Raw genomic sequence first — 57,671 nt, forward strand, 5'->3', positions numbered from 1 at the left:
GAAAACTTTTTTGAAGAAAGAAAAGATATTTACGATTTTTTAACAGATATAGATAAAAAAAACACCATTCAAATTTTTAAACTAACTAAAAAATTAACTTCTTTACTCAAAGCAGACTTCCCCTGCTTTGATTTGCTATCAGACTGGTATCGCGATATAATGATGATTAAGCAAGATTATTTAGAAGCGGTAAAAAATAAGGATTATCTGAAAGAATTAAAAAGGCTCGCAGCTAATATGAAAGAAAATGAGATTATTAATAAACTGGATTTAATAGCCAGGACTGAGGAATATATCAACAGAAATGTAAGGGCCAAACTGAGCCTGCAGGTATTATTTTTTAAACTGCGCCAGCCTGATTCAGAATAGATAATAATTGAGGTGTATAATTTAATGTATACGGTAGTTGGAGTAAGTTTTAAACAAGCTGGCAAAATATACTATTTTGATCCAGGAGATATTGAAATAAAAGCCGGGGACAATGTAATAGTCGAAACCGCCCGCGGAATAGAATATGCAGAAGTAGTTGTAGGAAAAAAAGAGGTAACAGAAGAGGAGATAGTTGCACCTCTTAAAGATGTAATCAGAAAGGCAACTTTAAAAGATAGAGAAATACATGAGAGAAACAAGGAACTTGAAGAAGAAGCCTATGATATTTGCTATAGAAAAATTGATGAACATGGACTGCTCATGAAGTTGATCGATGTGGAATATACTTTTGATCACAATAAGATCATCTTCTATTTTACAGCAGACGGCAGGATTGACTTTAGAGAACTGGTTAAAGATTTAGCAGCAATTTTTAAAACCAGAATAGAATTAAGACAGATCGGTGTCAGGGATGAAGCAAAGATGCTTGGTGGTTTAGGTCCCTGTGGACTTCCTGTCTGCTGTGCTACATTTTTGCGTGATTTTCAGCCTATATCTATCAAAATGGCAAAAAAACAGAATTTATCATTAAATCCTTCCAAAATTTCAGGACTATGTGGACGCTTAATGTGCTGTCTGCAGTATGAAGCTACAACCTACCGCAAATTGAAAAAAGAAATGCCTAATATAGGTGAAAAGGTAGAACTTGAGATGGGTAAAGCCAGGGTTGTAGACCGCAATTTAGTCAAACACACAGTTACTGTTGATGTTGGAACAGAAGATGACCTGGAAATCAAGGTAGATGATTTAGAAAATTATGAAAGAGATTGAAAGGAAGGGTAATGATGGATCAGGAAATACTTAAAACCCTTGCCCATTTTCAGGAACAGATAGAGGCACTCTCACTTCGTTTCCATAAACTTAAGGACATTACCTATCAACTTTATCAGGAAAATGAAGAACTACAGCGAGAAAATGACGAACTCAAAAGTCTGCTTTTTAAAGAAAAGGCAGAAGAAGCTGTAGTAAAAAAAGAGGGTTACAGTAATTTGATCAGGATCTATGATGAAGGTTATCATGTCTGTCCCTTAAGTTTTGGTGAAAAGAGAAAGGGAGATTGTCTTTTTTGTTTAAATTTAATGGAAAATCAGGGTAAGGAGAAATAGTTTTATGGAAGAGATTCACTATTTAATAGAAGAAGAACTTGAAATAATTCAGGATAACCGTTTTTTTAAATTTGGTACAGACTCGGTTTTGCTGGCAAATTTTGTTAAACTACGCAGGGGAGATAATGTAATCGATCTCGGCACAGGTAGTGGAGTTATTCCCCTGCTTTTAGCCTATAAAAATCAGGGGGTAAAGGTTAGTGGGGTTGAAATTCAAAAACCGCTGGCAGATTTAGCTCAAAGAAATGTGGAGCTCAATCAGATGGATGATAAAATAAAAATAATCAATCAGGACCTCTGCCCGCTTAAGCAAGAAATGGAAGCTGGCTCATTTGATGTTGTAGTTTCTAACCCCCCTTATCTGCCTGTAGATGCTGGTAAGATAAAAGCTAACAAGTATTTAGCTGCTGCCAGACATGAGATCCATGCAGAGCTAGAAGATGTTATTGCAGCTGCAGCTCATCTTTTAAAATTTGGTGGGCTTTTCTATCTTGTTTACAGGGTCGAAAGGTTGACCGAGGTAATAGAGCTTTTGGCTAAGTACAACTGTCAGGCTAAAAAGTTGCGCTTTGTTCAGGCCCGTCAGGATAAAGAAGCAGATATTTTTTTGCTGCAGGCAAAACTTGGTGCAAAACCGGGGTTAAGAGTTGAACCGGTTTTAATTATTTATCAGCCAGACAGCAGTCAGTATACCGAAGAGTTAAAAGAGATTTATGGGGAGGATTCTTAGTTGGCTAAAGGAAAATTATATATCTGTGGTACCCCGATCGGCAATCTAGAAGACAGCAGTCAGCGCTTGATTAATATTCTTAAAAAGGTAGATCTAATTGCCTGTGAGGATACCCGCCGCAGTCAAAAACTTTTAAATCATTTTTCAATAGAGAAAAAAATGCTGAGTTATCATGAACATAATGAGCAAAAAAGAAGCAAAGAATTAATAGAACGCCTGCATTCAGAACAGGATATAGCCCTTTTAAGTGATGCAGGGATGCCTGCCGTTTCTGACCCGGGTCAGATTTTAATCAAGGCAGCAGTAAAAGAAGGGATCGAAGTGATACCGATTCCTGGCCCCAGTGCTTTTCTGGCAGCTCTTGTAGTTTCCGGGCTTGATATTTCTTCTTTTGTTTTCAGAGCTTTTATACCCCGCTCAGGTAAAGAAAGAGATCAGTTTATCGAGGAGCTTTCCCTTGAGAAAAAAACCACAGCCTTTTATGAATCTCCTTACAGGTTAAAGGATACTTTAAAAGATCTGCAGGAATTCAGTTCGGAACTTGCTGAGAGAGAGGCCGTTGTGGCCAGAGAGTTAACCAAAATGCATGAAGAAAAATATTATGGAACAATAAGCGATCTTTATTTAGAGCTTAAAGACCAGCAGATAAAAGGGGAGATCGTGGTCGTCATAGCTGGCCGCCAGGAGATCAAAGAAGAAAGTGAAGGCTGGGAAGAACTCAGTGTTCTAGAGCATCTTAAACTTTTGATGGCAAGTGGAATCAGCAAAAAAGAGGCCATAAAAAAAGTGGCCAAATTACGTGAAATGCCAAAAAGCGAAGTTTATAAAATAGCAATCGCAATTTCTGTCGATAAAGATTAAGCAGTTAAATACAAGAGAGAGGATGATAAATTTGAGTAAAGATACATATTATGTTACAACCCCGATTTACTATCCAAGTGATAAATTACATATTGGTCATGCCTATACAACTGTGGCTGCTGACACCATCGCTCGCTATAAGAAGATGCATGGTTATGATACCATGTTTTTAACCGGTTCTGATGAACACGGGCAAAAAATAGAGCGTAAAGCAGCAGCAGAAGGTAAGGACACCAAAGAATATGTAGATGAAATAGTAGCAAGCTTTAAAGAACTCTGGAAAAAACTTGATATCGATTATGATTATTTTATCAGGACCACAGAAGAGCGGCACGAAAAAGTTGTGCAGAAAATTTTTAAAAAACTTTATGATAAAGGTGATATTTATAAAGGGAAATATGAAGGCTGGTACTGTACTCCCTGTGAATCTTTCTGGTCGGAAAGACAGCTCGAGGAAGAGCAAGGAGAAAAGGTCTGTCCCGACTGTCACCGACCGGTAGAGTGGGTTGAAGAACAGAGCTATTTCTTTAAAATGAGCAAATATGCAGATAGACTGCTTGAACATATAAAAGAACATCCGCAATTTATAGAACCTGAAAGCAGAAGGAATGAAATGATCAGTTTTATAGAAAATGGACTTGATGATCTCAGTGTATCAAGAACCACCTTTGACTGGGGAATCCCGGTTCCGATCGATGAAGATCATGTGATTTATGTCTGGATTGATGCTTTAAGCAACTATATTACAGCTATTGGTTATCAAAGCGATCCAGAAAATTTTGAGCACTACTGGCCGGCTGATTTACATCTGGTTGGTAAGGATATTCTGCGTTTTCATACTGTTATCTGGCCGATTATTTTAATGGCCCTTGATCTGGAACTACCCAAACAGGTTTTTGGTCATGGTTGGCTTTTAAGTAAGTCAGGGAAGATGTCTAAGTCAAAGGGGAATGTTGTTGACCCGGTTGTTTTAGTTAATGACTTTGGCAAAGATGCGATCCGCTATTATTTGCTGAGAGAAGTTGCTTTTGGTACTGATGGAACTTATTCTACAGAGGCTTTAATCCAGAGAATCAATTCTGATCTGGCAAATGATCTGGGTAATCTACTTAATAGGACTGTATCTATGGTTGAACAGTATTTTGACAGTAATATTCCTGTTGTAGGAGAAAAAGAAGCGGTTGATCAGGAGCTGATAGATTTAACCGCTAAAATAAAGGTTGAAGTAGAAAAAGAAATGGAAGAATTAAAATATACGGTCGCCCTGGAAAGAATCTGGGATCTAGTTCGGAGAACAAATAAATATATTGATCAGACTACCCCCTGGATACTCGGTAGAGATGAAAGCAAAAAGTCGAGATTGGGAACAGTTCTTTACAACCTTTTAGAATCCTTAAGAATAATAGCTGTAATGTTAAAACCATTTTTAACAGAAACACCTCTTAAAATTGGTGAGCAGATCGGTCATTTGAGTGAGATTAAAAATGCTGACTGGGAAGCAGTCAAGTGGGGTGGCTTAAAATCTGATGTTAAAATTGTAAATGGAGATGCTATTTTCCCCAGAATAGATTTAGAAGAGTATTATGAAAAAGTTGAGGCCAGAAAAGAAAAAGAAAGCGAAAAATCTGAGGAGGCAAAGAATTTGGATTTAACTGAAATTAAAGATAGGATTACCTTTGAGGAGTTCATGAATGCCGATATCAGGGTAGCAGAAATACTGGAAGCAGAGAAAATCGAAGGTAGTGACAAACTGCTGAAATTGATAGTTGATATTGGGTTAGAAAAAAGACAGCTGGTAGCTGGTATAGCAAAGCATTTCAGTGCTGAAGATGTGATAGGCAAAAAAATTATGGTTGTAGCTAATCTTGAACCTGCAACTATTTTTGGTGTCAAATCAGAAGGAATGATTCTGGCAGCAACTGATCCAGATGGTAATATGGTTTTATCTGCAGTTAGTGATGAGATCGCTAATGGTAGTCAGGTAAAATAATATTTAAATATCCAGGAAATTACTATTCTAAAGGGAGGAATACAAAGTGAAAGATAGAGAAAAAATACCTAAGGCCACTATAGAAAGGCTCCCCCTCTATTACAGATGCCTTGATAAGATGTCTACTTTTGAAGATGTAGACGTTGTTTCATCTAAAGATCTAGGGGGTAAACTTGATATCCCTTCAACTCAGGTTCGCAAGGATCTCTCCTATTACGGAGAATTTGGTAGAAGAGGTGTAGGTTATAATGTTAATGAATTAAAGCGTTCAGTAGGAAAGATTTTGGGGGTAAACCGCACCTGGCCGGCTGCTTTAGTTGGAGCTGGAAACCTGGGTCGGGCTTTAGTTAACTACGGCAGCTTTAAGATGATGGGTCTAGAAATCACCTGTGTTTTTGATAATGATCTCGATAAAATTGGTAATGTGATCAATGACCGGGAGGTTAAAAGTGTCCAGGATATGCCTGGGAAAGTAGAAAAAAATAATATAAAATTGGGAATAATCTCTGTTCCTGCTGATGCAGCTCAGACAGTAGCAGATTTGATGGTAGAAGCTGGAATAAAAGCGATCTGGAATTTTGCTCCAACCAGGCTCTATGTTCCTGAAGATGTATCGGTTAAAAATGAAGATCTGGCAGTTGGAATAGTTTCTTTGATTTATCATTTAAGCTGGCAGGAAGAAATGGATGTGTAAACTTTGAAGGTAGAAACAGCGGTTTTAGCAAGCGGCAGTGATGGTAATTCAACATATATCAGGGCCGGCAAATTTTCGGTTTTGATTGATGCCGGTTTAAGTGGTAAAGAACTTGAAAGAAGGATGAACTCCTTAGGGATTGATCCTACTTCAATAGATGCTTTATTAATAACTCATGAACATAATGATCACATAAAAGGGGTAGGTGTTCTATCCCGCCGCTATAATATCCCCATTTTTGCCAACCAGGGAACCTGGTCCGGAGCAGAAAAAAAGCTCGGCAAAATAAAAAAAGAGAACAGACGAGTTTTTAAAGGGGATTTTATGATCGGAGATCTGGGCTTTATCCCTTATCAGGTTTCTCATGATGCAGAAGATCCGGTTGGATATATCTGCCGTGCGGCTGATAAGAAAATAGTGCTGGCAACAGATACAGGAGTTCTGGCAGCAGAAACAGCAGCCAAACTCAAGGGGGCTGACCTTTTTATACTTGAATCCAATCATGATTTAGAGATGCTGATGACAGGTAGTTATCCCTATTTTTTAAAAAACAGGATCAAAAGTGATGATGGTCACCTTTCTAATGATGCTGCTGCAAAATTACTGCCTGAACTGCTTGGAGATAATTTTCCCACGGTTATTTTAGCCCATTTGAGTAAGGAAAATAATAATCCCAGGGTCGCCTATATAACGGTTAATAATGTACTTAGAGAGGCTGGTTTTGAAGTTGACAGAGATTTGAGAATGGGCTGTGCTGATCAGGATAAGACGACTCCCTTGTTCAGGGTGGATAAAAAATGTAGACCAGTAAAAAAGAAATCAGCTGGTGATTTTTAAAGATGAAGATCAATATAATTGCTGTAGGAAAAATGAGTTCTGATTTTTTGGAACCTGCTCTGCTTGAATTTCAAAAAAGATTGAAGCATTATTGTGATTTAAATATTATCGAGGTAGAGGCAGAAAAACTACCCAAAAATCCAGCTGCTAAAGATATAGAAAATCTTCAGGCTCTTGAAGGGGAAAGAATTTTAAAGAAGATAGCAGAAAGGTCCTATGTTTTCGCACTTGATATCAAGGGAAAACCGATGACTTCCAAAGGATTTGCCAGATCACTTAACAATCTCAAACTGAGAGGTTATAGCTCATTTACTTTTTTAATTGGGGGAGCTACAGGTTTAAGTGATTTCGTTTTAAAAGAGGCAGATTACAGGATCTCTTTATCCCATATGACCTTTACCCATCAGATGGTTCGTTTGATATTATTAGAACAGATTTATAGGGCTTTTAAGATCAACAATAATGAGCCCTATCATCTATAAATTTTGATTAGAAGATTAAATAGAAGGCTCCCAGATTTTTGGGGGCCTTAATTGCTTTAAAATTGTTTAAATATGCCAGCAGTTATGATATTATTAAGTTAATATTTTTAGTAAGTTTTTAAATAAATAGACCGGAGGAATCAAAATGATAATAGGAGTTCCAGAAGAAATAAAGAATAACGAGAATAGAGTAGCAGTAGCTCCAGCAGGTGTGGAAAAATTAACTGATAGCGGCCATCAGGTGATAATTGAAAAGGGTGCAGGTCTGGGAAGTGGTATCAAAGACCAGGAGTACTCTAAAGCAGGTGCAAAAATAGAGGCAGATAAGGAAGAACTTTTTAAAAAAGCCGATATGATAATGAAGGTTAAAGAACCTCTTAAAGAAGAATTTGATTTATTTAAGGAAGGACAGCTCCTTTATACCTATCTTCATCTGGCTGCCGAAAAAGAATTAACCCAGGCTTTAATCGATAAAAAAATTACGGCAATTGCTTATGAAACCGTGGAAAAAGAGGATGGCTCATTACCTCTATTAACACCTATGAGTGAGGTTGCCGGTAGATTGGCTGTACAGGCAGGGGCAAAATTTTTAGAAAGTCCACAGGGAGGCAGGGGAGTACTGCTCGGTGGTGTGCCTGGTGTACTACCTGCTAAAGTTGTTATCATAGGTGGGGGAACCGTCGGTCTCAATGCTGCCAAGATGGCAAGGGGTTTAGGGGCTGATGTGACAATTTTGGATATCGATCCTGAACAGATGAGATATTTAGATGATATCTTTCAATCAGCTGTTAAAACAAGAATGTCCAATAAATATAATATTTATGAGGAGGTTTGTGCTGCTGATCTGGTTATCGGGGCAGTTTTAATTCCAGGTGCTAAAACTCCTAAACTGGTTACAGAGGTGATGGTAAAAGATATGATCAAGGGAGCGGTTATCGTTGATGTTGCCGTCGATCAGGGAGGATGTATAGAGACAACCCATCCGACTACCCATGACAAACCTACATTTATCGAACATGGAGTTGTTCATTATTCTGTTGCCAATATGCCGGGAGCAGTTGCCAGAACTTCAACTTATGCATTAACTAATGTGACACTAAATTATGCTTTAAAAATTGCTGATCAGGGCTATAAAAAGGCTCTCTTAAATGATCCTGAACTTTTAAAAGGTTTAAATACCTATGCGGGTAAATTATGTTATCAGGCAGTTGCAGAAGATTTGAATTATCAATATTATGAAGCAAAAAAACTTCTGCAGGATAAAGGCTAAATATATTAAAGAACAAATATATAAGGGGTTATCTGATGCTAAAAAAGCTTGAAAAATCAAAAAGACCGGTCTGGGTTGAAATAGATTTAAATAATTTAAAATTTAATATCAAAGAAATAAAAAAGACTTTAAATTCAGATACAATTTTTACAGCAGTTGTTAAAGCAGATGGTTATGGTCATGGTGCTGTCCCGACTGCAGAGGCTGCTATAGAAGCGGGAGCTGATAGGCTGGCAGTTGCTATTCCAGAAGAGGGAATAGAATTAAGAGAGGCAGGGATTGCTGCTCCAATCGAGATCCTGGGAGAATTACTACCTGAACAGTTACCTGAGTTGATTAGATATGATTTAATCCCCACAATCTCTAAATTTAAGACGGCAGAGCGGTTAAATAACCTGTGTGCTGGCTACAATCTGAAGAAAAAAATTCATCTGAATATAGATACAGGGATGAACAGGGTTGGGGTTAATTATAAAAAAGCACTGCCACTGCTAAAAAAAATAACTGAGCTTCCCAATCTCGAAATAGAGGGTATAATGACCCATTTTGCCCGGGCAGATGAACTTGAAAAAGAATATACATTAATACAGTGGGAGCGGTTTAATCAATTAATAGAGAAATTAGAAGCAGAAAATATTGAAATCCCCATCAAGCACTGTGCTAATAGTGCAGCAGTAATTGATTTTCCAGAATTTGCTCTGGATATGGTTAGAGCGGGGATCATGATTTATGGTTTAAAGCCATCCCCAGATTTAAAAAACAATTTTAATTTAAAGGCTGTTTTAAGTTGGAAGAGTAGAATAGTTAGATTAAAAGATGTTCCTGCTGGTGAGGGAATCAGTTATGGTTCAGAATATATTACTCCCAAAAGAGAAAAAATAGCTACCATTCCTTTAGGTTATGCTGATGGTTATGCCCGGATACTGGGTAATAAGGCAAGTGTTTTAGTTAAGGGTAAAAGGGCACCGATTCGAGGCAGGATCTGTATGGATCAATTTATGGTCGATGTAAGTGGTATCGAGGGAGTAAAAGTTGGTGATGAGGTAGTTTTAATCGGGAGTCAAAATGGTCTAAGCCTTAGTGCCGATAAACTTGCTGAACAGGCGGGAACGATCAATTATGAGATAGTTTCCAGAATAAGCAAAAGGGTTGCCAGAATTTATAAATGAAATTACTAATTAAAGTAGATATTGATTTACAATATTAGCTTTTTGTAATATAATTAATAAATAGATAGATTAAAAGGAGTTTAGATAGTGGAATGTATAGTTTGTGAGAGCAAAAAGCTTAAAGTTTTAAATTTGAAAAACAAATATTATTTTTGTAAAAATTGTGAGCTCATCTTTATTGACAGAGAAAATATAATTGCTGCCGATGAGGAAAAAGAGCGGTATCTAGGTCATGACAACACCCATCAAAATGAAGGTTATGTCAGGATGTTTGAAGAATTTATAGAAGTTGTGATTGATCCCCACCTGGAGAACAAAGGAAGGGTTTTAGAATTTGGCTGTGGACCAGGTCCAGTACTGGCCGATCTTCTTGCTGAAAAAGGTTTTAGAGTGGATAAATATGACCCTTATTTTTATCCAGAGCTTGAATTTGAAGAGGAGAAATATGATTTAATCACTTCTACCGAAGTTTTTGAGCATTTTTCCGATCCCTGTAAAGAAATTGATCTTTTAAATAATTTGCTTAAAGTTGGCGGTTATCTGGCTGTAATGACATCTTTTCATCCCGGTCCAGAAGAATTTTCTGACTGGTGGTACTCATGGGATCCAACTCACATAGTTTTTTATAATCTCAAAACTTTTCAAAAACTAATTGAGGATTATAATTTTGAAATTATTTTTTGTGATCAGGAAAAATATATTTTATTTAAAAAAACAGCCTAGTATTCAAATGGCTGGATAATGTCATTAATTTAAGAGGAGGGATTGAGCTTTGAAAAAGCTAATATCCATTTTAGCTGTTAGCCTGATTTTAATTTCTTTTTCCTTTATGACAGCTGCAGAAAGACCTGACCCCTGGCAGCAGGCTAAAGAAAGAGGAGTAGAATTTAGAGCAATCGGAAATGAGCCAGGTTGGCATGTAGAAATTTATCAGGATGAGAAGATTAATTTTGTCAATGACTATGGTTCTTTTGAGTTAAAGGTTCCAATTGATGATGTCTGGTATGGCCCTGAAGGTGAAGACAGGATCTATTATGTAGAAAATAATTTGATTCAGTTTCAGGTAATAGTTATGAAAAAAGCTTATCAGGATACGATGAAAGGTGAAGAATTCCCTTATCAGGTTAGGGTGCTTTTTCCCAATGCTAGCTATATTGGTGGAGGTAGGCTTTTGCTCGATGAATAATAGTTTTAAATCTCGAACATAAAAACTCTGCAGAATGGTTAAAATACCTATCTGCAGAGTTTATCTTATTCTATCATTTTGTTTCTATATTTTTATTTTACAGAAATGTTAATCGGTGTTTTATTGGCAAGGTTATCACTAACAGGACATCTTTCTTCTACAACTTCAATCCACTCTGCGAGTGTTTCTTCATCAGCATCACAATCAGCAGTGATTTCTACATTGATTGCCTGATAACCTGCTCTTCCTTCCTCACTTTGACCGGTAAATTTAGCCGGATCAAGGTCACCATTTAATTCAAAGGATAGATCTCTCATCTCAATACCCATTTCTTTGGCAACCATATGACCAACTACATTTAAACAGCCGGCCAGGGCAGCTAAAACATATTCTACTGGGTTTGGACCTTCATTTGTTCCACCAAGATTTTCGGGCTCATCAACCGTCATTTTAAAGCCACCGGGTGTTTCTACAACAACCTTGGTTGGATTCTCACTATTTGCACTTACAGAAAAATTTACTGCTGGCATCTTATCATCCTCCTAAAAAATTTTAGTTATTAACTTATGCTCTTAATTATTAATTTCTATATTAATATCGAAAATCCTGCTTTTACTAAAAATTTAACTTTATTTATTGATAAAACTTTGATAAAATGGGTACATAATTCACTTTAAGGTGGTGATAAATATTAAAGCTCATGAAAGGAGAAAAAAGCTTCTGCAGATTTTAAAAAATTCACAGCAGGCAGTAATAGGTTCTCAACTTGCTGAGGAACTTGGAGTCAGCAGACAGGTGATAGTTCAGGATGTTGCTCTTTTACGGGCAAAAGGAGAAGATATAGTGGCTTCTTCCCAAGGTTATTTTTATAGGGATAATTTTGGCATCAAGACCGTTAAAACAACTATAGCTTCTAAACATGATGATGGCCCTGGCTTAAGAGATGAGCTGATGACAGTTGTTAATTATGGTGGTCGAATTGTTGATGTTAAGGTAGAACATCCTATCTATGGCGAATTGAGCGGTAATCTGGTAATTTCAAGTAGAGAAGATGTGGACAACTTTATCAATAGTTATCAACAAAATCAAACTGCACTCCTTTCTGAACTCACCGATGGGATCCATATTCACACCATTGAAGCAGTTAATGAAGAGGTTTTAAATAAGATAAAAGAAGAGTTAAAAAACAAGGGTTATCTTTTAGATGAGAAAGAAATAAAATAGTATATTTTTTTGGATTTGCTGTAAAGACAGCTGTAAATAAGTTGCTGTAAATTATAGCTGTTCAGTTAATGGAGGGATTATTAAATTGAATAAAGAAGAATTAAAAAAATTAAGGATCTTTTGGATAACTTTAATTTTTATACTTGTTGTTTCTGCTTTTGCTGTTCCCTACCTGTATTTTAGAGATAGTGGCAGCTTTTTTGGTTCGTTTTTATACTGGATCGTCTTTGTTTTAATAGTTATTTTTTCGACGATAAAAATTACGGCTTACTGGAGGGATTAGATAATGTCAAGTGTATATCTCTATGGGGCCGTGGTGATCTATATAATTTTGGGTTCGATAGTGGCTTTTTTGGCCAGAAAAGATATGGAAATGGGAGTAATGGAATATTTTTTAGATGACAGAAAAACAAGTGGTTTTGTAGCTGCTCTATCCTATAGTGCAACTACCTTTAGTGCTTTTATGATGATCGGCCTGGCCGGCTTTACCTATTCTGGTGGTGTTGGGGCACTGGGTTTTGAACTGGTATATCTTTCAGGGCTTTCACTGGTGGCATTTTTTGGACCTCGCTTCTGGTTGATCGGTAAAAAGAACAACTATGTATCTCCCTATGAAATGCTTGGTGATCGCTATCAAAATCAATGGATAGCAGTAGTATCTGCTATTTCAGCCTGTTTTTTTCTGATCCCCTATCTGGCAGTTCAGCTGATGGGAGTTGGTTATCTTTTGAGTGGTTTATCAGGTGGTGAGATTCCTTTTATCAGTGGGGTCATAATCGCTGCTGGACTGGCAATTGCCTGGGCTTTGATCGCCGGGATGAAGTCGGTAACCTGGACCGATTCACTGCAGTCTTTAATCATGATGGTGGTTAGTATTTTAATACTCTTTTTCGTGGTTTATCAACATCTGGGTGGCTTTGCAGCCTTTTTCGGCAGATTAAGTAGTGAGTATCCGGAATTTTTAAATGTACCTGGTCCCGGTTTTTTTGATTTTAAAACATTTTTAGCTTTGAGTTTACCCTGGTTTTTCTTCTCTATTTCTAACCCCCAGGTTAGCCAGAGGCTTTTTATCCCCAGGGATCTAAAGGCGATGAGAACAATGATCATCGGCTTTTTGGGTTTTGGTTTTGTTTATACGATAGTTTCAGTTGTCTGGGGTTTTTCGGCCAAGCTTTTGATTCCCGGACTGGCAAATGCCGATATGGCAACTCCGCAACTGCTGGCTTCAGAATATGTGCCCACCGTGCTGGCTTTAACAGCAATGGTTGGTATCACGGCTGCAGCGATCTCAACGGTTGACTCGATAATGCTGACCTTATCTTCTGTGGTTGTGCGAGATCTTTTTAAAAACTTAAGTGATCAAAGAGATATTAAACAGCTTAGAATTGCCAAAATATCGATTATAGTTATCGCTATATTTGGTCTGCTTTTTGCGATTCAGGAATTAGATTTAATTGCTGCTCTATCGGTGGCCTCATCAGTTGGTTTGCTGGTGGTAGTGCCTTCCATTTTTGGAGCGTTTTTCTGGAAAGGCGCCACAGCAGCCGGATCTTTAAGCAGTATTATTATAGCTTCTTTTACTGCTGTTTATCTGCAGTTCAGTGGTTGGCAGCCCTTTGGTCATGGGGCGGGTATCTGGACATTGCTGGTCAGTACCCTGATTTTTATTGGAGTTAGTTTGTTGACTGAGGCTCCCAGAGAAAAAGCAGATGAGTTCATAGATTATCTGAATAAAGAATGTGAAGCGAAAAATATCCTGTAAAACTTTAATAATTTGAGGAGGTGCTTAATTAAATGTTTAAACAGATAGATAAAATTGCTAAATACAAAGCAGAAAGAAATGCTGTTATACTGGCCCACAATTACCAGCCGGACTTAATTCAAGATATAGCAGATTATGTGGGTGATTCATTTGGTTTAAGCCAAAAGGCAGCCCGATTAGAAAACGAGGTTATAGTATTTTGTGGGGTTAATTTTATGGCTGAAAGTGCAAAGATACTTTCACCTGATAAAATAGTTTTAAATCCCGAAATAAATGCAGACTGTCCGATGGCAAGAATGGCCGGAGTAGAAAAATTAAAAGAATTGAAGGCCAGGCATCCTGAAGCAGCTGTGGTTACCTATGTAAACTCTACTGCCGAGGTTAAAGCTGAAAGTGATGTCTGCTGTACATCTTCTAATGCGGTTAAAATAGTAGAAGCCCTACCCCAGAAGAAGATAATATTTTTGCCAGATAAAAATTTAGCCGATTATGTTAATAAAAGAACAAATAAAGAAATAATTTACTGGGAGGGTTTTTGTCCTACCCATCACAGTGTGACTATAGAAGATATTAAAACGAATAAAGATATTTATCCAGATACAGAAATCCTTGCTCATCCAGAATGTAGAGCCGAGGTTTTAGCTGAGGCAGATTATATCGGTAGTACTGCCGGGATATTAAATTATGCCAGAGAAAGTAGTGCTCAGAGCTTTATCATCGGAACAGAGATGGGATTATTACACAGGCTTAAAAAGGAAAACCCGGCTAAAGACTTCCACCTTTTAAGCTCTCAATTGATCTGCAGGGATATGAAAAAAACCAGTCTGGAAAAGGTAGCGAGTGCTTTAGAGAATTTAGAAACTAAGGTTGAGATAGATGAAAAGATAAGGCATAAGGCAGAAAAAGCCCTACAGGCGATGCTTGAAATGGGTGATTGATAAATGAATTCAAAAAAATATCCGGCTATACAAAAAAGCGATTTTCTGGTTATAGGTAGTGGTATTGCAGGCCTTTATACAGCTTTAGAGCTGAGCAAATTAGGAGAAGTTGAAATAGTAACCAAAGAAAATATTGCTGAAAGCAACAGCCATTATGCCCAGGGTGGAATTGCAGCAGTTTGTTCTGTTTTTGATTCTTTTGAACTTCATATCGATGACACACTAAAAGCAGGTGCTGGTCTCTGCCGCAGAGAAGCTGTAGAGCATATGGTAAAAGAGGGGCCAGAAAGGATTAAAGATCTTTTAGAAATAGGCTGCAATTTTGATCGACAGGCCGGAGAACTTGATTTAACCAAAGAAGGTGCCCACAGCAGAAGGAGGATCCTCCATGCCGGCGGTGATGCAACCGGTAGAGAGATCAGCCAGTCTTTAGTAGATCAGGTTTTAAGCTCAGAGAAAATAACAGTTAGAGAAAACACTTTTATGATCGATTTAATCAAAAGAGAATTTGAGGAGAAGGAAGCATTGATCAAAGGTGCACTACTGGTAGAAGAAAGTGCAGATGAACAGTTGATTATTTTAGCAGATGCGGTAATTATTGCTGCTGGTGGTTGTGGTCAGCTTTATAGAAATACCAGTAATCCTAAAGTAACAACGGGAGATGGTATAGCCGCTGCCTACAGGGCTGGAGCTGAGATAATGGATATGGAATTTATGCAGTTTCATCCCACGATCCTCTATAATCCAGAAGGAAGTAGATTTTTGATCTCAGAAAGTGTTAGAGGTGAAGGAGGTCTATTGCTCAATGCTGAGGGAGAGCGTTTTATGGAAAGATATCATGAACTGGCAGAGCTAGCTCCAAGGGATATAGTTTCTAGAGCCATTACAGCTGAAATTAAAAATTCTTCAGCTCCCTGTGTATATTTAGACATGCGCCATCAAGATAAAAACTATTTAAAAGAACGATTCCCAACCATTTATCAAGAACTTGTAGAAGAGGGTTTTGCAATGGAAAGTGATTTGATCCCCGTTATTCCTGCAGCTCATTATCTGATGGGAGGCATCAAAACTGATTTAAATGGTTTGAGTTCTCTAAAAGGTCTATACTGCTGTGGAGAAGCAGCCTGTACAGGAGCTCATGGGGCCAACAGATTGGCCAGTAACTCGCTTTTAGAAGCACTTGTATTTGCCAAAAGAATCTGTGAATATCTAAAAGAGAAAAAGCGGGCAGCAGAAAAAGATGGTGAAGAAAGTTATGATTTTGCCCTGGATTTTATAAAAAAACGTAAAAAAGAATATTATCCCATAGATGATTTAGAGGCAGCAGAATTATCAGAATTAAAATCAGAACTTAAGAAAATGATGGAAAAATTCGCCGGGATAAAAAGAGAGCAAACGGGATTAAAGGAATTAAAGCAGTGGCTTAAAGAAAAAAGCCATTATCTTGAAGAAGAATTGAGCAAAGAAATATTTTCTAAAACAAGCTGGGAATTAAAAAACCTCTTTCAAACTGCAGAACTTTTAACAGAGTCTGCTTTGATCAGAGAAGAAAGTAGAGGTGCCCATTACAGGAGTGATTATCCAGAAAGCAGAAAACAATGGGCAAAAAAACACATAATTCACAGTAGAGAAGCGGAGGCCAGAATCGATGTTATTAAATAAATTTATCTTAGCTGATATCATAGATCGGGCGATCAAAGAAGACCTTGGTTATGGAGATATTACAACCGATAATTTGATTGCAGAAGATGCCCAAAGTAAAGCACTGATCACGATTAAAGAAGCTGGTGTAGCAGCCGGACTTGAAATCGCCAGATCTGTTTTTAATAAATATGATCCAGACTTAAAGTTTAAAGCTCTGCTAACCGAAGGTGATAAACTAGATGCTGGTACTGTATTAGCAGAGGTTGAGGGCTCAACTAGAAGCATCTTAAAAGCCGAGCGTTTAGCCTTGAATTTTCTGCAGCGTCTGTCGGGAATAGCCACTAAAAGCAGAGAATATGTAGAACTTGTTGAAGCTTATCCGGCTCAAATTGTTGATACAAGAAAAACAACCCCCACTTTAAGAATGCTGGAAAAATATGCGGTTAAAGTGGGTGGAGCCAAAAATCACAGAATGGGGCTTGATGATTGTGTGATGATCAAAGATAATCATCTTAAAGCAGCAGGCAGCATAAAAAATGCAGTAGAAAAAATTAAAGCAAATATATCCCACACTACAAAAATAGAACTTGAAATAGATGAACTACCCCAATTAGATGAAGCCTTAGAAGCTGAAGTAGATATTATCCTGCTCGATAATATGAGTCCTGAAGAATTAAAAAAAGCTGTTCAAATTGTTGATGGTAGAGTAATACTGGAGGCTTCAGGAGGTATAACTAAAGAAAATGTAGCAGAAATAGCTGCTTCTGGAGTAGATATCATATCGGTGGGAGCCTTAACCCATCAGATTAATTCCATCGATATTGCTCTTGATCTAAATTAGTTTGTGTTAATGAGAATTGTTAATTTATTGAGCTGAGTTTATTTGAGCTGAGAATAGTTTAGATGAGTATAAAACACAAATTGGGGGTAATTTAAATGAATAATTCAAGAGAAAAAATTGCCAGGTATAAAAAGAAACAAGATGCCGAGGTTCTGGCCCATTATTATCAGCCAGAAGAAATACAGGATATTGCCGACTTTGTAGGTTATAGTGAACAGTTAAACCAGAGAGCCTTTAAAAGCAATGCTCAGACACTGGTTTTATGTGGGGTTAATTTTATGGCTCAAAATGCAAAAATAATGGCCCCAAAAAAACGGGTGATAATTCCCGAGATTATGGCAGACTGTCCGATGGTAAAAAAGGCGAATCTTGAATGTTTAAATGAGATGAGAGAAAAACATCCCAAAGCAGCGGTTGTCAGCTTTATCAACTCTTCTGCAGAAGTAAAAGCCGAAAGTGATATCTGCTGTACAGCAAATAATGCTTTAAAAATAATTAAATCACTTCCTCAGTCGGAAATAATACTGGTTCCCAATAAAAATTTAGGTGAATATATCAGCCAGAAAACAAAGAAAACAATCTACAGCTGTGCCCATCCCTGCCCAATCCATGATGGAGTTGGTATCAATGATTTAAAGCGGATTAAAAAACAGTATGCAGATGCCCAGATACTGGTGAACTTAGACTGTAAAGAAGAAGTAAGGGAAAAAGCGGATTTTGTTGGTGATCCAGAAGAAATATTAAAATATGCAAAAAGCAGTAAAGCTAAAAAGATGATTATCGGGGCTGAGCGAGGTCTTCTTTATAAATTGAACAGGGAAAATCCCAGGAAAAGATTTTATCTTTTAAGCCCACATTTGATCTGTCAGAGCATGAAAATTAATAACCTTTATAAAACTTCTCAAGCATTAGAGAATCTAGAAATTGAAGTTAAAATAGATGAATATACCAGATTGAAAGCAGAACACGCAATTAAAAAAATGAAGTATTATGAAAAACACCATTATTTAACAAAATATTGACTATAAATCTTTTCTTTGATAAGCTTTATGATAGAAACTAAAATATAGAAAAGCTAAGCAAAATTAAAAATATTTATTTAAAATTCAAAGTATTGGCAAATAACAAAAATAAAGGAATGGAAATTTAATGTTTAAAACCAGCTTTGATCATATCAAAGAAAAAATTAAATATGGATCTCTTAATTTTTATTATATTATCTTGTTAGCAATTGCTTATTTTTATTTTATTTCTGGGCTTTTCTATTATAATATTCCTGTTCGTCAAGATCCAATTCCACTCAGACATCGGGGATATATTATTCTATTTACTATATCTTTATTGATCTTATCTTATTTAAATGACTGGACAAAAGAAAAAATAGAAACTGTAACTTATATATTGGTATATTCAGTTCTTATTCATCTGGCATATATTGCCTATTTAAACTTCTATGATTCTTATTTAGCTTTAGTTTTAATTGCATTTATGATAATCATCAATTTGTTTTTTAAAGGAAATAAAGTTGCTTTTTACTGTAATATAGTGATGGCTTTGTTTGTTGGTTCAACCCTTTTTATTACTGAAGAACTTTCTATATCTTTCAAACTTTACTATTTTGCTATTTATCTATCAGCAGCATTATTTAGCTTTGTTGTTAGTTATCAGAAGGTCAGAGCTAGTAATAGTTTAGATTCACTTAATCAAAAACAAAACATTCTTTTAAATAATATAGATACGCAAATCTGGTATTTAAAAGACTATGATAGATACGGAAAAGTTAATCAGGCTCATGCTGATTTTTTAGGTCTTAATAAAGAAGATATTGAAAATAAAAAATTGAGCGACGTAGTCTCTCCTGAAGAAGCTAAAATAAATAAAACTGTAAATAAAAAGATTTTCAAAGAAAAAACCAAAATAAAAAGTGAAGAATGGTTAGAAAATTATGAAGGAGAAAAAAAGCTTTTAAAAATAATTAAAACACCAAAGCTAGATAAAGAAGATGAGGTAGAATATGTTGTCAGTACAGCATTAGATATAACAGAAAGAAAAAAAGCGGAAGCAAAAACTCTAGAAAGAAAACAAATGTATGAGAATGTTGTAGAAACACAAAAAGAAATGATCTGCAGGTTTTTACCTGATACCACTTTAACATTTGTGAACGAAGCCTATTGTAAGAACTTTAATAAAAGCAAAGAAAATTTACTTGGCAAAAAGTTTATTGAATTGATTCCAGAAAAAGAACATGCTAAAATATTTGAACATTTGCAGAATCTTGCCCGCAATAAAGAAATAATTACATATCAACATGAAGTAATATCAGATGAAAAAAGATCTATCTGGCAAGAATGGACAGATTATCTCATTTATGATGATAAAGGCAATATCAAAGAATTTCAATCAATAGGTTTAGATATAACTGAAAAAAAAGAAAAAGAAATAGAGCTTAAAGAAAATAAAAAGCTGCTTGAAAATTTAACTAACCAAGCACCAGGAATGACTTATCAATATAAGCTTTTTCCTGATGGATCTTCCTGTTTTCCCTATAGTTCAGAAGGCATATATGAAATTTTTGAGTTAAGTTCAGATGAAGTAGTAGAAGATGCCAGAAAAGTATATGGTCGTATCCATCCTGATGACTATGATCGAGTTGCAAAGTCTATTCAAAGATCAGCTGAAAACCTCACAATCTGGAAAGAAGAATATAAAGTTGTTCTTCCAGAAAAAGGTTTGAGATGGGTAGAGGGAAAGGCAAAACCAGAGAAAGTTGAAGATGGCAGTATTATTTGGTATGGTAATATTCATAATATTACCGAAAGAAAAAAGCAGGAATTAAAACTTAAAAAACAGAAAAAAAGATTGAATTTTATAATAAAAGGAACAGATGCAGGAACCTGGGAATGGAATGTAAAGACAGGAGAAGTTAATTTTAATGAAAGATGGGCGGAAATGATTGGTTATAAATTAGAAGAAATTGTACCTGTAAATATTGAAAAATGGAGAGATTTAATCCATCCAGATGATTTGAAAAGATCTGATAAAATCCTCAAACAGCATTTTGTGGGAGAAATAAGATCTTATAGTGTTGAAGTTCGAATGAAACATAAAAAAGGCCATTGGATTTGGATCTTAAATCGAGGCAAAGTTACTTCCTGGACAGATACTGGAAGAGCTTTAAAAATGTCTGGTGTTCACATCGATATTTCGAAGCAAAAAAGATATGAACAGACAATAAAAGAACTTAACAGGGTAGCTTTAAAATTTCAAAGTATCGATAGTAAAGAAGAAATCTGTCAGCAAAATATTAAAGCGGCCAGAGAAATATTGGAATTCGACTTGTCACATATTAGTTTTGTAAAAAATAACAATTTTGTTCCATTAGCAGTTTCAGAGGGAATGAAAGCAGAAATATTACCTTTAGACCATGGGATTATTGGTAAAAGCTTCCAAAACAATGAAAGTTATCTCGTTTTAGATTCAGAAAAAGATTCTATTGCTAAACCGACTGATAAAACATATAAATCAGCTATATCTGTACCAATTCAAAATTATGGTATTTTCCTGGCGATATCTACTGAAAAGGAAGGTTTTAATCAAAGAGATTTAGAACTTGCTGAGCTTCTTATTGCGAGCACCAAAGCAGCTTTAGATAAACTTTACTACCAAAAGGAATTAAAGTATAAATCTTTTCATGACAGCTTAACTGGCTTATATAACCGGAGGTTTTTAGAAGCAGAACTGCAAAGGCTAGATACCGAAAGACAGCTACCAATAAGTATGATTATGGCTGATTTAAATGGTTTAAAACTTATAAATGACAGCTATGGTCATGAAAAAGGTGATAAAATATTAATAAAAACAGCTGAAATTTTACATGAAACTTTAAGAGATGAAGATATTGTTGCCAGGCAGGGTGGGGATGAATTTGCTATTTTACTACCCAGGACAGATAATGAGAAATTAAATAAAATAATAAAAAGAATTAAAGATAAAGTTGACTATGTAAATAATAAAAGAGCTATTCCAATTTCTATTGCTTTAGGTTCGGCTATTAAAGAAGATCCAGCAGAAGATATAGATGAGATATTAAAAAAAGCAGATGACAATATGTATCAAAACAAACTATCCGAAAGTAAAAGCAGCCAAAGCAAGATTGTTCAAGGATTATTAAATAGTTTAAGTGTAAAAAGCAATGAGACTAAAGAGCATGCGGTAAGAATGAGTAATTTAGCTGTAAAATTTGCTAATAAATTAGGACTATCTAATTTTGAAATAAACAAACTTTCATTAGTAGCAACCATGCATGATATCGGCAAAACTTCGGTTTCAGAAGAAATATTAACTAAGCCAGGCAAATTAGAAGATAAAGAATGGGAAATAATCAAAGATCATCCAGAAAGAGGTTATAAAATTGCTTCTGCAACGGCAGAATTTAAGTTAATTGCAGATGAAATACTTTCTCACCATGAACACTGGGATGGTAGTGGTTATCCCCGTGGTTTAAGTGGAGAAGAAATACCTTATCTGGCGAGAATCATATCAATCATAGATTCCTATGATGTAATGACTCAAGAGCGACCTTATAGCAAAGCCATCTCAAAAGAAGAGGCTTTAGCAGAGATAAAAAGTTGTGCTGGCACTCAGTTTGATCCCAAGTTAGCTGCTAAATTCATTGAGATGATGAATGAGAATTTTTAATCTAATCCCTGGATACAAATATATAAACTTTAAAATCATTGCAATAAGAGCTGGCTTAAAATATACTTTAAGCAAGTAATAATTAATCTCTAAAAATTATAATGATTTTAAAGGAGAGAAAGAAAATGATTAAAAAAATACTGCAAAAATATGAGGAGCTTGTTTTTAGTCTGATTTCTTAATAATTAAATATATACTTTGTAAAACTTTGAAAATTAATCCCTATTTAATCCTGCCAGCTGAATTTTAAAAAAAGCTTGACAAGAGCATAAATTTAAGATAAACTAAAAAAAATCGAAGAATATTAATTAAAAACTTTGATCAGGGAAAGTAATCAAATCTTATCTATTTCAGCGAAGCAGGGTTAGTGAGAGCCTGCCAGTAGGTAGTTTGGTGAAGTTCCCCTGTGAGTTGTCGGCTGAACACAAAAGTAAGCTGGACCGGTTTTCTACCGTTAAGTGGATAGGTTATTGGAATCATTAATATTCCTGTGACTGATGAGTGGGCTTTTTAGCCAAAAAGATTGGTACCACGAGATTATAACCCTCGTTCTTTAATTAGAACGGGGGATTTTTGCATTTATAACTATAAAATTATTTTATGAGGGGGAGATTGATGAAGAATTTAGACTATGCTTATTTAGGACCACCAGGAACTTTTAGTGAACAGGCAATTTCAGCTTACTGCAGCAAATATGGTGGTAAAACACATGCCTGTGATTCTATTCGTGACATCGTTGAGACCATTGTGAAGGATGAGGTTGATCTGGGACTACTACCTTTAGAAAACTCTCTGGAAGGATCGGTTAATTTAAGTCTGGATCTGCTCTACAAACACTCAGAATTAAAACTCTATAGAGAAATCGTCTTACCTATAGCCCATTATCTACTGGCAGCTCCCGGTGTAAAAAAAGAGGATATTAAAAAAATATACAGCCATCCTCAGGCTATTGCTCAATCTGGAGATTATATCAACCGTCATTTAAGTGAAGCAAAGATAGTCTATACTGATAGTACTGCAGCAGCTGCGGCAGAAGCTTTAAAACATGATGACAGGGCTGTAATCGGCTCGATCAGGCTGGCCGATATTTATCAGCTGGATGTTCTAGCAGAAAATTTACAGGGGGATCTTCCCAATGCAACCCGCTTTGTGCTGGCAGCCAAGGCAGATAAAGACTTCAGTGATAAAAACCATCTAGGTAATAATGCAGAAAGCCAATTTAAGACTTCAATCATCTGTGCACCAGAAGTTAACCGGGCAGGTGTTTTACATGAGATGTTGGGAGAGTTCGCTAAAAAAGAAATTGATTTGAGCAGGATCGAGTCAAGACCGACCAGACAGAGATTGGGCGAATATTTATTTTATATTGATCTGATGGGAAGTAGTGAAGATCCTGATTTAATCGAGGCACTTAATGAGGTTGAAGCTATGTCAGGCTATTTTAGGCTTTTAGGTTCATATCCAAAAACAGTGATTAAATAGTTAATCTGTACCTTGAAAAATAAATATTTGGGCGAAAGCGGAACTTTAATTTGACAAATTAAAATTCTCCTGCTATAATACTCATTAATAAATTAAAACTCTAAAAAACTTTGAAAGAGGATCCAGTAAGCTTTAAGCTGAAATACACCTCTTGAGTTGCCAGCTGAAAGTGAAAACGATTAAGCTTAGGCCGTTAACCGGCGTTACTCGGTGCGGAAGTGTTAGCTTCCAGTAGAGATGATCTTGAGAGATTTTTATATTTTTTGAGATTAAAACAGGTGGTACCGCGATTATAATCGCCCTGAGATGGGGCGATTTTTTGTATTTATATAGTAAAATATTGGAAGTAAACAGTTTCTTGGTCTGGAATTTAAAGGCGATAATAATTTGATTAAATTTAAAAAAATTAAAAGATTTTAATGAGAAGAGAGGAGTTTTAAATCATGATAGCAGTACTAAAAAGAAATGCAAGTGAGGCGGACAAAGACAGGGTAATCGAGGTAATTAAAGGTGAGAATTTTGATGTTCACCCCATTCAGGGAGTAGAAAAGACAATTATTGGGGTACTTGGTGATCAGGATAATAGGATTAAATTAAAAGAAAAACTGATGACAATGGGTTGTGTAGAAAAGGTAGTTGTGATCTTAGAACCATATAAATTAACGAGTTGGAACTTTAAACAGGAAAAAACTGTGATCGATTTAGGTGATGGGGTCAAGATCGGTGGAGATGAACTGACAGTTATGGCAGGACCCTGTTCTGTAGAAAGCAGAGAACAGATCCTGAAAACGGCCAGGATAGTTAAAGCTGGTGGAGCTCAACTGCTTCGAGGTGGAGCTTTCAAACCGAGAACCTCTCCCTACTCCTTCCAGGGCTTAGGAGAAGAAGGTTTAAAATATATGGCAGAAGCCAGAGAAGAAACAGGCTTAAAGATCATCACAGAGCTGATGGATATTGAACACATCGATGTTATAATGGAATACACGGATGTAATTCAAATTGGAGCCCGTAATATGCAGAACTACTCGCTTTTAAAGGCGATCGGTAAACTTGATAAACCGGTAATGTTAAAAAGAGGTATGTCAGCTACGATTAAAGAATGGCTGCTGGCTGCAGAATATGTGATGAATGAGGGTAACCATGATGTTATCTTATGTGAGAGAGGGGTAAGAACCTTTGGTGAAGAAACAAGAAACACCATGGATTTAAGTTCCATTCCTTTAGTACAGCAGATCAGTCACTTACCTTTGATCGCAGATCCAAGTCATGGTACAGGACGCTGGGAGCTGGTAACACCTGTTGCCAGAGCAGCAGCTGCAGTTGGGGCAGATGGAATCATGGTTGAGGTACATCCTGAACCTCAGAATGCTCTATCTGATGGACATCAATCTCTAAAACCTGCCAATTATCACCTGATGATGGATGAACTGAGGGCGATTCATAGTTCTATTCATCGCTTTGATGCCAGAGAGAAGAAAATCGCTTATGCCTAGTTTAAAAAAAATAGCTGTTGTCGGGGTGGGCTTGATCGGTGCCTCCCTGGCAGCAGCTTTTAAAAAATATCTTGGAAATGTGAAAGTTTTAGCAGTTGATCAAGATGCAGAAGTGATAAAAAAGGCAGAAAAGCTTGAGATAATTGACAGGGGTTATACAGAAATAGCAGCTAATTTAAATGAAGCAGAGGTGGTTTTTATCGCAGTACCAGTTGCTAAAATCGGGACTGTCGTAAAAGAGCTTGCTGATGATTCTTTAAAAAATCAGTTGATAGTTGATGCTGGCAGCACCAAAAAAGCTGTTATGCTTGAGGCCAGAGAATTTTTAAAAAATACTTCACAGAGATTTATTGGTGGTCATCCGATGGCAGGTTCTCATAAATCAGGTATAGACTGGCATCAGGCAGATCTTTTTGTTGATGCACCATTTATCTTAACCCCAGTAATTGAAAACCCAGCTGGAAAAGACCTAAATCACAATCAAAGTGAAGCAGAATTTTTAAGCAGTTTAAGTTCTGGAGAAAAAGAAGATCTAGAAATTTTAAAAGATATTGTAGAAAAGATAGGTGCTAAAAGCTATTTGATGTCTGCAGAAAGTCATGACCGTAGGACAGCCTTTGTCAGCCATTTACCCCATCTTTTATCTTCGGGTCTGGTTAATCTAATTGCCCAACAGCAAAACAGAAGTAATTTTTTAGAGCTGGCAGGTAGTGGTTTTGCAGATATGACAAGGATTGCTGGTGGTTCAGCAGAACTGTGGCAGGATATTATTCTCAGTAACAGAGAAAATATAGTTAAAGCTTTAACAGAATATCAAGAGATTTTAGAAGAGATAAAAATAACTTTAGAAAGCGATGAGCAGCAAGGACTGTATACTTTCTTAGCAAGAGCAGCAGAAATAAAGGAAAATTAGGAGGAGATTATGGATTTAATAGTAGAAAGAAAAAGAAAAGTTAGTGGAGAAATAAAGGTGCCGGGAGATAAATCTATTTCCCATCGTTCTTTGATTTTAGCCTCTATTGCAGAGGGTGTTAGTAAAATTGAGGGTTTACTTGAAGCAGAAGACTGTTTAAGTACCATGCAGATTATGAAAGATTTGGGTATTAAAATAGAAAAAACAGCAGAAGGCAGTTATCAGGTTCATGGAAAAGGCTTAGATGGACTCGAAGAAGCAGATGATGTTTTAGATTGTGGTAATTCGGGAACTTCGATGAGGCTTTTAACAGGTCTTTTGGCTTCTCAGGATTTTTATTCTGTAGTTACCGGTGATCATTCACTGCGTAAAAGACCGATGCAGAGGATAATAGGGCCCCTCTCAAGAATGGGAGCTCAGATTTGGTCCCGTAAAAATGGTTTGGCTCCGATGAGTATCAGAGGTCAGAAACTTGATGCTATAGAATATACTTTACCGGTAGCCAGTGCTCAACTTAAATCTTCAATCCTGCTGGCAGCCTTAAAATCAGAGGGAGAAACAATTATTAATGAACCGGCAGTATCCCGTGACCATACCGAAAGGATGCTCAAGGGGGCAGGGGTTGAGATAGATATTGAGGAAGATAGAATAGTTTTAAAGGCAGCAGAAAAAAGAAAATTAAATTCTTTTGAAATCAAGGTACCTGGTGACATATCTTCAGCTGCATTTTTCATAACTGCTGCTTTAACAGCAGATGAGGGAGAATTGCTGATAAAAAATGTTGGTTTAAACCAGACCAGAAGCGGTTTTATAGAGGTCGTTCAGGCAATGGGAGGCGAAATCAGCCTTTTAAATAAGAAGGATCAGGGTGGAGAACCAACAGCGGACATACTTGTTAAGGCTTCAGATCTAAAAGCCTGTGAGGTAAGTGGAGAGATAATACCCAGGTTGATCGATGAGATTCCAATTATAGCGGTTTTAGCAGCAGCTGCAGAAGGGAAAACCCTGATTAAAGATGCAGAAGAACTGCGGGTCAAAGAAACAGATCGGATTGCTGCAGTTGTTAGTGAATTTAAGAAATTAGGTATTGAAATAGAAGAACATCCAGATGGGATGACTATAAATGGGCCGGTAGAGGTCGAAGGTGGAATTGAAGTAGAAAGTTATCATGATCATAGAATCGCAATGTCTTTAGCGGTACTTGCCTTAAGAACAAAAAAAGGTTTAACGATTAAGGGTAGTGAAATTATCAATACTTCTTTTCCCAGTTTTGAAGAACTTTTAGCCTCGATTTAAGTTAAGGCAAAATATAGCTTATAATAAAATGATATTATTACGAACAAAGGGAAGGTGAGTTGATGAACAGTTTATTTGATGGAGTATCTGAGGGAGTAAAAAACATGAAGCGTTATCAGGCAGGCAAAAGCATAGAAGAGGTCAAAAGAGAATTTGGCCTGGAAAAAATAGTTAAGCTTGCTTCAAATGAAAACCCCTTAGGACCTGCTCCAGAAGTAATTGAGACAATTAAAAAAGAGGCAGCAAATGTTTATCTTTATCCTGATTCAGACAGCAGAATATTAAAGGAGAGTTTAAGTAAACATTATTCACTGCCCCTTGAAAATATATTTATCGGTAATGGTTCAGATGAGATTTTAGATCTTTTGATGACCCTGCTTTTAAATGAAGGTGATCAAATTGTCCAGGGAGATCCTTCATTTATTAAATATGAATTAGCAGCCAGGTCAAGGGGTGGAGAAAGCATAAAAATAGATTTAGATGAAAACCACCGCCTGCAGCCGGAAAAGATGTTAGAGGCGATCACAGATCAGACCAGGGCCATCTTTATCTGCAATCCCAATAATCCGACCGGAACCGTGCTTGAAAAAAATGAGATCGAAGCACTTTTAAAAAAGGTGCCTGAAGAAGTGCTTTTTGTGGTTGACCAGGCCTATTATGAATACATGACAGCAGAAGAGTATTTTGATGGAATAGAATTGCTTGAGCAGTATCCCAATCTCTTTTTGATGCGGACTTTTTCTAAGGCTTATGGAATGGCAGGTTTAAGAGTAGGCTATGCACTTGGTAATCCCAGGCTGGTTGATTATTTAAATAGAATTAGAGGACCTTTTAATGTTAATAGAATAGCTCAGCTTGCTGCAGTTACAGCACTTGAGGCAGATGATCACCTGCAAAAATGTTATCGGTTAAATAAAAAAGGAAAAGAATATCTTTATCAGGAGTTTTCAGAACTTGGACTGGAATATATTGAGACCCAGAGCAATTTTGTGATGGTAGATACTGGAATGTCAGCCGAAAAAGTTTTTAAAGAACTACAGCAAAAAGGTGTGATAATCAGACCTGGTCATCAATTTGCTATGGAAAGCTGGATCAGGGTAACGATCGGTACCCAGGAAGAAAATGAATTTTTCATGGAGAATTTAAAAAGCTTATTAAAAGGAGAAGATAAATTATGATTGCGGTATTAAAAAATAATGCGACAGAGGAAGACAAACAGAAGGTTATTGATCTGATAGAAGAACTAAATTTTGAAGCTCATCCCAATACAGGGGTGGAAAAAACCATAGTTGGGGTAATAGGTTCACCTGATAATAGAACCTTTTTAAAAGAAAAGTTAATGACGATGAACTGTGTAGAGAAAGTGGTTGTGATTTCTGACCCCTATAAACTGACAAGTTGGAACTTCAAACAGCATAAAACCGTGATCGATTTAGGTGATGGGGTCAAGATCGGTGGAGATGAACTGACAGTTATGGCAGGACCCTGTTCTGTAGAAAGCAGAGAACAGATCTTAGAAACGGCCAGGATCGTTAAAGCTGGTGGAGCTCAACTGCTTCGAGGTGGGGCTTTCAAACCGAGAACCTCCCCCTATTCTTTCCAGGGTTTAGGAGAAGAAGGTTTAAAATATATGGCAGAAGCCAGAGAAGAAACAGGCTTAAAGATCATCACAGAGCTGATGGATATTGAACACATCGATGTGATAATGGAATATACGGATGTAATACAAATCGGTGCCCGTAATATGCAGAACTACTCGCTTTTAAAGGCGATCGGTAAACTGGATAAACCGGTAATGTTAAAAAGGGGTATGTCAGCTACGATTAAAGAATGGCTGCTGGCTGCAGAATATGTGATGAATGAAGGTAACCATGATGTTATCTTATGTGAGAGAGGGGTAAGAACCTTTGGTGAAGAAACAAGAAACACCATGGATTTAAGTTCCATTCCTTTAGTACAGCAGCTCAGTCACTTACCTTTGATCGCAGATCCAAGTCATGGGACAGGCCGCTGGGAGCTGGTAACACCTGTTGCCAGAGCAGCAGTTGCAGTTGGGGCAGATGGAATCATGGTTGAGGTACATCCTGATCCCCAGAATGCTTTATCTGATGGTCCTCAGTCTTTAAAACCTGCCAACTACAATCTGATGATGGATGAACTGAGGGCGATTCATAAAACTCTGGGCAGTTTTAAGGCAAGGGAGAAAAAGATCGCTTTTGCCTAGATAGATGATTTTAAATGATCAAGCTGGATTAACTAAAAAATTATAAAAACAGCCCTTAACTTCAAAAAAGTAGTTGAGGGCTGAGTTAGTATTGAGGAGGATAATTAAATGTTTGAATATTTAACAGCAGGAGAATCACATGGACCCCGGTTAACAGCAATTATCAAGAGTCTGCCTGCCGGGCTTAAAATAGAGCTAGATGAGATAAATGAACAATTATATAGAAGACAGCAGGGTTATGGTCGAGGTGGCCGGATGAAAATTGAAAGTGATAAGGTGATCATAAATTCCGGTTTGCGCCATAAAAAAACCCTTGGTTCTCCCCTCAGCATGACGGTGGAAAATAAGGACTGGCAGAATTGGCTGGAAATTATGGCCCCTGATGGGGAAAAAGGAGAAGCTGTTGAGGCTCTGACAAATCCAAGACCAGGACATGCTGATCTACCAGGTGCTTTAAAATATAACCAACTGGATCTGCGTAATATTTTAGAAAGGGCCAGTGCCAGAGAAACTGCAGCCAGAACGGCTGTAGGAGCAGTGGCCAGACAATTTTTAAATGAACTCGATATCAATATCTACAGCCATGTAGTCCAGATCGGTGATCTTAAAAGCAAAAACTGGGGCCAGCTCAAAGCTGAAACTCCAGAGCGTTTTGATTCCGAAAAAGCCAGGGCAGAATATTTTGCTGAACTTGATAAAACCCCCCTCCGCTGTGGAGACAGCCAAAAAACAGCAGAGATGATAGAATTAATCGACAGTTGGAAAGAAAATGGTGATTCTGTGGGCGGGGTTTTTGAAATAGTTGTGACAGGAGTTCCGGTTGGGATAGGTAGTCATGTTCACTGGGATTTAAAGCTGGAAAGTAAACTGGCCGCCCAATTAATGGGTCTCCAGGCTATTAAAGGTGTTGAAATCGGAGCCGGTTTTAAAGGTGCTTCAATGCCTGGTTCAGAAGTTCATGATCAAATATATTATGATCAAGAAAAGGGTTTTTTCCGCTGTACTAACCAGGCAGGTGGAATTGAAGGTGGAATGTCAAATGGTGAAGAGATTGTGATCAGACTGGCCATGAAACCGATCCCAACCCTTGCTAAGGCTTTAGAAACAGCAGATTTGATCTCCAAAGAAAAACGCACAGCAGCCAAAGAGCGCTCTGATGTCTGTGCAGTACCAGCTGCCTCAATAGTTGGAGAAGCAATAACAGCTTCTGTGCTGGCTGAAAGCTGCAGCAGCAAATTTGGAGGAGACAGTATGGAAGAAATCAGGCGCAATTATGAGAGCTATTTAGAATATCTAAGCAATTTCTAAGCTTAAATATATAGTTTTTTAAACTTTCTCTCACATTTTCATCACATTCATCGATTATACTTTTATTTAAGAAATGAGAAAGGAAGTGGATAAACATGAAAAAAATATTAGTATCACTCTTAATTATAACTGTTCTGATCGTACCGACATCTGTTTTTGCTCAGGAAATGGATATGACTCCTGAGGAACCAGTAGACTCTAGTATAGAAGAAGATATCGGTGGCAACATAGTAGCTGAGGTAAATGGTGAAGAGATTACAGATCAGGAGTTAGCCCAACAGGCTAATGTAAATCAACTGCTGCAGGAGATCGCGCAGATAGATCAGCAGTTAGCACAGGTTCTTGTTGACTCGGAAAGTGGTAATGAGGTTCTAGACGAATTTCAAAAACTTAAGCTCGATGCTTTAATCGATAATGTACTTCTTTCACAACAGGCTGAGGAACTTGGTATAGAGTTAACTGACGAAGAAGTTGACGAAATTTATCAAGCTCAAAAAGAATCGATCAAACAGCAGAATGATTTAAGTGAAGAAGATTTCTTAGCTGTACTTGAAAATCAGGGTTTCGAATCTGAAGAAGAATACAAGCAGGCTTTTGCAGATAATCCTAGTTTAAAAGTAAATAAACTGATCGAACAGGAAGTTCTGGGAGATTTCGAAATTTCTGAAGAAGAATTACTTGAAGAATATGAAGCTAATGAAGAACAATTTACCCAGGGTGGAGAGACTATTCCTTTTGAGCAGATTAAACCTCAGTTAGAACAAATGATGATGCAACAGAGACAAAATGATGTTATCAATGATTATATAGAAGGATTAAGAGACGACGCAGAAATAGAGATAATGATTTAACTACTCCCTATAAATTTGTATATGAACTGAGAGCACCCTGCTGATTTTAGGCAGGGTGTTTTCTTTTTTTCGGCTAAGGTGATAAAATATTACTTAGTAATTAAATTATATCCCTGGAGAGAGGTGGCTGCAGATGAATAAAAAAAAGGTTTTAATCATAGATGATGATCCACATATAAGAGAAATACTGGATGACTACTTAAATTTTGAGGGTTTTGATGCCTTTTTAGCAGAAGATACCGAAAAGGGATTGAAAATACTGCAGGAAGAAAAAGTAGATATTTTGATCCTCGATATAATGCTTCCTGATGAAGATGGCTGGGAGTTTTGTCAGAAGATAAGACCGGAATATGATCTGCCGATCATATTTTTAAGTGCCAAAGATAAATCGGTTGACAAAATAACCGGCTTAGAGCTGGGTGCAGATGATTATATAACCAAACCCTTTAGCCCCAGAGAGGTTGTTGCCAGAATAAAAGCTGTTTTGAGAAGATATAATAAAGCAGCAGAAAATGCAAAGATCATTAAATATGGGGAACTGATAATTAACCGTGAACAGCATCTAGTGAGTTTTCAGGGAGAAAAGATAGAACTGACTCCTAAAGAGTTTTCACTACTCTGGCACCTGGCTGAAAACCCCAAAAAAGTTTTTAGAAGAGAAAGGCTGCTTAAAGCTGTCTGGGGTTATGATTATTATGGTGATGTTCGCACGGTAGATACCCATATCAAATCTCTGCGCAAAAAACTGGGTGATAAAGCAGCAGAGGCAGTTGAAACTGTCTGGGGGGTGGGATATAAATTTGATGATCAGAAACTGGAAGAGCAATAGTCTTTTTTCTAAATTGTTATTTAGATTTATAGTTTTAGGATTGATTTTAATAGCTGTTTTCGGCTTTATAATGATCTATTATCTGGAGGATTTCTTTTTCAGCAGCAAAGAAAATGAGGTGTTATCTAATTTAAATGAGATAAAAGAAGATCTCGAAGAACCTCTACTCACAGAAAACGAGGCAGAGATCAACCAGATTTTGAGCCTGACCGCCAGGATGAACAGAGGCCAGATCTGGCTGTCAGATCGGGCAGGCAACATACTCTATTCTTATCCTTCCCGGGAGGATGAACAGGTTAATTTTGATGGTTTTGCCAATATTTTTGATAATAAGATGCTTTCCAGCCGGGTTGAGCCAGAGGGATTTGACAATCCGATGGTTTTAAATGCGATCTCCATGGAAGCTGGAGATGAACAGTATGGACTGCTGTTTTTCAGTTCTGTTGATGGGATCACCTCAACTATCAATCAGGTAAAACAGATTATGTTTTATCTGGCAGTTTTTTCAGCTTTTCTGGCCCTATTAATAGCTTATTTATGGTCTAAAAGTATAGCTAAACCCCTAAAAAATATCACCACAGCTGCCGAGGAGATAAGCAGGGGTAACTTTACAGAACTCCCGGTCGAACAGAACACGGCCGAACTTAAAAATCTGGCTGTCAGTATCAATAATATGTCACGCAAGTTAAAAAAGAACCTCAATAATCTGCGGGAGGAAAAAAATAAGCTTAATCATATCTTATCAGGTATGGATGAAGGTGTGCTGGCTTTAAATAAAGAAAGAGAAATCATCCTCATTAATGATGCCTTTAAAAAACTTTTTTCAATTAAGGTGGAGGGAAGCAATGAACTACTCGTTCAATACAGAACCGAAAGTGTTAATATAAATGAAGATAATTTAGAAAATATCCTTTATAATCAGGAAATAATAGATTTTATAGAAAGTACTATAGTTGAGCAAGAAAGCAAAATAATGGAATTAAAGCTGCAGCAGCCGGAAGAAAAATATCTTCTCATCCACAGTACGGCTATTTTTCGGGGAGATGAGTTCTGGGGGGTAGTTTTAATATTCCAGGATATTAGTGAGAGATGGCGTTTCGAAAAACTTCAGAACGATTTTGTGGCAAATGTATCTCATGAATTAAAAACACCGCTTTCTTCTATCAGGGGGGCAGCTGAGGTTGTTTTTGATGGTGCGGTTAGCAGCGAAAAAGCTAAAAATAAATATTTAAATATGATAATAAAAGAAGCAAACCGTTTAGAAAAAATGGTCAATAATATTTTAAGCCTTTCTGAGCTTAAATCTGATTCACTTAACAAAACCGAAGTAGAGTTTTCTGATTTTGTTTACAATTTAAGTGAAAATTATCGAGAGGTAAATAATATCAAGCAAAACTTCGAATATCAAATAGAAAAAGATATAAAATTAAAACTGGACAGTGACAAAATCAAAAGGGTGATAATCAACCTCCTTGATAATGCAGTTAAATATTCTCCTGCTGAGGGAGAAATCAAGTTGAAGCTTAAAGATCTAGGTTCTCAGGTTAAGTTTGCAATCGAGGATCAGGGTCCCGGGATTCCAGATGCAGAATCAAAAAACATCTGGGAGAGGTTTTATAAGATCAATAAGAAAAATTATAATAATAAAAAGTCAGGCAGTGGTTTAGGTCTGGCAATCTCTAAAGATATAATAGAGCTTCATGATGGTGAGATCTATCACAAAAACACAGCAGAAGGTTCAGAATTCGTCTTTCTACTTGCCAAAAATGAAAGAGAATAATATTTGATTTTGTTAATAGTTTACTTCTAATTTTAAACTAAGCCTGCTATACTGTTTAAGACAGGATGATTTTAAAAGGAGGTAGTTTAATGTCAGAAGAAAAAAAGCAAAAAGATAAATTCAGCTATGAGGCCAAAAATGCCTGGCTGGAAATGGGAGAAGACGAAAGGGAAGAGGTTTTTTCCTTTAATAAAGAGTATGCAGATTTTTTAACTGCCAATAAAACGGAAAGAGAATTCGTTAAAGCAGCAGTTAAGAAATTAGAGGCAGCCGGATTTAAAAATATAAAGCAGTATGAGGAGCTTAAAAAAGGTGATAAAATTTATGTTCTCAACCGCTCCCGGGCTTTAATGGCTGCCGTAATTGGAGAAAAAGAACTAACAGATGGTTTAAAGATCGTGGGCAGCCACATCGATTCTCCACGACTGGATCTTAAACCAAATCCACTTTATGAAGCTGGGGAGCTGGGTCTTTTTAAAACCCATTATTATGGAGGGGTTAAAAAATATCAGTGGGTAACAATGCCCCTGGCCTTACATGGTATAGTTGTTAAAGATGATGGTACAGAAGTAGAGATAAATATTGGTGAAAAGGAATCTGATCCGATATTTTTTATCAGTGATCTTTTACCCCATCTAGGTAAAAGCCAGATGAAAAAGTCAATGAAAGAGGGAATAACCGGTGAAAAGCTTAACCTGGTTGTAGGAAGTATCCCTGTTGCTGATGAAGATGCAAAAGAAAAAATAAAAACTGCAATTTTAGAGCACCTTAATAAAGAATATGGAATAAAAGAAGAGGACTTTATGAGTGCTGATCTGCAGGCTGTACCAGCTTTTAAAACCCGTGATGCCGGTTTTGATAGGGGGCTTTTAGCAGGTTATGGTCATGATGACAGGGTTTGTAGTTTTACCGCTTTAGAAGCGATTTTAGATTTAGGCCAGCCCAAATACACTTCTATGATACTGTTAATGGACAGAGAAGAAGTTGGCAGTATGGGTAGCACAGGTATGCAATCTCACTTTTTTGAAGATCAGCTTGCAAATTTAGTTGACCTTTATTATGATTCTTACAGCGAACTTCTACTCCGCAGGGTGATGCAGAATTCCAAGGTTATTTCTGCTGATGTAAATGCAGCTTATGATCCCGATTTTGCTGAGCTATATGCAAAATATAATTCAGCCTATCTGGGTAAGGGAATAGTAATTTCTAAATACACAGGAGCCCGTGGTAAGGCTGGAGCTTCAGAAGCCAGTGCAGAATTTATGGCCGAGATCAGAGGGCTCTTCAACAATAAAGGTGTAATCTGGCAGACTGCAGAGCTGGGCAGAATAGATGAAGGTGGTGGAGGAACCATCGCCAAATTTCTGGCAAATTACAATATGGATGTAGTTGATTCCGGACCACCTGTGCTTTCGATGCACTCTCCCTATGAGGTTGTTAGCAAGGTTGATGTCTATAATAGTTATCTTGCCTATAATGTATTTTTAGAAAATTAATTTTGAGCTAATGTTAATTACTTTACTTTATTTATCAGTATATCTAGTATAATGAATATAGTGCGAATTCGATGCACCAAATCTTATAATATTTTAGCTTAAATTAAGGAGTGATTTTGGATGGCAAAGATCGATCAAGAAGAAAAAGGAAAAATAAAAGATCTTTTTTCCGCAAACTTAAAGGATGATGTAAATCTTCTTTTCTTTGCAAAAGAAAATGATTGTGAATACTGTGAAGATACAGAAGAAATTTTATCGGAAGTAACAGCTCTTGATGAAAGAGTAAATTTTGAAAAACATTTTTTAGACAGTAAAAAAGCTGCCGAATTTAAGGTTGATAAAGCACCTGCAATCATATTTTTAGATGAAAATGATAAAGACCTGGGAGTTCATTTTTATGGTATCCCTTCTGGTTATGAATTTACCTCTTTAATAGAAGATATACTTGATGCTTCAGATAAAAGCAGGATTGATTTTTCTAAAAAGATAAAAGAAGCGGTGCAGGCGATAAATTTCGATGTTTCACTTCAGGTTTTTGTTACACCAACCTGTCCCTATTGTCCTAGAGCGGTAAGGGTTGCCCATCAAATGGCAATGCTTAATCCAAAGATCAAGGCAGCAATGATAGAGGCAGTGGAATTTGAAGAATTATCAGCCAGTTATGGTGTGTCTGGAGTACCAAAAACCGTGATCAACGATGGTGCAGCAGAACAGGTAGGGGCTGTTCCTGCAAAAACAATTCTCAAAAAGCTTCAAAGTTTAGCCGAAGATGCAGCAGTAGCTGCTGAATAATTATAGATAAGGGGGAAATTCAAATGACTAAAGCAATAGAAGTAACAGATGTGACATTTAAAGATGAAGTAATAGGTGCAGACAAACCTGTAGTTGTTGATTTTTGGGCAGAATGGTGTGGTCCCTGTAAGATGGTAGCACCTGTGGTAGAAGAGATCGCCCAGGAATATGACGATACTATTAAAGTTGCCAAATTAAATGTTGATGAAAATCAAGCAGTAGCTTCTCAATATGGAATCATGAGTATTCCAACCATGCTGGTTTTTGAAAATGGAGAAGTTAAAGATAAACTGGTTGGCTATATGCCTAAAGATAAGCTTGTCAACAAATTGGGTTTAAAATAATTTAATATTTTTTAAAAAAGGCCCTCCTCTCTGCATAGATTTTTAATTAAATGAGTGGGGTCTTTTTTTGTTTAATAATAATTTGATAAATAATTCTTAAATTGCCCTGTAAAAAGATATTTTTTTATGATAGAATTAAGATTGAAAAAAGGAGGGCTTAAGTTGCAGAGGATATTAATTATTCATACACCTGATGATGATTTAAAAGAAATTGCAGAAGGTATAAAAGAAGGTGCAGAAAAACAGGGTTTTCGGGTAGAACTAAAAAACACAGCTGATGGAGCTGGAGGAGTCTCCTTTTATCCTTATGACCTCGTAATTGCTGGTAGTCCAACCCTGGGGATATTTAAAGGAAAGATCGATAATTCTTTAAGAAAATTTCTTAAGGATGTCAAAAGAACTACCGGCCAGAATGCCTATGCTTATGTTAAGCCCAGGTTTTTTGCAAGCAGAAAAGCACTTAAAGAGGTTATGGCTGCCCTTGAGGAACAGGGGTGTATAGTCAAGAATTTTAAAGCTATAAAAGACCATCAATCTGCAGTAGAATTTGGAAAGAGTATTAAAATATAGCATTTTTGAAACCGCAGTTAATTATGGCTGTGGTTTTTTCAAGTTAAATCTTTTTGCCTGAAGCACATTCTATTATGGAGTGATCAACAGTTATGAATAAAAAAGTTTTGATAAAATTAGAAAACAGGCAGGACTATGTTGGTGAACAAGCTGCCACAAATATCAAGAGTGAATTTAAAGGTGAGCTTTATATAAAGAAGGAAAAATATTATCTTAGCTATAATGATCATTCTGAAGGTTTAGATGGAGCCAGAACGATCTTGAAGATTGATCCTAAAACAGAAAGAGTTTTGCTCTTGAGGGAAGAACCTGCAGAGATGAAACAGACTTTTAAAAAGGCCCAAAAAATCAAGGGATATTTTAAAACAGCTTATGGCAAACTTGAGTTAGCTGTTAAAACCAGTCACTTAAAAATTGATATTGAGGATAGTAATGGTATAATAAAGATTGAGTATCAGCTTTTTTTGGGTGGTGAATTAAGTTCTCAGCACAAATTGAAGCTGAGTTATACTATATTATAGAATAAGTAAAAATTTAAAGTATTGCAGTGGCAATTAAAATATTGAAGAATAAATATAGGAGGTTAAGTGTTTTGTATAAAAATTTACAGGCTTTAGTAGAGGCTAAATTGATTAGTGCTCTGGCCGAAAGTCTAAAAAAAGCGATTTATGAAGGTGAACTCGAATTAGAAGGAGTACCGGAGATTTCTGTGGAACAGCCCCGGGAAAAAGAACACGGAGATTATGCTACTAACCTCGCGATGGCAGCAGCTTCTCAGGCCGGGATGAACCCCCGTAAAATTGCTGAAATAATCGTGGATAACTTTGAGGGAGAAGGGGTAGAAGAGATTTCTATTGCTGGCCCAGGATTTATCAACTTTAAGTTAAAAAAGAACTGGCTTTATGAAAACCTGAAATTGATCAATAAACTAAAAGATGATTATGGTAAGATCGATACAGGTCAGGGTAAAAGGGTTCAAATAGAATTTGTATCTGCCAACCCAACCGGACCTCTTCATGTCGGCCACAGCAGAGGTGCGGTTGTTGGAGATGTATGTGCTTCGATAATGGAAGCTGCCGGTTATGATGTAGAAAGAGAATACTACATCAATGATGCCGGTAATCAGATGGATATTTTAGCTGAGTCAACCCTGCTTCGTTACCGGGAAATCTGTGGTAAAGAAATCAAGCTGCCGGAAGATGTTTATGCAGGTGATTATGTAATAGAGATTGCTGAAGACCTTTATCAGGAATACGGTAGAGATATTCTAGAAGAGGAAGAGCAAAAACAGCTGGATATCTGTAGAGAATTTGCCTATCAGGATATGCTGCAAAAAATAAAGGAAGATTTAAATAAATTTGGGATAGAATTTGATAATTGGTTTAGCGAAAGAACCCTGCATCCAGCCAAGATAAATGAAGCTGTTGATGTTTTAAGAGATAAGGGCTATATTTATGAAGAAGAAGCAGCTCTCTGGTTTAAATCAAGTGAATTTGGGGATGATAAAGATAGGGTTGTGATCAAATCAGATGGTTCACCAACCTATTTAGCTGCAGATATAGCTTATCACCTGGATAAATTAGAAAGAGGTTTTGATAAGTTGATCAATGTCTGGGGTGCAGATCATCACGGATACATACCGAGGATGAAGGCGGTTATTGAAGCCTTTGGTTATGGGAGAGATACTTTAGAAATAATAGTAGTTCAGATGGTAAACCTGCTCAGAAACGGAGAAAAAATGCAGATGTCAAAAAGAGCAGGCAGTTTTGTAACCATGAATGAGGTTAATGAAGAAGTAGGTACAGATGCTGCCCGCTATTATTATATAATGAGGAGCACGGACAGTCACTTAGATTTTGATCTGGAGCTTGCCAAAGAAGAGTCAAGTAATAACCCGGTATATTATGTTCAGTATGCCCATGCCAGGATTCACAGTATCATAGATAATGCGGAAATAGAGCCCGATTCCGAAAATCTTAAGCTGCTGAGTGATCCTGCCGAAGTAGATTTGATGAAAATGCTGGCCAGTTTCCCAGAAGAAATAAAATTAAGTGCAGAGTCAAGACAGCCCCATCACTTAACCGCTTATGCCTATGATCTGGCTACAGCATTTCATGCTTTTTATAATAACTGTCGGGTTAATACAGATAACAATGAACTTTCAGGGGCCAGATTATATCTTGTCGATGCAGCCCGTCAGGTGCTTAAAAATGTTTTAACATTGCTCGGGATTAGTGCCCCCGCAGAAATGTAATCAATTTAATTGGAGGAGATAGTAAAAATGACCAAATATATTTTCATAACAGGAGGAGTTGTTTCTGCCCTTGGCAAAGGTATTACAGCTGCCTCACTGGGCCGTTTGCTTAAAAGCAGAGGTTTAAATATAAGTATTCAAAAATTTGATCCCTATATTAATTATGACCCAGGAACGATGAGTCCTTATCAGCATGGAGAAGTTTTTGTAACAGATGATGGAGCCGAAACCGATTTGGATTTAGGACATTATGAGCGTTTTATTGACACTAATTTAAGTCAGAGTAATAATGTGACTACCGGTAAGATCTACGGTTCGGTGATTCGCAAGGAACGTCGGGGAGAGTATCTGGGGGCAACAGTACAGGTTATTCCCCATATTACCGATGAAATAAAGGAAAGGATAACCAGGGTCGGCCGGGAAACAAATGCCGATGTAGTACTAACAGAAATCGGAGGTACGGTTGGTGATATCGAGAGTCTTCCCTTTTTAGAGGCGATCAGACAGTTAAAAAATGATCTGGGTAAAGATAATATCCTCTATATCCATTGTACTTTAGTTCCCTATTTAAAAACAGCCGGTGAACTTAAAACCAAACCAACCCAGCACAGTATCAAAGAGATGCGCAGTATTGGTATTCAGCCTGATATCGTTGTCTGTCGTTCTGATCGAAAATTATCCCAGGAGGTAAAGGATAAGATATCCCTCTTTGGTAATGTGGAAAAAGAAGATGTTATTCAGCTTGTTGATGCAGAACATATTTATGAAGTTCCTCTGATGCTAGAAAAAGAGGGTCTTGCCGATAACGCAGTTAGCAAATTAAAATTAGAAGGCAGGATCGAAGAGGTTGATCTTGAAGAGTGGAAAAATCTGGTCGATAAAATCAAAAATCTTGATCATACCATCAGAATAGGTATCGTTGGTAAGTATGTAGAACTGCCCGATGCTTACATAAGTATAGCCGAATCCTTTACCCATGCCGGGGTTGCAAACAATTCTGAGGTTGAGATCGAATATGTTTATGCAGAAGAACTTGAAGATGAAACAAACCTCAAAAATATTCTTGATAATTTAGATGGTATTTTAGTACCTGGTGGTTTCGGTGACCGGGGAATAGAGGGTAAGCTAAAAGCTGTTAAATATGCCAGAGAAAATGAGATTCCCTATTTTGGAATCTGCCTGGGAATGCAGTGTGCGGTTATAGAGTATTCACGCAATGTTTTAGGGCTTGAAGGGGCTAACAGTTCTGAATTTGATCCAAAAACAGCTGATCCTGTGATTGCATTGATGCCAGATCAGCATGATGTTGAAGATATGGGAGGAACAATGAGGCTGGGTCTTTATCCCTGTAAACTTGAAGAAGAGAGTATCAGCAGAAAGGCATACAGTGAAGAAGTAATATATGAACGTCATCGTCACCGTTATGAGTTCAACAACCAATATCGCAGTCAGTTAACAGAGGCAGGAATGATTTTGAGTGGTTTATCACCAGATGAAAGACTGGTTGAAATAATAGAGATTCCTTCTCATCCCTGGTTTGTTGGTGTACAGTTCCATCCAGAATTTAAATCACGTCCTAACAGACCACATCCACTATTTGTTAGTTTTATTGCAGCTGCTCTTGAGAACAAAAATTAGGGGGTAAATCATGTCAGGACAATATATCACATCAAAGTATGAAGCTTCAATTGCAACAGTTACTTTTGATAGAGCTGAGGTTTTAAATGCCTATAATGAAGAATTTTTAGATGAACTTCTTCAAACTTTAAAAGAGGTTTTTAGTCGAGATGAGCTTGGAGCTGTAATCCTTACAGCAAAAGGTAAAAAAGCATTTTCTGTAGGTGGTGATATAGACTATTTAGAAAAATTAAATAGTCAGGAGGCCAAAGAGCTTTCTCAAAAAGGTCATCAGATCTGTAATTTGATCGAAGAAAGCTGTCCGGTTGTTATTGCTGCTGTGGATGGATATGCTTTAGGTGGGGGTATGGAAATTGCTCTGGCCTGTGATATAAGGATCGCCTCTACCAGAGCTCGCTTCGGTCAACCTGAAGTTAAACTGGGTATTATACCTGCCTTTGGCGGCACCCAGCGCTTACCACGTTTGATCGGGGTTGGTGAGGCAAAAGAACTTCTTTATACAGGTGATATTATCGATGCCAATTTGGCTTATGAGCTTGGTATGATCAATAAGGTTGTTACTCCTCGTTCTTTATATACCTCAGCCCGGGAACTTGCTTTACAGATCACAGATCGTTCTGCCCAGGCTGTAACAATGATCAAAAGAGCTGTTAATAAAGGCTATAATGAGGGCATCAAGGCTGGTAGTGAATATGAAAGCAATGCATTTGCCGAGTGCTTTAAAAATGAAGAACACAGCAAAAGAATCAGAGAGATCAAAAGAATAGTTAAAGAAGATAACTAGAATTATTACTTCCTTAATCTAATTTTGAATTTTAAAAAAGGATTTTGAATTCAAATGAAGAATAGTTAGATTAAGGAGGTGAAGACCTGACCTTATACAGAACGGTCGGGCTCTGATATGATTATAGATTATTCTACTACAATTGCTCTCAACTGCCCTGCTTGTGGCCGTCTGGAAAGAGATGAATTAAATATCTTTGCTTTACCACTTGCAGAGATAAAAAAACTTCATTGCAGTTGTGGTGCTCTTAAATTAACTGTAAAAAGAAAAGAGAATTCACGAATCGAAATAGATTATTTCTGCCTGCACTGTGATACCAGCCATCAGATGCTGGTTTCTTCAGAATCTTTCTGGCATTCAGATTCGATCATTTCTCTTTCCTGTAAGGAGACAGGTCTTAATCCGGGCTTTTTTGGGCCTACAGAAAAGGTTAACCATGAAATCAAGGCCGAGAAAAGAGATTTAGATTTAATCGCTGCAGAACTTGGATTTGATGATTTCAAATCCCCAGAAATTATGCTGCAGGCTTTAGATATACTTGATGATATTGCTGCTGCAGGCTCACTAAGTTGTGAATGTGGTAGTCAGGATTTGAATATCAAATTGTTTTCTGATAAAATTCAGATTGTATGTAACAAATGTGGTACTCATCTGAACATTCCAGCTGCCAGAAATTCTGACTTACATACTTTAAGGCAGTTAAATGTGGTGAGACTGCATCATGTTCAGGGTAAATAATATTTTTGCCCTGAATATTAAACAAAAAAACAGGAGGTTTATTAATTATGAATTTAGTTCCAATGGCTGATATTCTTCAGGATGCACACAAAAGAACTTATGGTGTGGGTGGCTTTAACATTAATAACATGGAGTTTCTCCAGGGCATTATAAGGGGTGCTGAAGAACTTAATTCGCCATTAATTCTCCAGGCAAGCGAAGGCGCTATTCGCTACATAGGAATGGATTATGTGATCAAGATGGTTGAAGCAGCAACTGATAAAACTTCAATCCCCGTAGCACTTCACCTTGACCATGGAAGTAGTTTTGAAAGTATAATGAACTGTATTAGAGCCGGTTTTTCTTCAGTTATGATCGATGCTTCTAAAAAAGAATTTGAAGAAAACATAGCTCTGACTAAAAAGGTAGTAGAAGCTGCTCATTCTGTGGGTGTAAGTGTTGAAGCAGAACTGGGTACTATCGGTGGTACAGAAGATGACCACACCGTTGATGAAAAAGATGCGATGTATACAGATCCAGATCAGGCACTAGAATTTGTAGAAAGAACAGGTGTAGATGCTCTTGCAATCGCGATCGGTACTGCACATGGAGTTTATGCAGGAGAGCCTGAACTTGATTTTGAAAGACTTAAAACCATTAAAAAGTTGATTGATATGCCGGTAGTTTTACATGGAGCTTCTGGTATTTCAGCCGAAGATTTAAATACTGCTGTTGGCTATGGTGTAAATAAAGTCAATGTAAACACCGATTTCCAGCAGTCATTTACAGCAAAGATAAAAGAAGTTTTTGCGGAAAAACCAGAGCTTTATGACCCTCGCAAATACTGTGGCCCAGGTAGAGATGCGATTACCGAAAAAGTAAAAGAAAAAATAAAAATGTTGGGCAGTAATGATAAAGCATGGTAATTTAGGTTAATCTGAGAAATATATCGAGGGGAAGTTACCTTTTGGTGATTTCTCCTTTTTTCTTTTTCAGAAAGGAGTTTAAATTGGCACAGATCTGGTTTACATTTATAGTTATGGCCTTTTTTATTATAGTGGCAGGCAGCTATATTTCTCTTTTTGGTGAAATCATCGCGGATAAAAGTGGTTTAGGTCAGGTCTTTATCGGTGTTGTTTTGATCTCTTTAGCAACCTCACTACCTGAGCTTGTTACCAGTATTACTTCTGCTGTTGTTGGTGCTCCCGATATAGCCGTTGGTAATGCTTTTGGTAGTAACACCTTTAACCTCGCTATGCTCTCTTTAGCTGATCTTCTGCAGGGACATGGTCCTCTATTACTTCGGGTTAACTACAGTCATATTATTACCGGCCTGCTGGGTGTTTTGCTCTCAGCCCTGGTGGTTTTCAGCTTAATTGTTTCCCACTTCATGAATATTCATCTCAGTATTTTCGGAATCGGTATCGATAGTATAGTTTTACTTTTAAGTTATTTAGGTGGGATGATTTTAATCTTCAAATATGACAAAAAAAATCCCCTTGATAAACAACATAAATCTAAAAAAGATAAAGTACATAAATATAGCTATAAAAATGCTCTAATCGGTTTTGCTGTAGCAGCTATAGTCATACTTTTTAGCGGAATTAGTTTGACAACCACTGCCGAGGAGATTGCCCTTTTGACAGGCATTGACCAGAGTTTTATCGGATCAATCCTTGTTGCTGCTGCGACTTCTTTACCAGAACTGGTGGCAATTATTGCAGCTGTTAAAATAAATGCCTACAACCTTGCTGTTGGTAATGTATTTGGAAGCAATATTGTAAATATGGCCGTTATATTTTTTGCCGACCTTTTTTATCAGCAGGGAGTTTTGCTGGTAGATGCCAAAATTATTCATATTGTAACAGCGGTAGTAGGAATAATTATGTCAACCATTATCTTAATCGGACTTTTTTATCGATCCCGTCGTTCCTTTTTGTTTATGGGCTGGGATGCTATTTTAGCTGCTGTGGTTTATATTTTTGGTGTTTATATTTTGTTTAGACTTGGATTAAACGTTATTATTTAAAATAATTTGTTAAAAGCTTCGTGACGTATTAACTTTATTATTTAAAATAATTTGCAAAAACTACACAACGCATTATAAAGCCATTTAATTATTGCTTGTCCAAATGTGTCAGTGTTTCTTGGGTGAATGCGGACAAGCTTAAACATAATTAAACGGCTTTAAATACTGTTCCGTTTTAATTACAAATTATTTTAAATGAATAACTTAACGGTAGGGCAGGGCAAAGCTTAAACATAATTAAAACTGCTTTAAATACTACTCCGTTTTAATTACAAATTATTTTAAATGAATAACTTAACGGTAAGGCAGGATAAAGCTTGAAGATAATTAAAGATATTAGAAAGGTGGACTTGATGTGCTTAACATCAGTGAACTAGAGAGAAAAACAATTACAGAATTACATGAAATAGCAAAGGAGATGGGGGTTTCCGGTTATTCTCAGATGAGAAAAAAAGATCTCATCTTTGCGATTTTAGAAAAAGGGACCGAGCAGGGAGGCCATATTTTTGCGGAGGGAGTTTTAGAGATCATCAACACCGAAGGTTATGGTTTTTTAAGGCCTTCTAAATATATTCCTTCCAGTGATGATATTTACATATCTTCATCCCAGATCAGGCGTTTTGATTTAAGAACAGGTGATGTTGTCTCCGGCCAGGTTAGAGAGCCCAAAGATAGCGAAAAATATTTTGCCCTGCTGAGAATTGAAGCGGTTAACTATCAGGATCCAGAAAAGGCAAGAGAAAGAGCCTACTTTGAGGATCTAACTCCTCTTTACCCTGAAGAAAGATTTAAATTAGAGTATCATAAAAACGAAATTTCGACCCGTTTTATTGATCTGATCGCTCCAATCGGTAAGGGGCAGCGGGGGCTGCTTGTTTCTCCTCCTAAAGCTGGTAAAACGGTGCTTTTAAAAAAGATAGCAAATAGTATCCGTCATAATTATCCGGAAAGTAAGATGATGATCCTTTTAATTGATGAAAGACCGGAAGAAGTAACAGATATGAGACGTTCTGTTGATGCTGAGGTTATCAGTTCTACCTTTGATGAACCACCTGAAGAACATATACAGGTTGCCAAACTGGTTTTAGAAAAGGCAAAAAGACTGGTTGAACATAAAAATGATGTTGTTATTTTGCTGGACAGTATTACCAGACTGGCCAGAGCATCAAATGTGACAATACCTCCCAGTGGGAGAACTCTTTCAGGAGGTCTTGATCCAACAGCTATGCATTTCCCCAAACGATTTTTTGGGGCTGCTCGAAATATCGAAGAAGGTGGTAGTTTAACAATTATTGCAACTTCACTGGTAGATACAGGGAGCAGGATGGATGATGTTATCTACGAAGAATTTAAAGGTACAGGTAATATGGAACTTCATCTGAGCAGAAGACTGGCTGAAAAAAGGCTTTTCCCTGCGATCGATATCAACCGTTCTGGAACGCGAAAAGAAGAAATGCTGTTAGGAAAAAAAGAGCTGGAAATAATCTGGAAGCTTCGCCAGCAAACTGCTGACTTAACGGACTATGAGCTGAGCCATACCTTTTTAAAACAGCTTAAAAATACTCAGGATAATGAAGAGTTGCTTAAAACATTGGATAAGGTATTTAGCAATTGATTTTGCTTGCATAGCTAATAGTGCTGTGTTATAATATACTCTAGCTTGAGAATTATGCCTTTACTCCGATTTAAATAGGATAATTTATCGGTTAAAAAATAATTATGTATGCAAGAGAGGTGATATAGATGCGTGAAGGAATCCACCCAGATGTTAAAGAAACCACAGTAACCTGTGCCTGCGGCGAGGTTTATCATACTAAATCAACCAAGGAAGATATTAGAGTTGAGGTATGTTCCAGCTGTCATCCATTCTATACAGGAAAACAGCGTAAAGCTAAAAAAGGTGGTCGTGTTGAAAGATTTAATAAAAAATATGGGATTTCAGAAGAATCAGAAGAAGATTCTGAATAGAACGGAAGAGAAATCCTTTTTTTCTGCTGCAGGGCTTAATAGCTCTGCTTTTTTTTTAGAATTTTTTCAAATAGATGGGGTGAGTTAATGTACAAGATTACCAAAAGCGGCTGGATTGAAGTTATCACTGGACCTATGTACTGTGGTAAAAGTGAAGAATTGATCCGCAGATTGCGTAGGGTTAAAATAGCCAAACAAAAAATAAAGGTTTTTAAAGCTTTAATAGATGATAGATATAATAAAAATGATGTAGTTTCCCATAGTGGAAACAGTTTAGAGGCAATTCCTATTGAAAAAGCAGATGAGATTTTAGAACAGATAGATGGAACGGTAAATGTAGTTGGAATCGATGAAGCTCAATTTTTTCATGATGATTTGATCGAAATCTGTGAAAAGCTTGCTGATCGTGGAATTAGAGTTATCGTAGCCGGTTTAGATAGAAATTTTCGCAGTGAACCCTTTGGTCCGATGCCGGAATTGATGGCCCGGGCAGAATATGTAGATAAACTTCATGCTATCTGTATTCAGTGTGGAGAGCCAGCCAGTAGAACCCAGCGCTTAATAAATGGAGAGCCGGCCGCTTATGATGATCCGGTGATTTTAGTGGCTGCATCAGAAGTTTATGAAGCCCGCTGTAGAAGTTGTCACCAGGTTAAGGGCCAGGATAAAGAACAGGATTAAAATTTTTTAAAGCAGAAGAGGTGAGATTATTAATGTTTGATTTAGATGAAAAGCTGGATAAACTTGTGGATAAATATCAGGATTTAAATAAAAAGTTAAGTGATCCAGAAGTTATCAATGACAGCAGTAAATATCAAAAATTATTAAAAAAACATGCTAAGTTAAAGAAAATTGTAGATAAATATAAAGAGTATAAAGAAGCCAAACAGGGTATAGAAGATGCCGAAGAAATGATAGAAATGGAAGATGATCCGGAAATGCAGGAGCTGGCAGAATTAGAAATAGAAGAACTGCAGCCTACCAAAGAAAAATTAGAAGAAGAACTACCGATCATGCTCCTACCTGATGATCCCAATGATGAGAAAAACGTAATAGTTGAGATCAGATCTGGAGCTGGTGGAGATGAAGCAGCTCTTTTTGCGGCAGATCTTTTCAGGATGTACAGCCGTTACTCTGAAAACCAGGGCTGGAAGGTAGAAGTGATGAATGCCAATCTTTCAGGTGTGGGTGGTTATAAAGAGATCATCTTTACAGTTGAAGGTTCTGAAGTATATAAGTATCTTAAATATGAAAGTGGAGTTCACAGGGTGCAGAGGGTCCCTTCTACAGAATCAAGTGGCAGGATCCATACCTCTACAGCAACAGTTGCCGTTTTACCTGAGGCAGAAGAAGTAGATATTGATATAGACCCCAATGATTTAAGGATCGATGTTTATCGCTCCAGTGGGCCAGGGGGACAGAGTGTAAACACAACCGATTCTGCGGTTAGAATTACCCATGAGCCTACTGAGATTACCGTTTCCTGTCAGGATGAAAAATCACAGCATAAAAATAAAGCTAAAGCTATGCGGATCTTAAGGGCCAGAGTTCAGGAAAAAATAGAGAGTGAAAAACAGGCCAAAAGAGCAGAAGCACGTAAATCACAGGTTGGTACAGGTGACCGCAGTGAAAAGATAAGAACCTATAACTTTCCCCAGGGAAGGGTCAGTGACCACAGGATCAATTTAACGGTTCACCAGCTTGATAAAATACTCGATGGAGATTTAGCTCCGGTTATCGATGCCTTAATCGAGGAGGATAATATAAAGAGATTGGAGAAGATATAAGGGTGAATATTAAAGAACTTCTCAATAAAACAGATAATTTTCTTGCCCAGCGGGGTATTGAAAGTTCTCGCCTTGATGCAGAAGTACTGATGGCAGAACTGCTTGATATGGAGCGGATCAACCTTTATGTTAAATATGATTATCCTTTAAAAGAAAAAGAAATTAAAAATTATAGAGAAATGGTAAAAAAGAGGGCCAAACGGATTCCCTTAGCCTATATTACAGGTAAAAAAGAATTTATGTCTTTAGAATTTGACCTATCAGAAGCGGTTTTAATTCCCAGACCAGATACCGAAAATCTGGTTGAGGAAGTAATCTCTTACTGCAGGGAAAATGAGCTAGAAAAACCCCAGATTATCGATGTGGGTTGTGGAAGTGGAGCTATTTCTGTCAGCCTCGGCTATTATCTAGAAGATGCTAGGGTCGTCGGTTCTGATATTTCAAAAGCTGCCCTTAAGATCGCCCGCCACAACCTAAAAAAGTTTGAACTTGAAGAACGAGTAAGTGTTGTTCAAAGTGATCTTTTGAGAGAATTTATAAAAAGGGATATTGCTGAAATTGATATAGTGGTTTCCAATCCTCCCTATATTTCTGAAAAAGAAATGGCAGAATTAGCACCTGAGGTAAAAAAAGAGCCCAGGACTGCTCTGGAAGCAGGTAAAAAGGGACTCGATTTTTATAAGAAGTTGATTCCTCAGGCAGAAAAAGTGCTTAAAAAAGAGGGTATGCTATTTTTAGAAATAGGTTCTCGACAGGCCGAGGCAGTACTAGATATTTTTGATGAAAATTGGAGTGAACTAGAAATAATTAAAGATTATGCAGATCATGACAGAATTGTTAGTGCTAAGTATGAGGGAGAATAGTTAAAAGATGAACTATCAAACAGAAATAATTAAAGCCAATAATGATGATCAGGCAGTAGAAAAAGCTGCTGAACTTCTGCATAAAGGAGAACTGGTAGCTATACCAACCGAAACGGTTTATGGTCTGGCTGCTGATGCTTTAAACCCCGAAGCTGTTAAAAGGATCTTTGAGGCTAAGGGTAGACCCCAGGACAATCCTCTGATAATTCATATCGGAGCTCAAAAGGATTTAGAAAAATTAATAGCAGAAAAGGTTTCCAAAAGAGCTCAAAAGCTTATCGATAAATACTGGCCCGGGCCATTAACCCTGATTTTTAAAAAAAGTTCTCTGGTTCCAGCTGAGACTTCAGCCGGTCTGGATACAGTAGCAGTTAGAATGCCTTCTCATCCTGTAACCATTAAGCTTTTGCAAAAAAGTGGTCTGGTCTTAGCGGCTCCAAGTGCAAATACTTCAGGTTATCCAAGTCCAACCAGGGCAGAACATGTTTATGCTGATCTTAAAACAAAAATCCCTCTAATTTTAGATGGAGGCAGTTGTGAGGTAGGGGTTGAATCAACGGTAATCGACCTCAGTCAAAAAGAAGCAGTTGTTTTAAGACCTGGAGGTATCAGCCGGGAAGAGCTGGCCGAATTTTTAGGTGAAGAACTTAAATTAAACAATAATTTAGAAAAAAGTACTCAAGGAGTGATTTCACCGGGGATGAAATACAGGCATTATGCCCCCCAAAAGAATTTATATATTTTTGATCCAGTAAAAAAAGACTTGCTTTTTAAAAAGGCTGAGCAAAAAAAAATTGCTCTGATAATTTCTCGGCAAACAGAGCTGGGCCAGAAAGAAGATCAGCTCAAGGTCATCAGAGCCTTTGATAGAGAAAAGCCGGCCGAGCTGGCCCGAAAACTATTTGCTCTTTTGAGAGAGCTGGACAGTGATCCCGAGGTAGAAGAAATATATATTGAAGAACTTAAAGAGGAAGGTTTAGGAGAAACTTTGATGAACAGGATTTATAAGGCGGCAGCAGCAAAAGATGAAGCTCAACCAGGAGGTGGAGACAATTCATAGAATTTTATTTGTCTGTACAGGAAATACCTGCCGAAGTCCGATGGCAGAATATATTTTAAAAGATATGATCAATAAATCTAATGAGGTTGATTTAGATAATTGGGAAATACTTTCAGCAGGGATTTCTGCGATAAAGGGTGTTGATGCAAACGAAAAAACCACCCAGGTAATGTCAGAATTAGGGATAGATTTAGAAGAACACAGTTCTAAAAACATCAAGGATATTGACCTAAAAAAAGAAGATATCATCATCACGATGAGCCGCAAACACAGCCGCTTTTTACTCTTAGAATATCCAGATTTGGCCGATAAAATATTTACCCTTAAGGAATTTGCAGAGGAAGATGACAGAGATATAGAAGATCCCTTTGGACTTTCATTAGAAGTATACAGGGAGACCAGAGATGTATTAAAAAAAGAACTGGAAAAAATATTGCTTAAATTAAAGGATTTTAGTTCAGATTAAAAGGTTTAAGAAGATTTAAGTAGAATAAATAATAATAAGAGACTTTTAATAATTGACAATTTATGTTATTTAGAAAATGATTGCTAAATTAAGCTTTTTTAAAACCAAAATGAAGGGAGAATTAATTTTGAGCAAAGTACATGTAATGGATCATCCGCTAATCACACACAAAATATCAATTATCAGGGATAAAAATACAGGTCCTAAAGAATTTAGAGAACTGGTTAATGAGATCGCCACCCTGATGGCTTATGAGGTAACAAGGGATCTTCCCTTAAAAGAGGTGGAAATAGAAACCCCACTTAGAAAAGACAGGTTTAAAATGATTTCCGGCAAAAAAATCGGGATAGTACCGATCTTACGAGCAGGCTTGGGGATGTTAGATGGGATACTTAAATTAATGCCTGCAGCCAGGGTTGGCCATATTGGTCTTTACAGAGATCCTGATACATTAGAAGCTATAGAATATTATTGTAAATTGCCGACAGATGTTGAAGAAAGAGAGCTGCTCGTTATTGATCCGATGCTGGCCACCGGTAATACCGCTCTAGAAGCAATTAAATTTATCAAGGCTAGAAACCCCAAAAACATTAAATTAATGGTTTTAATAGCTGCTCCAGAAGGAGTAGAGAAAATTCAACGCGCTCATCCTGATATTGATATCTGGGTAGGAGCTCTTGATGAGAAGTTAAATGACCATGCTTATATAGTTCCTGGACTTGGTGATGCTGGTGACAGACTTTATGGAACTAAGTAATTGGAAAATTAATTTTACTAACAATTATTCAGGGGAGGTAAGCTAATTGCAATATCTGGCTGCGTTTTTAATCAGTTTAATAATTTCGCTTTTGAGCACACCGCTCATAATTAAATTTAGCAGCAGTCTGGCCATCGTGGATAAGCCAGGCCGAAGAAAGATCAATACAGAAGTAATACCAACTGCAGGCGGAATAGCAATTTACCTGGCCTTTGTCTTAACAGCTTTATTTTTAATGCCCCTCGGTCAGACCTTAAAGGGGATATTGATCGGAGGCAGTTTTATGCTTGGAGTAGGTCTGCTGGATGACAAATTTGTTATTTCAGCACCACTTAAATTTTCTGCTCAGATTGTTGGAGCCTTAATCCTGATTTCTTTTGGGGTCAGAATCAATTTTGTGACCAACCCCTTTGGAGGACTGCTTTATCTGGGTGTATTTTCGCTTCCCTTTACGGTTTTTTGGATCGTCAGTATCATCAATACCATCAATCTAATCGATGGACTGGACGGTCTGGCAGCAGGGGTAGCAATAATTGCCGTTTCAACCCTTTTTGTGGTTGCTTTACAGCAGAACCAGACAACTGCAGCCCTCTTAGCTTTGATAACTGCCGGCAGCTGTTTGGGCTTTTTAAAATATAATTTTAATCCAGCTCGTATATTTATGGGAGATACGGGTTCGATGTTTATCGGCTACATAATAGCGGCTGTTTCCATTACCGGTGCTTTAAAAAGTGCAGCTGCGGTTACCATCTTTGTTCCCATGCTTGCTTTAGCGGTACCAATATTAGATACAACCTTTGCCATAATCAGACGGCTTTTTAATGATAGGCCAATTGGAGAGGCAGACCAGGGCCATATCCATCACCGCCTGCTGGCGATTGGAATGTCCCAAAAACAGGCTGTAATCTCCGTTTATATTCTCAGCCTGGTTTTAGGTGCAGTTGCCATTATAATCAATGGTTTTCAATTTAATTCTGCGTTTTTAATTTTTTCAGCGGTTATTTTAATGATCATCTTAGGAGCCAAAAGATTGGGGCTTTTTTCGGTTAAAATCCCCAAAGACGGTCGTTCTCTCGAAGATAGCCAGCCATAGCATTTGCAAGAAAATTGCGAATTTATGGATATTGTTGTTTTTTTCACAAAGTTACTTGCATATTTAATTAATCTATAATAAAATATTAAAAAGGTAAGATTATATGGATAATAAAAATTGGAATCAAATTTTAAGAGCTCTATCACTTTTAAGCCAGGTAGGTCTGATTATCATAATATCTGGTGGGATTGGTTTTGCTTTTGGTTATTTTATCGATTACCTTTTAAATTTTGAATTATTATTTAAATTAACTGGACTTCTAGTTGGTTTAGGAGCCGGTTTTTATACTGTATATAAACTGCTTATTTCAACATTTGATGATTAAAAAAGTAATAACTAAATAATTATTAGGAGAGGAGGAATTATATTGAGTCCAGGTCCAGCGGTACAATTTTATATATTTGGCAATCAAAACCTTCCTGTAACTGATACTCTTTTAGTTGGTTGGTTAACGATGATAATTATTATAATTGGAGCTAAATACCTCACCTCTAAGTTGGAAATCAGACCGAATAAAAAACAAAATGTGGCTGAATTTTTGATTGAAGCTATTCACGGTCAGATTGAACCAATGTTGCCTGGAGAAGGATGGAAGTTTATGCCCTTTATCGCCACGATATTTATCTACATTACCCTCAGTAATATTATACTTGTAATCCCTGGCTTAACAAGCCCTTCAGCAGATTTAAATTTAACTTTAGGTCTAGCTTTAGTGGTCTTTATAGTAGTTCAGCAGCAGGGAATCAAAGAATATGGGTTTTTGGGTTATCTAAAAAGTTATGCTGAGCCGGTAATCTTTTTGCTGCCTATAAATGTAATTGGTGAACTGGCAAAACCTATTTCTCATTCTTTTCGTCTATTTGGTAATATTATAGGTGGTTTGATTATTGTGACTTTGATTTATCAGGCTGCACCACCGATTATTCCGATTCCACTGCATTTGTGGTTTGATTTATTTGTTGGTTTAATTCAGGGCTTTATCTATGGTATGGTTGCCATAGCATATATCTCAGTGGCCAAAACATAATTTGAAGTCTAGTTTCCAGAAAGGGGGAAACTTTTATGATCGAATTTAGTCCAGAAGTAGCCGAAAGTATCATTACTATAAGTTCTTTTCTTGCATCAGGTTTGGCCTTGATAGCAGGTGTTGGCCCTGGTATAGGAATGGGTTATGCTGCTGGTAAGGCTACCACAGCGGTGAGAAGGCAACCTGAGGCCAGAGGTGCAATAATCACAACTATGTTGTTGGGACAGGTTGTATCTGGTTCAACTGGAATTTATTCTTTGATTATTGCGATTTTCTTGATTTTTGGTATTTAAGACATATAAATTAATTGCTTAAATTTAAGTTTTTAATCCTTAAAAGAAGTGCAAAATTATTTGAGTATTATTGAGGAGATTATAAATGAAGGATATTAAAGATCCAAAAAAACTGCAGAAGAAGATTTTAAAAACTACTTATTTGATCGCTCTTTTGCCGATTCTTTCAGCCTTAGTGGCTGGGGATATGGAGTCTTTACTTGGTTTTGTTTTTGGTCTCGTAGTTGCAACCCTTCTTTTAAGATTAAAATATAATAACATATTAAGGGCACTTAACATGGATATGGAAAGTGCGGAGAAGTTTATTAGGAACAGATATTTTGCAGAATATGGACTTTATTTTCTTGTTTTATTCACGGCGGCTAGAAATCCAAATTTAAATTTCATAGCTGCAGCAGTGGGTTTATTTATGATTAAATTTACTGTTTTGCTTTTGTCGGTAAAGGATTTATTAGAGGATACTTTTCAAGATCAATTTGATAAGTATAAATAAGCTTTTTGTTTTTTTATTACTGAAAGGAGGAAATTATAATGGTAGAATTTTCACCAGAAGTTATTGAAACTATTATTAGAGCAGCAGCACTTTTAGGAGCAGGTTTTGCAATGATTGCAGGTATAGGTCCTGGTATTGGACAGGGTTATGCTGCCGGTAAAGCTGTTGAATCAGTAGCTAGAGATCCAGAAGCAAGAGGTAATATCATTACTACTATGCTTTTAGGTCAGGCTGTTGCTGAGTCAACCGGTATTTACTCACTGGTTATAGCCATTGTTTTAATCTTTACAATATAGTATCAAGTAGATCATTAAGTCGGGAGAGTATTCTCCTGACTTAATATTGCTTTGCTGTATTGAGGAATTATCTTTATTATTTATCACGGCCTATCAAAATTGATGGGCTGGAGAAAATTATCTGGTCTGTAGTCAACTTGAACTGCGGCCGATTTTAGAAATATAAATTAATTTCTGATTAAAGAAAAGACAATTTAAAGATTTTGAGAAATGATTGTCAGCACAGTTTATAGCCAAATTATCTTTCAGGAGGTGAATGTTCTCTTGGTTAATATTAATACTACGATGTTATGGCAGATATTTAACTTCTTTGTTTTAATGTATCTATTAAAAAGATATCTTTATTCTCCAATCAAAGATATTCTTGAAAAAAGAGCGGCTCATGTAAATACTGAGATCGATGATGCCGAAAAGATGCGCGAAGAAGCTAAAAAACTGAAAGAGAAATATCAAGCAAAATTAAGAGATGCCCGCGGTGAAGCCCAAAATATAATTGATAAAGCAGAAGACAGGGCTAACGTAAAGGCTAAAAATATCATTAAAGAAGCCGAAGAAAAAGCAGAAAATATCAAAGCTAAAAAGATGGAAGAAATAGAAAAAGCCAAAAAAGAAACTATGGCTGAATTAAGAAATAAGGTGGCATCTATGACCATTTTAGCTACCAATAGATTAATCCAGGAGCAATTAGATGAAGACAAGCACCAGGTGATGATAAATCAATTTATCGATCAGCTTGATGCTGAGAAACTGGGTGAAATACAATGATAAACGAAGTCTCTAATCGATACAGCCGTGGTCTTTTTGCCCTGGGTAAAGAAAAGGGCAATCTTTTGGAACTTAAAGCAAGTTTAGAAGAATTCTGGCAGGTTCTGGAGGAAAATGAAGATCTAAAAAATGTTCTATTTCACCAGAGGATACTGCCCAAAGAAAAAAAGAGGGTCATGGATAAGATTTTTAGTGATGAATTAAATCAGGATGTTCTCAACTTTCTCTATATTTTAATCGAAAAGAGAAGAGAGTATCATTTGAAGTCAATAATTAATGAATTTAAACAACTCGTTGATCAGGCAGAAAAGATTTTAGATGTAGAAGTAAGATCTGCTGTAGAATTAAACGAACAGACCAAAGATAAACTGCGGTCAAAACTTGATCAGATACTCGATTATAATATTCGGATCTTTAATATAGTTGATAAGGATATTATAGCCGGTCTTAAGATCAAAGTTGGAGATTACATATTAGATGGCAGTTTGTTCAATGATCTCAAAAGATTACAGCAGAAAATTGAATCAATTCCAGTAAGTAAGCTAGGGGTGAATTAATTTGAAACTAAGACCTGAAGAAATTAGTTCCATTATAAAAAAAGAAATAGAAAATTATGGACAAAAAATAGAGTCCGTGGGTGTTGGTACCATTCTCGATGTTGGAGATGGTATTGCCCATGTTTATGGACTTAAAGATGCCATGGCAGGTGAGCTGCTAGAATTCCCCAATGGAGTTTTTGGGATGGCATTGAACTTAGAGGAAGATAATATTGGGGTAGTTTTACTTGGTGATGAAACCAAGGTACAGGAAGGTGATGATGTAAAAAGAACCGGAAGAGTTGTTGAGGTTCCGGTTGGTGATGCACTTTTAGGTAGAGTGGTTAATCCACTTGGCCAGCCACTTGATGGCAAAGGTGCTATCGAAAGTGATACATATCGTCCTGTAGAATCAGAAGCACCAGGGGTTGTTGACCGTCAGCCTGTTGAGGTTCCACTGCAGACGGGATTAAAGTCAATTGACTCGATGACACCGATCGGTAGAGGTCAGCGTGAATTAATTATCGGTGACCGCCAGACAGGTAAGACCGCGATCGGTATTGATACCATTATTAACCAGAAAGATAATGATGTAATCTGTATTTATGTGGCCATTGGTCAGAAAAACTCAACGGTGGCCCAACTTACCAAAAGATTAGAAGAAGAAGGAGCGATGGACTACACTATAGTAGTTTCTGCTACTGCAAGTGAGCCGGCTCCAATCAGATATATTGCTCCCTATGCAGGTTGTGCAATGGGTGAGCACTTTATGTATGAAGATGACAGAGATGTACTGGTTGTTTATGATGACCTTTCCAAACATGCTGTTGCCTACCGGGCGATGTCACTTCTCTTAAGAAGACCACCTGGACGTGAAGCTTATCCAGGGGATGTATTTTATTTACACTCCCGTCTTTTAGAGAGAGCGGCTAAATTGAATGATGAAAGAGGTGGAGGTTCACTTACAGCCCTACCTATCGTTGAAACACAGGCCGGAGATGTTTCCGCCTATATTCCTACCAACGTAATTTCTATCACCGATGGACAGATTTATCTTGAGAGTGAGCTTTTCTTCTCAGGTGTAAGACCGGCTGTTAATGTTGGTATTTCTGTGTCCAGAGTTGGTGGTAATGCTCAGATAAAAGCGATGAAAGAAGTTGCCGGTACTTTAAGACTTGACCTTTCACAGTACCGTGAATTAGAGGCATTTTCCCAGTTCGGATCTGACCTTGATAAAGCAACCCAGCAGAAACTGGCTCGCGGAGAAAGAATAGTTGAGATCTTAAAACAGGATCAGTATTCTCCAATGGATGTAGAAGATCAGGTTATAATTATCTATACTGTTGTAAACGGATTTTTAGATGATCTACCTGTTGATAATCTACAGCGCTTTGAAGCTGAGTTCTTGGATTATCTAGATAGTACTCATCCTGAACTTGGTCAGGAAATCAAAGAAGAAGGTAAGTTAACTGATGAACTTAAAGAAAATATTAAAAAGGCAATTAATGAGTTTAAAGATATGTTCGAAGTTAAAAAGAAAACAATTGTTGACATGGATGATTCTTTAAGCGAATCTGATACCGAAGCAGAGGAAGCTGAGGTGAAA

60 protein-coding genes and 1 other annotated feature (2 of these 61 cut by a window edge) are annotated in these 57,671 nt (G+C 37.1%); of the genes, 59 read left to right on the forward strand and 1 reads right to left on the reverse strand.

The genetic code is table 11. The annotated features are described in order from the left end of the window. The 13 genes from holB to HALSA_RS01820 all read left to right on the forward strand — a co-directional run. Window positions 1-369: the end of a DNA polymerase III subunit delta' gene (gene holB, locus HALSA_RS01760; RefSeq protein ID WP_013404924.1), read on the forward strand. Its footprint begins 621 nt before the window's first position; 369 of the gene's 990 nt are visible here — the last part of the coding sequence; the start codon falls outside the window, past its left edge; its stop codon occupies window positions 367-369. Between the two features lie 24 nt (window positions 370-393). Then, entirely contained in the window at window positions 394-1,200 is an 807-nt protein-coding gene (locus tag HALSA_RS01765) for a PSP1 domain-containing protein (RefSeq protein ID WP_013404925.1), read from the forward strand. 14 nt (window positions 1,201-1,214) lie between these two features. Then, entirely contained in the window at window positions 1,215-1,535 is a 321-nt protein-coding gene (locus HALSA_RS01770) for an initiation-control protein YabA (protein WP_041595749.1), read from the forward strand. Between the two features lie 4 nt (window positions 1,536-1,539). Continuing rightward, window positions 1,540-2,265, forward strand: a complete 726-nt coding sequence (locus tag HALSA_RS01775; RefSeq protein ID WP_013404927.1) for a tRNA1(Val) (adenine(37)-N6)-methyltransferase — start codon at window positions 1,540-1,542, stop codon at window positions 2,263-2,265. Continuing rightward, window positions 2,266-3,126 carry a 16S rRNA (cytidine(1402)-2'-O)-methyltransferase gene (rsmI, locus tag HALSA_RS01780; RefSeq protein WP_013404928.1) on the forward strand — a complete coding sequence of 287 codons (861 nt, stop codon included), beginning with the start codon at window positions 2,266-2,268 and terminating at the stop codon, window positions 3,124-3,126. Window positions 3,127-3,157: 31 nt separating this feature from the next. Beyond that, window positions 3,158-5,116 carry a methionine--tRNA ligase gene (gene metG / locus HALSA_RS01785; protein WP_013404929.1) on the forward strand — a complete coding sequence of 653 codons (1,959 nt, stop codon included), beginning with the start codon at window positions 3,158-3,160 and terminating at the stop codon, window positions 5,114-5,116. Window positions 5,117-5,162: 46 nt separating this feature from the next. Continuing rightward, window positions 5,163-5,810 carry a redox-sensing transcriptional repressor Rex gene (locus HALSA_RS01790; RefSeq protein WP_013404930.1) on the forward strand — a complete coding sequence of 216 codons (648 nt, stop codon included), beginning with the start codon at window positions 5,163-5,165 and terminating at the stop codon, window positions 5,808-5,810. A 3-nt stretch (window positions 5,811-5,813) separates the two neighbouring features. Continuing rightward, the gene (locus tag HALSA_RS01795) at window positions 5,814-6,647 is read left to right on the forward strand and encodes an MBL fold metallo-hydrolase (protein ID WP_013404931.1); all 834 of its coding nucleotides are present in this window, start codon (window positions 5,814-5,816) and stop codon (window positions 6,645-6,647) included. A gap of 2 nt (window positions 6,648-6,649) precedes the next feature. Then, on the forward strand, window positions 6,650-7,129 hold the full coding sequence (rlmH, locus tag HALSA_RS01800) for a 23S rRNA (pseudouridine(1915)-N(3))-methyltransferase RlmH (protein WP_013404932.1): 480 nt from the start codon (window positions 6,650-6,652) through the stop codon (window positions 7,127-7,129). Between the two features lie 145 nt (window positions 7,130-7,274). Then, window positions 7,275-8,399: an alanine dehydrogenase gene (gene ald / locus HALSA_RS01805; RefSeq protein ID WP_013404933.1), complete on the forward strand. Its 1,125-nt coding sequence runs from the start codon at window positions 7,275-7,277 to the stop codon at window positions 8,397-8,399. A 35-nt stretch (window positions 8,400-8,434) separates the two neighbouring features. Next, window positions 8,435-9,568 (forward strand): alanine racemase, encoded by a 1,134-nt coding sequence (gene alr, locus HALSA_RS01810; RefSeq protein WP_013404934.1) that lies wholly within the window; start codon window positions 8,435-8,437, stop codon window positions 9,566-9,568. An 87-nt stretch (window positions 9,569-9,655) separates the two neighbouring features. Then, window positions 9,656-10,291: a class I SAM-dependent methyltransferase gene (locus HALSA_RS01815; RefSeq protein WP_013404935.1), complete on the forward strand. Its 636-nt coding sequence runs from the start codon at window positions 9,656-9,658 to the stop codon at window positions 10,289-10,291. Window positions 10,292-10,340: 49 nt separating this feature from the next. Then, window positions 10,341-10,754 (forward strand): hypothetical protein, encoded by a 414-nt coding sequence (locus tag HALSA_RS01820; protein WP_013404936.1) that lies wholly within the window; start codon window positions 10,341-10,343, stop codon window positions 10,752-10,754. 92 nt (window positions 10,755-10,846) lie between these two features. Here the strand turns inward: HALSA_RS01820 and HALSA_RS01825 are convergent, their stop codons facing one another. After that, window positions 10,847-11,284, reverse strand: a complete 438-nt coding sequence (locus HALSA_RS01825; protein ID WP_013404937.1) for an OsmC family protein — start codon at window positions 11,282-11,284, stop codon at window positions 10,847-10,849. 151 nt (window positions 11,285-11,435) lie between these two features. Here HALSA_RS01825 and HALSA_RS01830 point away from each other — a divergent pair, with 151 nt between their 5' ends. The 46 genes from HALSA_RS01830 to atpA form a co-directional block, all read left to right on the forward strand. Continuing rightward, window positions 11,436-11,978, forward strand: coding sequence for a transcription repressor NadR (locus HALSA_RS01830; protein WP_013404938.1), 543 nt, complete (start codon window positions 11,436-11,438; stop codon window positions 11,976-11,978). Window positions 11,979-12,063: 85 nt separating this feature from the next. Next, the gene (locus tag HALSA_RS01835) at window positions 12,064-12,261 is read left to right on the forward strand and encodes a hypothetical protein (protein ID WP_013404939.1); all 198 of its coding nucleotides are present in this window, start codon (window positions 12,064-12,066) and stop codon (window positions 12,259-12,261) included. 3 nt (window positions 12,262-12,264) lie between these two features. After that, window positions 12,265-13,740: a sodium:solute symporter family protein gene (locus HALSA_RS01840; RefSeq protein ID WP_013404940.1), complete on the forward strand. Its 1,476-nt coding sequence runs from the start codon at window positions 12,265-12,267 to the stop codon at window positions 13,738-13,740. Between the two features lie 32 nt (window positions 13,741-13,772). Next, complete coding sequence (gene nadA, locus HALSA_RS01845) at window positions 13,773-14,678, forward strand: quinolinate synthase NadA (RefSeq protein WP_013404941.1); 906 nt, start codon at window positions 13,773-13,775, stop codon at window positions 14,676-14,678. 3 nt (window positions 14,679-14,681) lie between these two features. Beyond that, the gene (nadB, locus tag HALSA_RS01850; protein WP_013404942.1) at window positions 14,682-16,340 is read left to right on the forward strand and encodes an L-aspartate oxidase; all 1,659 of its coding nucleotides are present in this window, start codon (window positions 14,682-14,684) and stop codon (window positions 16,338-16,340) included. After that, window positions 16,327-17,163 (forward strand): carboxylating nicotinate-nucleotide diphosphorylase, encoded by an 837-nt coding sequence (gene nadC, locus HALSA_RS01855; protein WP_013404943.1) that lies wholly within the window; start codon window positions 16,327-16,329, stop codon window positions 17,161-17,163. Before nadB ends, nadC begins: the two co-directional genes overlap by 14 nt. 95 nt (window positions 17,164-17,258) lie before the next feature. Then, the gene (gene nadA, locus HALSA_RS01860) at window positions 17,259-18,185 is read left to right on the forward strand and encodes a quinolinate synthase NadA (RefSeq protein ID WP_013404944.1); all 927 of its coding nucleotides are present in this window, start codon (window positions 17,259-17,261) and stop codon (window positions 18,183-18,185) included. A gap of 127 nt (window positions 18,186-18,312) precedes the next feature. After that, window positions 18,313-21,861, forward strand: a complete 3,549-nt coding sequence (locus tag HALSA_RS12320; protein WP_013404945.1) for a PAS domain S-box protein — start codon at window positions 18,313-18,315, stop codon at window positions 21,859-21,861. A gap of 308 nt (window positions 21,862-22,169) precedes the next feature. Further along, window positions 22,170-22,417 (forward strand) — a binding site (T-box leader). 59 nt (window positions 22,418-22,476) lie between these two features. After that, window positions 22,477-23,343 carry a prephenate dehydratase gene (gene pheA, locus HALSA_RS01870; RefSeq protein WP_013404946.1) on the forward strand — a complete coding sequence of 289 codons (867 nt, stop codon included), beginning with the start codon at window positions 22,477-22,479 and terminating at the stop codon, window positions 23,341-23,343. Window positions 23,344-23,786: 443 nt separating this feature from the next. Further along, window positions 23,787-24,836 (forward strand): 3-deoxy-7-phosphoheptulonate synthase, encoded by a 1,050-nt coding sequence (gene aroF, locus HALSA_RS01875; RefSeq protein WP_013404947.1) that lies wholly within the window; start codon window positions 23,787-23,789, stop codon window positions 24,834-24,836. Next, window positions 24,829-25,749 (forward strand): prephenate dehydrogenase, encoded by a 921-nt coding sequence (locus HALSA_RS01880; protein ID WP_013404948.1) that lies wholly within the window; start codon window positions 24,829-24,831, stop codon window positions 25,747-25,749. Before aroF (HALSA_RS01875) ends, HALSA_RS01880 begins: the two co-directional genes overlap by 8 nt. A gap of 9 nt (window positions 25,750-25,758) precedes the next feature. Next, window positions 25,759-27,045, forward strand: a complete 1,287-nt coding sequence (gene aroA / locus HALSA_RS01885) for a 3-phosphoshikimate 1-carboxyvinyltransferase (protein ID WP_013404949.1) — start codon at window positions 25,759-25,761, stop codon at window positions 27,043-27,045. Between the two features lie 62 nt (window positions 27,046-27,107). After that, entirely contained in the window at window positions 27,108-28,223 is a 1,116-nt protein-coding gene (hisC, locus tag HALSA_RS01890) for a histidinol-phosphate transaminase (RefSeq protein WP_013404950.1), read from the forward strand. Beyond that, complete coding sequence (gene aroF, locus HALSA_RS01895; RefSeq protein ID WP_013404951.1) at window positions 28,220-29,269, forward strand: 3-deoxy-7-phosphoheptulonate synthase; 1,050 nt, start codon at window positions 28,220-28,222, stop codon at window positions 29,267-29,269. Before hisC ends, aroF (HALSA_RS01895) begins: the two co-directional genes overlap by 4 nt. A 108-nt stretch (window positions 29,270-29,377) precedes the next feature. Then, window positions 29,378-30,577 (forward strand): chorismate synthase, encoded by a 1,200-nt coding sequence (gene aroC / locus HALSA_RS01900; RefSeq protein ID WP_013404952.1) that lies wholly within the window; start codon window positions 29,378-29,380, stop codon window positions 30,575-30,577. Between the two features lie 95 nt (window positions 30,578-30,672). Further along, the gene (locus tag HALSA_RS01905; protein ID WP_013404953.1) at window positions 30,673-31,428 is read left to right on the forward strand and encodes a SurA N-terminal domain-containing protein; all 756 of its coding nucleotides are present in this window, start codon (window positions 30,673-30,675) and stop codon (window positions 31,426-31,428) included. Window positions 31,429-31,561: 133 nt separating this feature from the next. Further along, complete coding sequence (locus tag HALSA_RS01910) at window positions 31,562-32,257, forward strand: response regulator transcription factor (RefSeq protein ID WP_013404954.1); 696 nt, start codon at window positions 31,562-31,564, stop codon at window positions 32,255-32,257. Then, window positions 32,232-34,037, forward strand: a complete 1,806-nt coding sequence (locus HALSA_RS01915) for a HAMP domain-containing sensor histidine kinase (protein ID WP_013404955.1) — start codon at window positions 32,232-32,234, stop codon at window positions 34,035-34,037. The genes HALSA_RS01910 and HALSA_RS01915 overlap by 26 nt, the downstream gene beginning before the upstream one ends. An 89-nt stretch (window positions 34,038-34,126) precedes the next feature. Next, a complete protein-coding gene (locus HALSA_RS01920; RefSeq protein WP_013404956.1) occupies window positions 34,127-35,533 on the forward strand; it encodes an aminopeptidase in 1,407 nt (468 codons plus the stop codon). Between the two features lie 120 nt (window positions 35,534-35,653). After that, window positions 35,654-36,325, forward strand: coding sequence for a protein disulfide oxidoreductase (gene pdo / locus HALSA_RS01925; RefSeq protein WP_013404957.1), 672 nt, complete (start codon window positions 35,654-35,656; stop codon window positions 36,323-36,325). Between the two features lie 23 nt (window positions 36,326-36,348). Then, complete coding sequence (gene trxA, locus HALSA_RS01930) at window positions 36,349-36,669, forward strand: thioredoxin (protein ID WP_013404958.1); 321 nt, start codon at window positions 36,349-36,351, stop codon at window positions 36,667-36,669. Between the two features lie 162 nt (window positions 36,670-36,831). After that, entirely contained in the window at window positions 36,832-37,239 is a 408-nt protein-coding gene (locus HALSA_RS01935) for an NADPH-dependent FMN reductase family protein (RefSeq protein ID WP_013404959.1), read from the forward strand. A 92-nt stretch (window positions 37,240-37,331) separates the two neighbouring features. Further along, the gene (locus HALSA_RS01940; RefSeq protein WP_013404960.1) at window positions 37,332-37,760 is read left to right on the forward strand and encodes a YwiB family protein; all 429 of its coding nucleotides are present in this window, start codon (window positions 37,332-37,334) and stop codon (window positions 37,758-37,760) included. Between the two features lie 71 nt (window positions 37,761-37,831). Further along, complete coding sequence (argS, locus tag HALSA_RS01945; protein ID WP_013404961.1) at window positions 37,832-39,493, forward strand: arginine--tRNA ligase; 1,662 nt, start codon at window positions 37,832-37,834, stop codon at window positions 39,491-39,493. A 27-nt stretch (window positions 39,494-39,520) separates the two neighbouring features. Next, entirely contained in the window at window positions 39,521-41,131 is a 1,611-nt protein-coding gene (locus tag HALSA_RS01950) for a CTP synthase (RefSeq protein ID WP_013404962.1), read from the forward strand. Between the two features lie 10 nt (window positions 41,132-41,141). Then, a complete protein-coding gene (locus HALSA_RS01955; protein WP_013404963.1) occupies window positions 41,142-41,915 on the forward strand; it encodes an enoyl-CoA hydratase/isomerase family protein in 774 nt (257 codons plus the stop codon). A 117-nt stretch (window positions 41,916-42,032) separates the two neighbouring features. Beyond that, window positions 42,033-42,653: a hypothetical protein gene (locus HALSA_RS01960; RefSeq protein ID WP_013404964.1), complete on the forward strand. Its 621-nt coding sequence runs from the start codon at window positions 42,033-42,035 to the stop codon at window positions 42,651-42,653. Window positions 42,654-42,700: 47 nt separating this feature from the next. Further along, the gene (gene fba / locus HALSA_RS01965) at window positions 42,701-43,558 is read left to right on the forward strand and encodes a class II fructose-1,6-bisphosphate aldolase (protein ID WP_013404965.1); all 858 of its coding nucleotides are present in this window, start codon (window positions 42,701-42,703) and stop codon (window positions 43,556-43,558) included. Between the two features lie 83 nt (window positions 43,559-43,641). Continuing rightward, the gene (locus HALSA_RS01970; RefSeq protein ID WP_013404966.1) at window positions 43,642-44,661 is read left to right on the forward strand and encodes a sodium:calcium antiporter; all 1,020 of its coding nucleotides are present in this window, start codon (window positions 43,642-43,644) and stop codon (window positions 44,659-44,661) included. 355 nt (window positions 44,662-45,016) lie between these two features. Beyond that, entirely contained in the window at window positions 45,017-46,276 is a 1,260-nt protein-coding gene (gene rho / locus HALSA_RS01975) for a transcription termination factor Rho (protein WP_013404967.1), read from the forward strand. A gap of 128 nt (window positions 46,277-46,404) precedes the next feature. Beyond that, on the forward strand, window positions 46,405-46,629 hold the full coding sequence (rpmE, locus tag HALSA_RS01980; protein ID WP_013404968.1) for a 50S ribosomal protein L31: 225 nt from the start codon (window positions 46,405-46,407) through the stop codon (window positions 46,627-46,629). Between the two features lie 87 nt (window positions 46,630-46,716). Next, window positions 46,717-47,310 (forward strand): thymidine kinase, encoded by a 594-nt coding sequence (locus HALSA_RS01985; protein WP_013404969.1) that lies wholly within the window; start codon window positions 46,717-46,719, stop codon window positions 47,308-47,310. A gap of 32 nt (window positions 47,311-47,342) precedes the next feature. Then, window positions 47,343-48,416 carry a peptide chain release factor 1 gene (gene prfA / locus HALSA_RS01990; RefSeq protein ID WP_013404970.1) on the forward strand — a complete coding sequence of 358 codons (1,074 nt, stop codon included), beginning with the start codon at window positions 47,343-47,345 and terminating at the stop codon, window positions 48,414-48,416. A 2-nt stretch (window positions 48,417-48,418) separates the two neighbouring features. Then, complete coding sequence (gene prmC / locus HALSA_RS01995) at window positions 48,419-49,279, forward strand: peptide chain release factor N(5)-glutamine methyltransferase (RefSeq protein ID WP_013404971.1); 861 nt, start codon at window positions 48,419-48,421, stop codon at window positions 49,277-49,279. Between the two features lie 7 nt (window positions 49,280-49,286). Then, complete coding sequence (locus HALSA_RS02000; RefSeq protein WP_013404972.1) at window positions 49,287-50,339, forward strand: L-threonylcarbamoyladenylate synthase; 1,053 nt, start codon at window positions 49,287-49,289, stop codon at window positions 50,337-50,339. Then, a complete protein-coding gene (locus HALSA_RS02005; protein ID WP_013404973.1) occupies window positions 50,305-50,805 on the forward strand; it encodes a low molecular weight protein arginine phosphatase in 501 nt (166 codons plus the stop codon). Before HALSA_RS02000 ends, HALSA_RS02005 begins: the two co-directional genes overlap by 35 nt. 127 nt (window positions 50,806-50,932) lie before the next feature. After that, window positions 50,933-51,562, forward strand: coding sequence for a uracil phosphoribosyltransferase (gene upp, locus HALSA_RS02010; RefSeq protein ID WP_013404974.1), 630 nt, complete (start codon window positions 50,933-50,935; stop codon window positions 51,560-51,562). Between the two features lie 46 nt (window positions 51,563-51,608). Beyond that, the gene (locus tag HALSA_RS02015; protein WP_013404975.1) at window positions 51,609-52,655 is read left to right on the forward strand and encodes an MraY family glycosyltransferase; all 1,047 of its coding nucleotides are present in this window, start codon (window positions 51,609-51,611) and stop codon (window positions 52,653-52,655) included. A 103-nt stretch (window positions 52,656-52,758) separates the two neighbouring features. Continuing rightward, a complete protein-coding gene (locus HALSA_RS02020) occupies window positions 52,759-52,980 on the forward strand; it encodes an AtpZ/AtpI family protein (RefSeq protein WP_013404976.1) in 222 nt (73 codons plus the stop codon). A 42-nt stretch (window positions 52,981-53,022) separates the two neighbouring features. After that, the gene (gene atpB / locus HALSA_RS02025) at window positions 53,023-53,682 is read left to right on the forward strand and encodes a F0F1 ATP synthase subunit A (RefSeq protein WP_013404977.1); all 660 of its coding nucleotides are present in this window, start codon (window positions 53,023-53,025) and stop codon (window positions 53,680-53,682) included. Between the two features lie 35 nt (window positions 53,683-53,717). Beyond that, window positions 53,718-53,975 (forward strand): ATP synthase F0 subunit C, encoded by a 258-nt coding sequence (gene atpE / locus HALSA_RS02030; protein ID WP_013404978.1) that lies wholly within the window; start codon window positions 53,718-53,720, stop codon window positions 53,973-53,975. 85 nt (window positions 53,976-54,060) lie between these two features. Then, on the forward strand, window positions 54,061-54,468 hold the full coding sequence (locus tag HALSA_RS02035; RefSeq protein ID WP_013404979.1) for an ATP synthase subunit I: 408 nt from the start codon (window positions 54,061-54,063) through the stop codon (window positions 54,466-54,468). Window positions 54,469-54,506: 38 nt separating this feature from the next. After that, window positions 54,507-54,764 carry an ATP synthase F0 subunit C gene (atpE, locus tag HALSA_RS02040; RefSeq protein WP_013404980.1) on the forward strand — a complete coding sequence of 86 codons (258 nt, stop codon included), beginning with the start codon at window positions 54,507-54,509 and terminating at the stop codon, window positions 54,762-54,764. 264 nt (window positions 54,765-55,028) lie between these two features. Then, entirely contained in the window at window positions 55,029-55,529 is a 501-nt protein-coding gene (gene atpF / locus HALSA_RS02045; protein WP_013404981.1) for a F0F1 ATP synthase subunit B, read from the forward strand. Then, window positions 55,526-56,086 (forward strand): ATP synthase F1 subunit delta, encoded by a 561-nt coding sequence (gene atpH, locus HALSA_RS02050; RefSeq protein WP_013404982.1) that lies wholly within the window; start codon window positions 55,526-55,528, stop codon window positions 56,084-56,086. Before atpF ends, atpH begins: the two co-directional genes overlap by 4 nt. Window position 56,087: 1 nt before the next feature. Next, on the forward strand, window positions 56,088-57,671 hold the 5' portion of the coding sequence (gene atpA / locus HALSA_RS02055) for a F0F1 ATP synthase subunit alpha (protein ID WP_013404983.1). 3 nt of this gene lie beyond the right edge of the window; the window shows 1,584 of its 1,587 coding nt (coding positions 1-1,584); the start codon lies at window positions 56,088-56,090; its stop codon lies off the right edge, out of view.

It is taken from the genome of Halanaerobium hydrogeniformans, from assembly GCF_000166415.1.
GTDB classification, from domain to species: domain Bacteria; phylum Bacillota; class Halanaerobiia; order Halanaerobiales; family Halanaerobiaceae; genus Halanaerobium; species Halanaerobium hydrogeniformans.

Coding starts and splice junctions, on each gene's coding strand:
- HALSA_RS01955 (WP_013404963.1), top strand. CDS start 41,142: ATGTCAGGACAATATATCACATCAAAGTATGAAGCTTCAATTGCAACA.
- HALSA_RS02000 (WP_013404972.1), top strand. CDS start 49,287: ATGAACTATCAAACAGAAATAATTAAAGCCAATAATGATGATCAGGCA.
- rlmH (WP_013404932.1), top strand. CDS start 6,650: ATGAAGATCAATATAATTGCTGTAGGAAAAATGAGTTCTGATTTTTTG.
- aroA (WP_013404949.1), top strand. CDS start 25,759: ATGGATTTAATAGTAGAAAGAAAAAGAAAAGTTAGTGGAGAAATAAAG.
- HALSA_RS01940 (WP_013404960.1), top strand. CDS start 37,332: ATGAATAAAAAAGTTTTGATAAAATTAGAAAACAGGCAGGACTATGTT.
- HALSA_RS01905 (WP_013404953.1), top strand. CDS start 30,673: ATGAAAAAAATATTAGTATCACTCTTAATTATAACTGTTCTGATCGTA.
- pheA (WP_013404946.1), top strand. CDS start 22,477: ATGAAGAATTTAGACTATGCTTATTTAGGACCACCAGGAACTTTTAGT.
- nadB (WP_013404942.1), top strand. CDS start 14,682: ATGAATTCAAAAAAATATCCGGCTATACAAAAAAGCGATTTTCTGGTT.
- HALSA_RS01950 (WP_013404962.1), top strand. CDS start 39,521: ATGACCAAATATATTTTCATAACAGGAGGAGTTGTTTCTGCCCTTGGC.
- rpmE (WP_013404968.1), top strand. CDS start 46,405: ATGCGTGAAGGAATCCACCCAGATGTTAAAGAAACCACAGTAACCTGT.
- HALSA_RS02005 (WP_013404973.1), top strand. CDS start 50,305: ATGAAGCTCAACCAGGAGGTGGAGACAATTCATAGAATTTTATTTGTC.
- HALSA_RS01985 (WP_013404969.1), top strand. CDS start 46,717: ATGTACAAGATTACCAAAAGCGGCTGGATTGAAGTTATCACTGGACCT.
- HALSA_RS02035 (WP_013404979.1), top strand. CDS start 54,061: ATGAAGGATATTAAAGATCCAAAAAAACTGCAGAAGAAGATTTTAAAA.
- aroC (WP_013404952.1), top strand. CDS start 29,378: ATGTTTGAATATTTAACAGCAGGAGAATCACATGGACCCCGGTTAACA.
- HALSA_RS01915 (WP_013404955.1), top strand. CDS start 32,232: ATGATCAGAAACTGGAAGAGCAATAGTCTTTTTTCTAAATTGTTATTT.
- nadA (WP_013404941.1), top strand. CDS start 13,773: ATGTTTAAACAGATAGATAAAATTGCTAAATACAAAGCAGAAAGAAAT.
- HALSA_RS02020 (WP_013404976.1), top strand. CDS start 52,759: ATGGATAATAAAAATTGGAATCAAATTTTAAGAGCTCTATCACTTTTA.
- prfA (WP_013404970.1), top strand. CDS start 47,343: ATGTTTGATTTAGATGAAAAGCTGGATAAACTTGTGGATAAATATCAG.
- aroF (WP_013404947.1), top strand. CDS start 23,787: ATGATAGCAGTACTAAAAAGAAATGCAAGTGAGGCGGACAAAGACAGG.
- ald (WP_013404933.1), top strand. CDS start 7,275: ATGATAATAGGAGTTCCAGAAGAAATAAAGAATAACGAGAATAGAGTA.
- HALSA_RS01765 (WP_013404925.1), top strand. CDS start 394: ATGTATACGGTAGTTGGAGTAAGTTTTAAACAAGCTGGCAAAATATAC.
- fba (WP_013404965.1), top strand. CDS start 42,701: ATGAATTTAGTTCCAATGGCTGATATTCTTCAGGATGCACACAAAAGA.
- HALSA_RS01825 (WP_013404937.1), bottom strand. CDS start 11,284: ATGCCAGCAGTAAATTTTTCTGTAAGTGCAAATAGTGAGAATCCAACC.
- atpE (WP_013404980.1), top strand. CDS start 54,507: ATGGTAGAATTTTCACCAGAAGTTATTGAAACTATTATTAGAGCAGCA.
- HALSA_RS01880 (WP_013404948.1), top strand. CDS start 24,829: ATGCCTAGTTTAAAAAAAATAGCTGTTGTCGGGGTGGGCTTGATCGGT.
- HALSA_RS12320 (WP_013404945.1), top strand. CDS start 18,313: ATGTTTAAAACCAGCTTTGATCATATCAAAGAAAAAATTAAATATGGA.
- HALSA_RS01920 (WP_013404956.1), top strand. CDS start 34,127: ATGTCAGAAGAAAAAAAGCAAAAAGATAAATTCAGCTATGAGGCCAAA.
- nadA (WP_013404944.1), top strand. CDS start 17,259: ATGAATAATTCAAGAGAAAAAATTGCCAGGTATAAAAAGAAACAAGAT.
- HALSA_RS01770 (WP_041595749.1), top strand. CDS start 1,215: ATGGATCAGGAAATACTTAAAACCCTTGCCCATTTTCAGGAACAGATA.
- atpH (WP_013404982.1), top strand. CDS start 55,526: ATGATAAACGAAGTCTCTAATCGATACAGCCGTGGTCTTTTTGCCCTG.
- nadC (WP_013404943.1), top strand. CDS start 16,327: ATGTTATTAAATAAATTTATCTTAGCTGATATCATAGATCGGGCGATC.
- hisC (WP_013404950.1), top strand. CDS start 27,108: ATGAACAGTTTATTTGATGGAGTATCTGAGGGAGTAAAAAACATGAAG.
- trxA (WP_013404958.1), top strand. CDS start 36,349: ATGACTAAAGCAATAGAAGTAACAGATGTGACATTTAAAGATGAAGTA.
- HALSA_RS01840 (WP_013404940.1), top strand. CDS start 12,265: ATGTCAAGTGTATATCTCTATGGGGCCGTGGTGATCTATATAATTTTG.
- aroF (WP_013404951.1), top strand. CDS start 28,220: ATGATTGCGGTATTAAAAAATAATGCGACAGAGGAAGACAAACAGAAG.
- HALSA_RS01960 (WP_013404964.1), top strand. CDS start 42,033: ATGATTATAGATTATTCTACTACAATTGCTCTCAACTGCCCTGCTTGT.
- alr (WP_013404934.1), top strand. CDS start 8,435: ATGCTAAAAAAGCTTGAAAAATCAAAAAGACCGGTCTGGGTTGAAATA.
- HALSA_RS01775 (WP_013404927.1), top strand. CDS start 1,540: ATGGAAGAGATTCACTATTTAATAGAAGAAGAACTTGAAATAATTCAG.
- atpE (WP_013404978.1), top strand. CDS start 53,718: ATGATCGAATTTAGTCCAGAAGTAGCCGAAAGTATCATTACTATAAGT.
- pdo (WP_013404957.1), top strand. CDS start 35,654: ATGGCAAAGATCGATCAAGAAGAAAAAGGAAAAATAAAAGATCTTTTT.
- HALSA_RS01910 (WP_013404954.1), top strand. CDS start 31,562: ATGAATAAAAAAAAGGTTTTAATCATAGATGATGATCCACATATAAGA.